The 57671-nt window shown below is 42.4% G+C and carries 42 protein-coding genes, 2 pseudogenes and 1 riboswitch (2 of these 45 only partly in view); of the genes and pseudogenes, 26 read left to right on the top strand and 18 right to left on the bottom strand.

Translation table 11 applies throughout. The annotated features are described in order from the left end of the window. The 7 genes from ACNOGP_RS21745 to ACNOGP_RS21715 form a co-directional block, all read left to right on the top strand. Positions 1-559, top strand: partial view of a metallophosphoesterase family protein gene (locus ACNOGP_RS21745; RefSeq protein WP_418213711.1) — the end only. The gene continues 1238 nt to the left of window position 1, outside the view; only the last 559 of its 1797 coding nucleotides appear in the window; its start codon lies off the left edge, out of view; it ends in the stop codon at positions 557-559. Between the two features lie 79 nt (positions 560-638). Next, positions 639-2057 carry a sulfatase-like hydrolase/transferase gene (locus tag ACNOGP_RS21740; protein WP_418213710.1) on the top strand — a complete coding sequence of 473 codons (1419 nt, stop codon included), beginning with the start codon at positions 639-641 and terminating at the stop codon, positions 2055-2057. Positions 2058-2136: 79 nt separating this feature from the next. Then, the gene (locus ACNOGP_RS21735; protein WP_418213709.1) at positions 2137-2790 is read left to right on the top strand and encodes an SGNH/GDSL hydrolase family protein; all 654 of its coding nucleotides are present in this window, start codon (positions 2137-2139) and stop codon (positions 2788-2790) included. A 6-nt stretch (positions 2791-2796) separates the two neighbouring features. Next, positions 2797-3207: a hypothetical protein gene (locus ACNOGP_RS21730; RefSeq protein WP_418213708.1), complete on the top strand. Its 411-nt coding sequence runs from the start codon at positions 2797-2799 to the stop codon at positions 3205-3207. Continuing rightward, positions 3183-3629 carry a prolyl oligopeptidase family serine peptidase gene (locus ACNOGP_RS21725; protein ID WP_418214788.1) on the top strand — a complete coding sequence of 149 codons (447 nt, stop codon included), beginning with the start codon at positions 3183-3185 and terminating at the stop codon, positions 3627-3629. The genes ACNOGP_RS21730 and ACNOGP_RS21725 overlap by 25 nt, the downstream gene beginning before the upstream one ends. A gap of 19 nt (positions 3630-3648) precedes the next feature. After that, positions 3649-5328, top strand: a complete 1680-nt coding sequence (locus tag ACNOGP_RS21720) for a hypothetical protein (protein ID WP_418213707.1) — start codon at positions 3649-3651, stop codon at positions 5326-5328. A 369-nt stretch (positions 5329-5697) separates the two neighbouring features. After that, on the top strand, positions 5698-7359 hold the full coding sequence (locus tag ACNOGP_RS21715) for an AAA family ATPase (RefSeq protein ID WP_418213706.1): 1662 nt from the start codon (positions 5698-5700) through the stop codon (positions 7357-7359). A gap of 21 nt (positions 7360-7380) precedes the next feature. Here ACNOGP_RS21715 and ACNOGP_RS21710 read toward each other — a convergent pair whose 3' ends face one another. The 9 genes from ACNOGP_RS21710 to ACNOGP_RS21670 all read right to left on the bottom strand — a co-directional run bounded on the left by ACNOGP_RS21710 (position 7381) and on the right by ACNOGP_RS21670 (position 19465). Next, positions 7381-7959, bottom strand: coding sequence for a Crp/Fnr family transcriptional regulator (locus ACNOGP_RS21710; protein WP_418213705.1), 579 nt, complete (start codon positions 7957-7959; stop codon positions 7381-7383). Positions 7960-7975: 16 nt separating this feature from the next. Next, positions 7976-9328 carry an MATE family efflux transporter gene (locus ACNOGP_RS21705; RefSeq protein ID WP_418213704.1) on the bottom strand — a complete coding sequence of 451 codons (1353 nt, stop codon included), beginning with the start codon at positions 9326-9328 and terminating at the stop codon, positions 7976-7978. Between the two features lie 128 nt (positions 9329-9456). Further along, positions 9457-11169, bottom strand: a complete 1713-nt coding sequence (locus tag ACNOGP_RS21700; protein ID WP_418213703.1) for a PKD-like domain-containing protein — start codon at positions 11167-11169, stop codon at positions 9457-9459. After that, positions 11169-12791 (bottom strand): PL29 family lyase N-terminal domain-containing protein, encoded by a 1623-nt coding sequence (locus ACNOGP_RS21695; protein ID WP_418213702.1) that lies wholly within the window; start codon positions 12789-12791, stop codon positions 11169-11171. Before ACNOGP_RS21695 ends, ACNOGP_RS21700 begins: the two co-directional genes overlap by 1 nt. 39 nt (positions 12792-12830) lie before the next feature. After that, positions 12831-13988: a DUF5074 domain-containing protein gene (locus ACNOGP_RS21690; protein WP_418213701.1), complete on the bottom strand. Its 1158-nt coding sequence runs from the start codon at positions 13986-13988 to the stop codon at positions 12831-12833. Beyond that, on the bottom strand, positions 13985-16048 hold the full coding sequence (locus tag ACNOGP_RS21685) for a TonB-dependent receptor (protein ID WP_287663853.1): 2064 nt from the start codon (positions 16046-16048) through the stop codon (positions 13985-13987). The genes ACNOGP_RS21690 and ACNOGP_RS21685 overlap by 4 nt, the downstream gene beginning before the upstream one ends. 136 nt (positions 16049-16184) lie before the next feature. Continuing rightward, a riboswitch (cobalamin riboswitch) is annotated at positions 16185-16403 on the bottom strand. A gap of 94 nt (positions 16404-16497) precedes the next feature. Then, complete coding sequence (locus tag ACNOGP_RS21680; RefSeq protein ID WP_418213700.1) at positions 16498-17253, bottom strand: ABC transporter ATP-binding protein; 756 nt, start codon at positions 17251-17253, stop codon at positions 16498-16500. Continuing rightward, positions 17250-18266, bottom strand: coding sequence for a FecCD family ABC transporter permease (locus ACNOGP_RS21675; protein WP_143864984.1), 1017 nt, complete (start codon positions 18264-18266; stop codon positions 17250-17252). Before ACNOGP_RS21675 ends, ACNOGP_RS21680 begins: the two co-directional genes overlap by 4 nt. A 62-nt stretch (positions 18267-18328) precedes the next feature. Then, on the bottom strand, positions 18329-19465 hold the full coding sequence (locus ACNOGP_RS21670) for an ABC transporter substrate-binding protein (protein ID WP_418211059.1): 1137 nt from the start codon (positions 19463-19465) through the stop codon (positions 18329-18331). Between the two features lie 360 nt (positions 19466-19825). On the opposite strand from ACNOGP_RS21670, the gene ACNOGP_RS21665 reads away from it, so the two are divergent. Together ACNOGP_RS21665 and ACNOGP_RS21660 are read left to right on the top strand one after the other, a co-directional pair. Beyond that, a complete protein-coding gene (locus ACNOGP_RS21665) occupies positions 19826-22537 on the top strand; it encodes an outer membrane beta-barrel protein (RefSeq protein WP_418213699.1) in 2712 nt (903 codons plus the stop codon). A gap of 52 nt (positions 22538-22589) precedes the next feature. Further along, positions 22590-23219, top strand: a complete 630-nt coding sequence (locus ACNOGP_RS21660; protein ID WP_007751763.1) for an AAA family ATPase — start codon at positions 22590-22592, stop codon at positions 23217-23219. A gap of 98 nt (positions 23220-23317) precedes the next feature. Here ACNOGP_RS21660 and ACNOGP_RS21655 read toward each other — a convergent pair whose 3' ends face one another. Next, on the bottom strand, positions 23318-24982 hold the full coding sequence (locus tag ACNOGP_RS21655) for a putative transporter (protein ID WP_007766882.1): 1665 nt from the start codon (positions 24980-24982) through the stop codon (positions 23318-23320). 327 nt (positions 24983-25309) lie between these two features. Between ACNOGP_RS21655 and mutA the strand changes: the two genes are divergently transcribed. The 9 genes from mutA to ACNOGP_RS21610 all read left to right on the top strand — a co-directional run bounded on the left by mutA (position 25310) and on the right by ACNOGP_RS21610 (position 40113). Next, on the top strand, positions 25310-27214 hold the full coding sequence (mutA, locus tag ACNOGP_RS21650) for a methylmalonyl-CoA mutase small subunit (protein ID WP_418213698.1): 1905 nt from the start codon (positions 25310-25312) through the stop codon (positions 27212-27214). Position 27215: 1 nt separating this feature from the next. Continuing rightward, entirely contained in the window at positions 27216-29363 is a 2148-nt protein-coding gene (gene scpA / locus ACNOGP_RS21645) for a methylmalonyl-CoA mutase (RefSeq protein WP_007751753.1), read from the top strand. Positions 29364-29506: 143 nt separating this feature from the next. Further along, a complete protein-coding gene (locus tag ACNOGP_RS21640) occupies positions 29507-30058 on the top strand; it encodes an RNA polymerase sigma-70 factor (protein WP_143864989.1) in 552 nt (183 codons plus the stop codon). Positions 30059-30119: 61 nt separating this feature from the next. Continuing rightward, positions 30120-31109 carry a FecR family protein gene (locus ACNOGP_RS21635; protein WP_195629475.1) on the top strand — a complete coding sequence of 330 codons (990 nt, stop codon included), beginning with the start codon at positions 30120-30122 and terminating at the stop codon, positions 31107-31109. A gap of 195 nt (positions 31110-31304) precedes the next feature. Beyond that, positions 31305-34667 carry a TonB-dependent receptor gene (locus ACNOGP_RS21630; protein ID WP_418213697.1) on the top strand — a complete coding sequence of 1121 codons (3363 nt, stop codon included), beginning with the start codon at positions 31305-31307 and terminating at the stop codon, positions 34665-34667. A gap of 5 nt (positions 34668-34672) precedes the next feature. Further along, positions 34673-36292 carry a SusD/RagB family nutrient-binding outer membrane lipoprotein gene (locus ACNOGP_RS21625; protein WP_418213696.1) on the top strand — a complete coding sequence of 540 codons (1620 nt, stop codon included), beginning with the start codon at positions 34673-34675 and terminating at the stop codon, positions 36290-36292. Positions 36293-36329: 37 nt separating this feature from the next. Then, positions 36330-37229, top strand: a complete 900-nt coding sequence (locus ACNOGP_RS21620; RefSeq protein WP_418213695.1) for a glycoside hydrolase family 18 — start codon at positions 36330-36332, stop codon at positions 37227-37229. Between the two features lie 12 nt (positions 37230-37241). After that, positions 37242-38537 carry a DUF1735 and LamG domain-containing protein gene (locus tag ACNOGP_RS21615; protein ID WP_418213694.1) on the top strand — a complete coding sequence of 432 codons (1296 nt, stop codon included), beginning with the start codon at positions 37242-37244 and terminating at the stop codon, positions 38535-38537. Between the two features lie 22 nt (positions 38538-38559). After that, a complete protein-coding gene (locus tag ACNOGP_RS21610) occupies positions 38560-40113 on the top strand; it encodes an endo-beta-N-acetylglucosaminidase (protein WP_418213693.1) in 1554 nt (517 codons plus the stop codon). Positions 40114-41097: 984 nt separating this feature from the next. On the opposite strand, the gene ACNOGP_RS21605 is transcribed toward ACNOGP_RS21610, so the two are convergent. The 3 genes from ACNOGP_RS21605 to ACNOGP_RS21595 all read right to left on the bottom strand — a co-directional run bounded on the left by ACNOGP_RS21605 (position 41098) and on the right by ACNOGP_RS21595 (position 42568). Beyond that, positions 41098-41592: a cupin domain-containing protein gene (locus ACNOGP_RS21605; RefSeq protein ID WP_143864998.1), complete on the bottom strand. Its 495-nt coding sequence runs from the start codon at positions 41590-41592 to the stop codon at positions 41098-41100. Positions 41593-41864: 272 nt separating this feature from the next. After that, positions 41865-42347, bottom strand: a complete 483-nt coding sequence (locus ACNOGP_RS21600) for a DUF3990 domain-containing protein (RefSeq protein WP_195475004.1) — start codon at positions 42345-42347, stop codon at positions 41865-41867. Continuing rightward, positions 42344-42568 carry a DUF3791 domain-containing protein gene (locus tag ACNOGP_RS21595; RefSeq protein WP_195475003.1) on the bottom strand — a complete coding sequence of 75 codons (225 nt, stop codon included), beginning with the start codon at positions 42566-42568 and terminating at the stop codon, positions 42344-42346. The genes ACNOGP_RS21600 and ACNOGP_RS21595 overlap by 4 nt, the downstream gene beginning before the upstream one ends. A 224-nt stretch (positions 42569-42792) precedes the next feature. Here ACNOGP_RS21595 and ACNOGP_RS21590 point away from each other — a divergent pair, with 224 nt between their 5' ends. The 4 genes and pseudogenes from ACNOGP_RS21590 (at position 42793) to ACNOGP_RS21575 (ending at position 46966) form a co-directional block, all read left to right on the top strand. Beyond that, entirely contained in the window at positions 42793-43419 is a 627-nt protein-coding gene (locus ACNOGP_RS21590) for a type IV toxin-antitoxin system AbiEi family antitoxin domain-containing protein (protein WP_418213692.1), read from the top strand. Beyond that, positions 43416-43947, top strand: a pseudogene (locus tag ACNOGP_RS21585) (nucleotidyl transferase AbiEii/AbiGii toxin family protein). The gene ACNOGP_RS21590 and the pseudogene ACNOGP_RS21585 overlap by 4 nt, the downstream one beginning before the upstream one ends. Before the next feature lie 97 nt (positions 43948-44044). Then, a pseudogene (locus tag ACNOGP_RS21580) lies at positions 44045-44758 on the top strand (PD-(D/E)XK nuclease domain-containing protein); the annotation flags it as partial. Positions 44759-44842: 84 nt separating this feature from the next. Continuing rightward, complete coding sequence (locus ACNOGP_RS21575) at positions 44843-46966, top strand: DNA topoisomerase 3 (RefSeq protein WP_418213691.1); 2124 nt, start codon at positions 44843-44845, stop codon at positions 46964-46966. Here ACNOGP_RS21575 and ACNOGP_RS21570 read toward each other — a convergent pair. Continuing rightward, a complete protein-coding gene (locus ACNOGP_RS21570) occupies positions 46948-48306 on the bottom strand; it encodes a dipeptidase (RefSeq protein WP_418213690.1) in 1359 nt (452 codons plus the stop codon). The two genes, ACNOGP_RS21575 and ACNOGP_RS21570, sit on opposite strands and share 19 nt — an antisense overlap. Positions 48307-48321: 15 nt before the next feature. Next, positions 48322-49398: a chorismate synthase gene (aroC, locus tag ACNOGP_RS21565; protein ID WP_007751711.1), complete on the bottom strand. Its 1077-nt coding sequence runs from the start codon at positions 49396-49398 to the stop codon at positions 48322-48324. 157 nt (positions 49399-49555) lie between these two features. Here aroC and ACNOGP_RS21560 point away from each other — a divergent pair, with 157 nt between their 5' ends. Then, the gene (locus ACNOGP_RS21560; RefSeq protein WP_418213689.1) at positions 49556-50119 is read left to right on the top strand and encodes a calycin-like domain-containing protein; all 564 of its coding nucleotides are present in this window, start codon (positions 49556-49558) and stop codon (positions 50117-50119) included. A gap of 109 nt (positions 50120-50228) precedes the next feature. Here ACNOGP_RS21560 and ACNOGP_RS21555 read toward each other — a convergent pair whose 3' ends face one another. Then, positions 50229-51014: a porin family protein gene (locus tag ACNOGP_RS21555; protein WP_186967412.1), complete on the bottom strand. Its 786-nt coding sequence runs from the start codon at positions 51012-51014 to the stop codon at positions 50229-50231. Positions 51015-51044: 30 nt separating this feature from the next. After that, complete coding sequence (locus ACNOGP_RS21550) at positions 51045-52130, bottom strand: PCMD domain-containing protein (RefSeq protein ID WP_195629486.1); 1086 nt, start codon at positions 52128-52130, stop codon at positions 51045-51047. Positions 52131-52265: 135 nt separating this feature from the next. Between ACNOGP_RS21550 and ACNOGP_RS21545 the strand changes: the two genes are divergently transcribed. Next, the gene (locus tag ACNOGP_RS21545; RefSeq protein WP_186967410.1) at positions 52266-53552 is read left to right on the top strand and encodes a serine dehydratase subunit alpha family protein; all 1287 of its coding nucleotides are present in this window, start codon (positions 52266-52268) and stop codon (positions 53550-53552) included. A gap of 99 nt (positions 53553-53651) precedes the next feature. Here ACNOGP_RS21545 and ACNOGP_RS21540 read toward each other — a convergent pair whose 3' ends face one another. Next, a complete protein-coding gene (locus ACNOGP_RS21540; RefSeq protein ID WP_007766819.1) occupies positions 53652-54239 on the bottom strand; it encodes an FKBP-type peptidyl-prolyl cis-trans isomerase in 588 nt (195 codons plus the stop codon). Between the two features lie 480 nt (positions 54240-54719). Here ACNOGP_RS21540 and ilvD point away from each other — a divergent pair, with 480 nt between their 5' ends. Further along, positions 54720-56522, top strand: a complete 1803-nt coding sequence (gene ilvD / locus ACNOGP_RS21535) for a dihydroxy-acid dehydratase (protein WP_195532690.1) — start codon at positions 54720-54722, stop codon at positions 56520-56522. 63 nt (positions 56523-56585) lie between these two features. Next, positions 56586-57671, top strand: the 5' portion of a protein-coding gene (ilvB, locus tag ACNOGP_RS21530) for a biosynthetic-type acetolactate synthase large subunit (protein WP_055278377.1). The gene runs 612 nt beyond the window's last position; 1086 of the gene's 1698 nt are visible here — the first part of the coding sequence; it begins with the start codon at positions 56586-56588; its stop codon lies beyond the right edge, outside the window.

The following is a 57671-nucleotide window of genomic DNA, read 5'->3' as shown; positions in this document are numbered from 1 at the left end:
GCGATTTAAAACGGAACTTTATTTTGAGAAGTTGCCTCAAAATGGTGGTGGCTTTATAAGAATTGTAGGTATGAATAAGAATGGTCATTGTTGTACTTTTTTCTTTCGCTGGGGACGCCAGTATGAATATAATGCTACTTTTATCCCAAGAGCAATGGATTATGAAATGCATGGTACACCTGCTAAATGGTCTTATCTGATCGATTTAGCAAAAGACAGGAAAATAGTCTTTATGGATATACCTGAGAAAGCGGGTAAATGGATGCCTATTGATATTAATTTGGCAGAGATATATGACATCGCTGTAGGGAAGAAAGGTGCTTTTGCTAAGATGAATATAGATAGAGTATATCTTGGGTTGGCAGCTTGGGCTAATAAGGAAGCTGGTTCTGAAAGTTTTGTGAACTACTCTAACGTATCACTTCGAGATAGTAAAAATTCGCCTATGACCATTGACGGTATGCCTGTGAATTATGAACATGCATTTCAAACAGATTTTGGAAGACAGGTTAGTGAGGCAATAATAAAGAAGCAAAAACGGTTAGGAAGTAAAAGATAATGTTTTATACGGATGATTTTTGTAGAAAATGTATTAAAGTGAAATTCTATCGAATATTTATAACTAGTTATTTATAGTTATGCAAACAATTAAGTGGGTATTAATATATCAGAGAATTTATGCTTCGTTGTCGTTGGTTATTTTATCGGTTGTTACTGTGGATGCAAAGGATCTCCGTCCCAATATTCTTTTCATTGTAGCGGATGATCTTGGCAAGGGGGATATTGCATGCTATGGTAATTCAATAGTTCATACACCAGTTATTGATGGTATTGCTGCAAATGGATTATGTTTGGATAAATATAGATCTGCCGCTCCTATTTCCGGTCCTAGTCGAGTTGCAATGATGACTGGGCGTTATTATGAAAGATCGGGCTTTCGGATGGCACATATAGAAAAGACTTCTTCGTTGGAAGAACCGTGGATAGCCCGTCAATTTCATGATGGTGGATACGCTACGGCATTGTTTGGTAAAGCTCATATAGGAGATAACAATTTTAAGGGGCGTGGATATGAATATTGGGTAGTAACTTCACCAGGAGGATGGGCGGATTATTATGATTACCCAATATTAAAAACTGGTGAAAAACGTCGTGTGTCAGATGGGAGTGTTTATGCCACAGATTTTATAACGAATGAAGTTATTTCTTTTATTGATGCCAATCATAAGGAAAAAACACGTCGTCCATTTTATGCTTATATTGGATATACAGCTCCTCACTTTCCTTTACAGGTACCTGAAGAAGAAATAACCCCTTACAAAGGTAAAAACTTAGCTGATGGTACTGAAGTTATTTACGGAATGATAACCCGTATGGATAAAAATATCGGACGAATTATTGAAAAGTTAAAGGATTTGGAAGAGTATGAAAATACAATAATAGTTTTTGTTTCTGATAATGGACCAACTTTTGGAACTTATCAAAAACTGTCACAAAAACGCTGGAATTGTGGTTTGGCAGGTGCTAAAGAATTTACGTTAGAGGGAGGAATTAATGTGCCGTGTGTAGTGCAATGGCCTAAACGTATTGCTGCTTCTAATTCTGTATGTAATACTTCTATGACAGGGTTGGATTGGGCTCCAACCTTGCTTGATGCTGCAGGAATTACCCCTTCAGGTAAACCCTTTGATGGTGTGAGTTTTTTAGCTTCTCTTATGAATAAAGATTGTAAGACTTCTGTTCCAATACGTATGTGGTCTTATAATAAAGCATATATGACGGATATTTCTAATGTTGCAGTAATTGATGGAGAGTGGAAACTTTATCGTCCACAAATAGAAGTACTTAATCGCTGGGATAACAAAGGGCGTGTTCCACAAGTGGTAACTCCAACTGAATGGCAACTGTTTAATTTGTCATCAGATCCTGGAGAGAAAGTGAATGTAATTTCATCTGAGCCGGAACGGACTACTAAAATGTTGGAATGTTTTAATAACTGGTGGAAAGAAGTTTTAAATGAAAATAGGGAAATTAGTGGAGAGGATATTAATCCTTAGAAAAAATATCTACTTTAGATGTAAAAAAAGAAACTAAAATCTGTGTTACTGAACAATCATATTCTAATAAAAAAATAAGATGAAAAAAGTTTTAGTATTATTGGTGGTATTCTGTACCTTGTCAGCTATGATTGATAAAAAACCGAAAGTGTTGATTCTGGGTGATTCAATCAGTATGGGATATACACGTTTTGCAAAAGAAAAATTAGAAAGTATTGCTGATGTTTATCGTCCTGATGATAACTGTGGTGGTACTACTAAAGGGGTACAATTTATAGATCAATGGCTGAAAATTAATGGTGGAAATTGGGATGTTATACATTTTAATTTTGGTTTGCATGATTTGAAACATGTGGATCCGAAGACTGGTTTGAATAGCATAAATCCTAATGATCCTCAACAAGCCGATGTGAAAACTTATATACAAAATCTTGAAGCTATGATTATAAAAATGAAAGCTACTGGAGCACAGTTGATATTTGCTACTACCACTCCATATCCCAAAGGTACTACTCCTTATCGTGATCCTGATATGGCAGTTGCATATAACAAAGCTGCATTAGAATTATGTGAAAAATATGATATTAAAGTGGATGACCTGTATTCGTTAGTAGAACATCGACTTAAAGAATTACAACGTCCGCTAAATGTACATTTCAAACCTAATGGTTCGAAGCTACTTGGCTATCAAGTTGCCGAAAGTATTATACAAGTATTGAAAACAAAAAAATAAAAAAGTATGTTGAAGAAGAATTTATTAATGACAGTTTTATTATTATTTACCATTGGATTGTTTGCGCAGAAGAGCATTGATTTCTCAATTTTTGAGAAAAGACAGTATGAAAAAAATGGAGTAGTTCTTCCATATCGTATTATGTATCCCGAACAGATGAAAAAGGGGGAAAAATATCCTCTTGTACTTATGTTACATGGTATGGGACGCTGTGGTAATGATAACGAAGGGCAGCTTAATCTTGGTGGTACCATGTTTATGAATAAAGATAATCGGAATAATTTTCCTTGTATTGTAATCTATCCACAAGCTCCCAAAACGACTCCGTTTGTTAGAGTAAATGAAGAGGGGGGGATTTACCTGGAGGATGGCAAAAGTTTGATAAAGAGGGAATCAAATCGAAAGGTTTATCAGTAGAACTTTCTGAATATGGAGAAATGGCTTTTGAACTGGTGGAACAGTTACGTAAGTCGAAAAATGTAGATAATCAACGAATTTATATTGCTGGTGTATCAATGGGAGCATTTACTACTTATCAGTTGATTGCTAAACATCCAGATGTATTTGCGGCGGCAATTACTATTTGTGGTGCTACTCCTTTGAATTGTGTGGAAGAGTGGGGAAACAAAGTACCCATTTGGATTTTTCATGGTGAAAAAGACAAGGTTGTTCCAGTAGATGCTACTCGTGGTGTATATGACAAATTAGAAAAGATGGGAGTTGAAAATTATAAATATACTGAATATGAGAATATGGGACATGGAATTTGGGGAAAAGTCTTTGCAGAACCTGAGTTTTTACAATGGCTTTTTATGTTTAAGAAATATCATATTGATTAAATAGACTTTTGATTGATAAATGAAAAATATATTTATAAAACTATTTTTGATTGGTCTGTTGTTTGTAAATGTAGCTCAAGCAACAGTTACAAGTTGGTGGCCTACTCAAAAAAAACCAGATTACATATTGCGATGTGTATTATCTAATAGTAATGATACTAGAGAGATGAATTTAGCTCAATCTTTAGCTGGGCTTGCGGCTCAAGGAGTGAATGATGGATCTGGCAATGAGGGGCTTTGGATTGAAACTCATTCAGCTGATTATCAATTGTATTATAAGAAATGGGTAAAACGTCTTGAAGTAAAGGAATTAGGGGCTATGCCTGTTTGGGAGATTGTAGAACGTTATAAAAAACAAGGTTATGTAAAAGGATATATTTTATATGATTATGATAAAAAAGATAATTCTATCAATTTAGCGACGGTACAGGCTGGTTTATTAAAAGGGATTCTTGTAGATATAACTCAGGAGGACAAAGCTAAAAAAATGGGCTTAAAAAAATTGTATAATACTATAAATAAAGATATTACGTCCTGTTTATTTAATGAATATAAGTCGCAGTTGAACAATAATTTTATTGTATTGATAAATCCCGAAATAGCTAATAATAGAGATTATGTTATAGCACATAAAGGAATGGTTTATTATGGAGTGAATGATTTATTGGATACTATTTTGGAGTGGGTATGTCCTTTGTCACCAGTAATTGGCTGGAATAGCGGACCTGAGTTTCAACATATTGCTCCTTGTTCAAATTGGGGATTAATCAATACTGCTTCAGATTGGTGTATGAATTTGACTATGCTTTCTGTGGCAGGAAATGAGAAGATTAAAAAACTAAAATCGGTCAACCCTGCTAAATTAACTTGGAAATCTAATGTAATATATCATTCTTTTGTAATGAGTGATGGGGATAATATGCAATGGACAATGGGGAGTTTTATTAATAAATCTGACTATTGGAGTAATGAATATAATAGTGAGATTCCAATGACTTTTACAACTTGTATGGTGAATCTATCGATGGCTGCACCAGATGTTTTGAGTGTATTAATGGAAACTCAACCCAAGCATGTATCGCTTCTTGAATATGGGGGCGGTTATTACTATCCGGATTTATTTGCTTCTAAACGTCCTAACAGGGAAGAATTATTGCGGAATTTTGCACGTATTGTAAGTGGGCATTTGCAGAGGATAGGTCTTAAAGTTTTTGGCTTTATTTGTAATGATCTTGATTCGAAAGAGTCTTTAGAGGCATATAGAATCTTTGCTGAGGAGCTGGAAGATATTGTTGGAATGATTGCAGTGCAATATGTACCTTATAATGGTGGATATGGTAAAACTTTTTGGATGAAAGATCGGAAAGGAAATGATATACCTGTGCTCTCTGCACGTAATCAAATTTGGGCGAATGAGAAAGAAAAGAGATCGGGCACTCCTTCAATGATTGCAGCGAACATTAATGAGGATGTTGTTAATAGGACTATAGAAGGTGACATAGCATGGACTATTGTTCATGCTTGGTCGTGTTTTGAAAAGAAATCGAATGGAGAGATAATTTGTACAGCAGAGAAAAAACGTTCATCAAGAGGAGTTACTCCAGCGTATTGGTGTAAGCGATTACTAAACGAGAAAGTACAAGTTGTTCCTATTGATGAATTGCTATGGCGTATAAGAATGAAACATAATTTGAAATAAGCAAAAGCGGTTGTTAAGATATAAACTATTGACCTTTTGTACTACTCAGGTATATGAAGTCGGGATATTCTGAAAATATAAGGTAATTGATTCATTGCAAGTTAGTTAATTTTCGGTGAATTCTCGGTAAGTAAGCGAAGAATATGAACGCTTGTCTGGAGGGACATTGGGTTTTCAATTCTTTTGTATCTAAGTTTGAGCCTGTTGCTGATGAGGCTTGATTTATCTTTTGCAAATCGTTAGTTTATCCCATAGAATAGCTTAACTTTGTTGCTAACTAAAAAAGGCCGCGTAATATGAATCAAGTAAAAAAGAATCCCTTACGGAATATCCGATTTTGATCAGTTGAGAAACGAAAACTGTTATTTTGTGGATAAAACCATGTATTTGTCGTTAATAGAACAAATGCCGAACTATTTGTTTCTTACCCGGCCGAGACGTTTCGGCAAAAGTGTCTTCATTAGTATGATGCGTACTTATTATGACATATTGCAACGGAATAACTTTGAGAAATATTTTGGTGATTTATGGATTGCTTCCCATCCTACCGACCAGCGTAACCGCTTTCAGGTTCTCTATTTTGATTTTTCCAAGGCTGGCTGTTCCGGAGTGAGTGACGGATTGATGGCAAGTTTCAATGAGTATTGTGGGTTGGTTATCAATCAATTCGCAGATGACTATGCCTCTTTTTATGAACCGGATTTTAAATCCACTATTGAAAGTCTTAGCAATGCCAAAGCTAAGCTGGCTTATATCGAGATAAAGGCAAAATCCAAGGGGTATCCTCTTTATCTTATCATTGATGAATACGATAATTTTACAAATGTCATATTAAGCGAGCACGGTCAGAAGATGTTTCATGATCTTACCCATGCAAGTGGCTTCTATCGTGAATATTTCAAGCAATATAAAGGGATGTTCGACCGTATTTTCCTGATGGGAGTCAGTCCGGTTACGTTGGACGATTTATCTAGCGGATATAATATAGATTGGAATATTTCGACAGATTGTCGTTTTAATGCTATGATGGGCTTTAGCGAAACGGAAGTGCGTAAGATGTTTCAATATTATCAGGACAGCAGTATGCTGATCGGTGACGTTGAGGCTATGATAGCAGGGATGAAACCTTGGTATGATAATTACTGTTTTGCCCGGATGAGTTTGAATGACGACAGGGTTTTCAACTGTGATATGACTTTATATTACTTAAGTAGCCAAGTACAGAAACATCGTGCTCCTGAAGATATGGTGGATAAAAACATTCGTACCGATTACAGTAAATTGAAAATGCTTGCCCGTATCGATCATGATGGTAGTCACGAGGGTAGTCGTATGAGTACTATTGAAGAGATTGCTGCAAAAGGTGAGATATTGGTCAACCTTCATACTTCATTCCCGGCTGAGAAAGTGGCTGATATTGATAATTTCCGCAGTCTGCTTTATTATTACGGACTACTGACCATGTGCGGTACACGTGGAGACTTGATTCGTATGTGTATTCCCAATCATTGTGTACGCGAGCAATATTTTGGCTTTTTGCATGATTATTATCAGAAATATAGTTCTATTGATTTGCATTACCTCAATGTAATGCTGACCGATCTCGCTTACGACGGTTGTTGGAAACCTTTTTTTGAGTCCGTAGCCCGTGCTTATCGTGAGAATTCATCTGTGCGTGACGGTATGGAAGGAGAAAGAAATTTGCAGGGGTTCCTTAAGGCTTATCTTGCATTGGTTTCTTATTATCTGGTAGAACCGGAATTGGAAATGAATTATGGTTACTGTGATTTTTTCCTGTTGCCGGATAAACAACGTTATCCGGATATAGAGCATAGTTATATCATCGAACTTAAATATGCTGCCCGTACAGCTACTGATGTTGAGCTTGCCGCACAAATTGAGGAAGGACATCGGCAGTTATTTCAATATAGTGAAGATAAAAAGGCTAGACAACTGGCTACTGGGACAACTCTTCATCGGTTGCTGATTCAATTTCGCGGTTGGGATATGGTGCGCTGTGAAGAAGTGTAAATTCTGGCAACCTTTACCATCTTAGGTTCCCGTACGTGCTATCTCCGCCCGTATTCTGCTGAGTGACTGTGGTGTAATCCATAAGTAAGATGCGATATGTTTCAAAGGTACATATTGCAGCAACTCTGGAGTCTCTTTTATGAGAGTAAGATAACGTTCCTTTGCACGTGGGCTTCCGGAGTGTATAAGCCAGTTTTCCTGCAAAAGCAACTGGCGTTCCATGAGTCTGAGTCCCAGATTGGCAAGTCCCAAAGAAGAAGCAAACAATTGGTCTAAGGCTGTGCGTGAAATACAATAAGCCACGCTGTCGCACATGGCTTCGATATTGATTAATGAATAGCTATTGTCCACGTATCCCCAGACGGAAAAGGCGACTTCTCCTTCTGAAGCAAACCAGATAGTCGAATCCACTCCGTCTTTATGATAATAGGCTCGCCATATTCCTGTCTTTATGAAATAAAGATTACTGTTCTTTGTGCCTTCGCGCACAACAAATTCCTTTTTATTGAAATGTACTTCTTCCATACAGTCCAGTAAAGCCTGGACGTCGGTTTGCGATATCTTATATCTGTCACAGAGTTGCTCAATGAATGCATTCATGTTACAAAGATACGCATCACTGGCGTACAATGAAACGATCTTTGCAATAAATTCCTATAATATACAGGGTGGTCAGTAATTCGGCGAACGGGACAGCCAACCAGATACCTCGTACACCAAGTATCGATGGAAGGGCAAAGAAACCGACCGACATAAACACTACTCCTCGTAGAAGAGTAATAATTGCTGCTCTTTGTCCTCTTTCAATGCTTTGATAGTATCCGATTCCTATCATATTGAAAGCAAAAAATATGAAGCCGAAAGCAAAATAGGCAATGCCGCTTGCTGCTATGTCAAATGCCGGATAACTGCGGTCGATGAACAAGGAGACAATATCCTGACGGCATAGGGCAGTAAGAATAAAGAAAGAGATTCCGCATAACAGTGCCGTCCGTATGGCAAGATGCAGTGTTTTCCTGACGCGGACAGCCTGTCCGGCTCCGAAATTGTAGCTGATAATCGGCTGGGCGGATTGTGCGATAGCGTTGTAAACCATAAAAATAATGGGGAAGAAATAGCAAGCTATGCTGAATGCGGCTACTCCGTCTTCACCGAGATAGCGGATAAATACGTAGTTTCCCAGAAACATCATACAAGCGATGGAGGCCTCGCTGATAAAGGCGGAACTTCCTAATTTTATCATATAACCGATGTTGCGAAAAGTCAGCAATATACTTTTCATACTGAATTTAATCCGGTATAAATAGAGCGTCCGGGAAAAATGGATGAGGTATATCAGGGTCATCAATCCTCCTATGACTGTGCCCAAGCTGGTAGCTAAAGCTGCTCCCATCATTCCCCAGCCAAATTCAAAAATGAAGATATAATCCAGTATGATATTAAGTATGGCTGCAACTGCATTACACATCATGGCATAGGTGGGCGAACCATCCAGGCGGATGCAGAACATTCCTATATTTAATACTTCGTAGAATACGAGAAAAGGGATGTACCATGCCATATATTCTACGGCTAACGGCAACAATCGGTCCGAACTACCCAATAATCTGGCTAATGGCTCTATAAAATAAAGACACAGAGCAGACAGGATAAGTATGAGCAATGCGGAAAAAGTAATTGCCTGAGTGATATTAATACTTGCCACTTTGCGTTTTCCCTGAGATAAATGAATCGAAGCCACCACCGAAGCTCCCACTCCGAACATCAGTCCGATACCCGCTGCAATCATAAAAAGCGGTGCAGTGATATTTACTGCTGCCAGTGCGTCGCTGCCAATTCCTTTTCCTACAAATATACCGTCCGTAATAACGAACAGAGCCGAGAATACCATCCCAAGTACCGTAGGAATTAGTAACTTACGGAACAACGTGGAGATGTTCATACTGCCGAAATCAATACTATCTTTCATAATTTTCTACCTTTGTCGTTGAAAATGGCGACAAAGGTAGGGTTATGAGAGGAGATAAAAATTACCAAATGGTAATTTTTATCTCTATATTTAATAGGGAAAAGAATCTCTTATGTATATTCTATCAATTATTTGAGCATGTTGAAATCCTTTATTCCAAAAACTTCAGTGGATATTTCACCCAGCCAGCCACTTTTACTATTAACACCCACTTGTACTTTGATAAAATCAACGTACTTCAGGTTTGCATCCTTACCGTCGAAAGTTACAGCATGGGATATCTTGAAATGATTGTCAGACGGTCCGGCATTATAGTTGTCATCATCTGTCAGACGATCAATGGCGCTGAAATTATCAGCATATCCCCATTCATAACTATCATTTACCCAATAAGTACCATTACCGGATTGATCGTAATTACGCTCTTTCAGGCGAGTACCTCGCAAAGTATATTGTTTCTCCTTTACCCAGGCGGGATAATAATAATCTTGCCGGTGAAAAGCGCCCAAATAATCAATAGACCCACTTTGACCATGATTGTCTGTCCATGGGGTGGGAAGCTGAATACCGGTTGGTTTATGATAGGTGACGGCATAGTCCTGCCAGGTTTCGGCTTTTCCATATTCGGATCCGCGCAATTCATACCAAGTGTCATTGGGTAACCCATCACCATTTTCGTCCTGCATTACCCATACAATTCCGGGTTCTGATGAACCATCGAAAGCATTACCAGTAACAGCGATGTTGTAATCTCCGTCGTTCACGATACTATGATCGAATCCAACGATGATGTATCCACCGAATCCGCCTAAAGAGACATAAGCAGTCTGATTGATTCGTTCTTCTGCATAGGTACAGGCTTCTGCCATGGTAGTTACTGTATAGTTCTCATTAACAAACTGACCGGGAGCAGGTAAAAATTCATATACTTTGTTCATAGAAGCAGAACTAGTAGCATTTATCTTGCGTTGGTATGTTCCCTCGGGCGGACAAACGTTGACTTTTAATGTTTGCGTGACAAGTATATACGAATTTTTCATTTCTACTTTAATTGTATGTTCTCCTTCTTGGTCGGATGTGAACAAATAACTATCGCTTGCTCCTGATTGTATTTGTTTGTTATTTACAGACCATGTATAAATCGCATTTTGTGCATTTTTTATATCTACCGGCTTGATTTGAATCGTTCTACCTGATGACATATTGTATTCGTCTTGTAGAAACGTCCAATTGAAATCTATTTGATCCGGTGAACATACTTCGACTTTAAAGGAGATTTCATCTTCACCATCTTCGTTATGAGTCGAGAAGCGAACATCATATTCGCCAAGCTCATTTGTAGGGAATGAATAATTTGGTTCAGTTGAAACTTCCTGACCATTTATTTGCCAAGAATAACTAGTATCTAGGAAAGAGTCAACTACCGGTGTTATGGTTAGTTCGGATCCCTGAAGAACTTTGAAACCTTTGTCTGCATCGGCTATGGAAATGGTGGGTACATCAAGTTGGAAAACATCAATACGTATTTCTTTTTCTGTTGTTCCTCCGGCGTTAGTTGCGGAAATCAGGATATAATATCTTCCGGCTTCATCGGCTGAAAATGTCAGGGTGGAAGCGGTACAGATACTCTTTCCATCTATTGTCCAATTAAAGGCCGTTTCCGAATCGGTGTTTTCGTAAATAGGAGCGATGGTTATTTCCCGACCGATTTTGGTTTTATAGATGGGGACTTCTTCTTTCAAGGTAATGACAGGAGCGGCAGGAAGAGGAGATTTCTCCTCTTCTTCCGCACATGATATGCATATCAATAAGGTGAGTAGTAAAAGTGTAATGTGTTTCATTAGAATCTTACCGCTACGTCATCATAACAAAAATAGGCCGGTTGGCTGAAACCGTAACCATTGTCACTGTCACCTGCCATATTAAACTCAATTTTCGAAACTTTGCCTAACGAAGAAAGATCCCAGTAAGTCCATTCCTGAATATTACCTCCAGCATTAGCAATGAAAAACTCTAAATGATTGGTTATTTCTTTACCTGCTGCATCAAAACCGATGGCGATTATCTTTACATAACCATCCGGACCGACAGGCTCAGTCAGGCTGTTACCGTTAAAAATACAGTTAGCTAAATAAGTATTCCACATGACATACATATGATCTACTACACGTGCTTGGTTATCGGAAAAATAAATGGATGGTAATTTTGCACCATCAGTAAATCCGGAATCATCCTTATATCCATAGTGTACACAGAAATTTTTAGAGCCATTATGACCGCCAAAACCAGTTATTGGATTTTGGTAATAGACACCAAGTTGATGTAGATAATCTCCGTTGGCCATATCTGTTTCTACGTAGTTTGATATGGCATGTCCACCACCCCAATATTTATAGTCACCCCATCCATTAGGAAGTTCGGAAGCTAGGAAAGTGTTGTTTTTGTCATTCCATTGATAGAGAGTACTTGTCGTAGGATAAAGTAGAGGACCGTTATATTGGGGATTATCAATTAATGAAGACCAGTTTGTTTCTCCTACTATATTAGCATCACCTTTGTAATCGGCGTCTTCAAATGTTAAAAAGCGTGCTTCATGAACTGCTCTTAATTGCATTTTTATCACTTTTCCAAAGGCTTTGGATGGTGTAACAAGTATTTTAAGTTCACCATCCTTGACATCATCACCTGAAACTGCTGGAGCTGTGATTTTTAAATCTTTATCATTAAGAACCGCTGTCCATCCTTGCGGAATAGCAATTAATGTTGCATCGTCTATATTGGCAGTTGTAAGCAGATACGTCCTTGTTTCATTAGACGAGAACAAGGTATAATCTCTATTGGCAATGTCAAATGTATATGTTTCCCCTTTGGGTAATGTGAACGATGTTCCATCTGCAAGAGTAACTAATACATAGTTGTCATTGACTGTAACGGATTTGAAGAAAGAATCTCCATCTTCCCCTTTTGCTTTTATAGGTTTACCGTCTGCCCCATTTATTGGTTGGGCTCCGTCACCTGTATCAACCGTCCAGTGCCCATCGTCGTCAACTCCCATGATTGGGGTTGTACCCGTTACTTTTAATTTGTTGTCTGCATCCGGAAGCCAGTCTGTAACCCCATTAGTGGTAATTGTCCAGTAATATGTTCCGTCTTCATCTGCTTTTATTCCAATGACAGGAGCATCTGTGCCATTTGTTCCATTCTTTATGGACACTTTGCTACCATCATTGAAAGTCAATGTATAACCTTCAGAGGTTTGTTCTGTATTTGTAATTACTTTCCCTTGATTTAGTGCGTCTACCAGATTCTGTAAAGTAGTAATGTCAGAGTTCATTCCCTTGACGGTTGTTTCCAGTGTTTCTACTCGTCCGTCGAGATCATTGACTTTATCCCAAAGATCATCATCATTGTAACAACTGCATACTGTAATGACAGTGAGCAGTAAAAATAGAACTTTCTTCATTGTTTTTGTTTTTTTAGTTATTAATGGTTATGAATTTAATTATTCAATCTCTTTTAGTTTTTTGTATGTAAAAGCAATATGAGCAGGAATATCTCCGGTTGTGACTGACCATTTCTTTTTTCCATCCCGGGAGAAACAATATAATGTGCCGGGAGTCACATAGTCTTGGGCATCGGTGACGAAGAATTCACCTGTTTCCGGATTGATTGCTATTCCATAAGGTATCTTGATAGATTTTTCCGTACCATCTGTAATAAAATTGCGGGTATCAGTTTTCTTTGTTTTTGTATTATAAATAGCGTAAGAGACTGTCCAACTGTTGGTGTAATAACTCCATTCTGTACTGTATACATACAGTGAATCTCTGCAAATAGCCATTTCTGTATTGGGAAGAAGCGGTAATTCTTCGATTACTTTATCGGTATTGGAATCTATTACAAATGTTTCGGAGTAAGTGTCATAATAATCTCCCCGGGATGAGACATAAATATTTCCGTATTGGTCTAATTCCATTCTATGCAAATTGATTCCCACATCAATGGTTTTGATAACTTTGAATGTGTTCAAGTCGATGACGGATACCGTGCGGTCATAATTAGGTACGCGATATCCGCCGGAGTTGGCTACATAGAGTTTGTTGCCCACAATCACCATTTCTTCCGGCTGGTAGCCGACCACACAGGTATCCTTGACAGTCAGTGTGGTAGTGTCAACACGTGCTACATACCCCAGTCTGGCGTTGGGATCTATTTTGACAGGACCTGCGTACGAACTGACGTATGCATATTTATCTTTAAAGACGATATAACGGCAATTAGGTATGGAAATTTGCGTGATGTGTTTTGCTGTTTCTACATTCATCACTTCTACGAAATGAGAACAGTTGATGATGGCATATAACTTATTTCCATAGATTTGGATATCATTTCCCACATCCCCCAATTCTTGTATGACTCCCGGGTTCCGTTCCGCATAGATATTCTTATGATAGATACCGGTTTCGTAATCAAAGTAATCAAGGGTAGCCTTGTTGCTTCCCATATTTCCTTCATTGAGTAGAAAGAAACCTTTGACAGAGGTACCGCTTACTCCGGGGGTAACTTGGTTGGGAGTTGACGGAATAATGCGTTCATCTTCGCGACAAGAAGTCGACAGAAGAACAAAACAGATAATGATGGATAGAACAGATATTCTCATAACATGACGTTTAATTTGATTTTAAAACTTGTACCGGGCATAGGATAGCATTGCACTACTTCATATTGCTGATTGAAGATATTATTAATTTCTGCCGTTACACGTATTCCCGTTTTCCCCCATTGAAAAGTTTTGGATAGGGAAAAATCGTGGGTATACCAGGGCTGTGCGTAGTTCTCCGGGATATTGGCGACTGCTTCATAACGTTCACCTGTATAAATGAAACTATAGTTACAGGACCATGTTTGGTAACTTCCATTGAGGATGATGGAACCTCCATGCCAAGGTATATAAGGAATCTGGCCTCCATACCATTCACTGGTAGGATCGGTAAAATCCTGTGCCTTTTGATAGGTGTAATTGAAGAGAGTGCTAAGTTCCACCTTTCCGAAGCCCCATTCTCCTCGTATGGCTGCGTCTAATCCCCGAATTTCCACATGTCCGAGATTAATCATAGTCCAACGGAACTGGTTGGAGGTAGGCATGGCAATGATTTTATCATCTACTTCATTATAGTAACCATCTATTTGTAAGTCCAGGCTTTTCAGCCAATGGTTATTCCAAGTGTGAGAGAAAGTGATACCCACATCGTATTGAGTGGTATATTCTGGTTTTAAGTCCTTATTGCCTATAAAAGTATAATACAAATCATTGAGAGTCGGCATGCGAAAGACTTTCTTATAAAAGGCCCGTACATTCAGAGGGAGCTTGGTCAATGGTTGCCAGGTGGCTATGACAGACGGAGTGTATTTGTTTTTGGTGCCTGCATTGGCTCCTTTGGTACGTGTATTGTCGTCGACATGAGTATATAACAGGCTCGCTTGCAGCATGAGGCGGTTGAAGTCAAAGGACGTGGCAGCAGAAGTCAGGATTGTATTACGGGTTGGATAGACAAAATCTATGAGATCGGCCCGTAATGTATTCCATTGAAAATCGTTGGATAATGACATACTCCACCAGGGATAGATGGTGAATAAATGGGCGGCCGAAGCATAGATTTCTTGCTGTCGGTAGTGATTGTCTACATACATGGTGGTGACATCCAGTCTGGGATCGGATAAATAGTGGAGATAGTCATAAGCATATTTTCCGTTGGCTAGCAGACTGTACCAAGGCTTAAAATAGTTTTGAAAAGAGCCTTGCACAAACAGGTTGGTATCCCACTGCCGGTCCTGATGGCGAAACTTACCCGGTTCTTCTCTTACCGCAGCTCCGGGGTATCCCCGTTCCGAATTGTATAGGTATGCTTTGGCTTTCCATTCTCCTTTGGGGACTTTTCCGAAGAATGCATTCTCCAAACGTAACATTCTTACGTCTCCATTTTGACGAACAGCTGTTGTGTCGTAACCATCTTTCTTGGCGTATGTGAATTTATATCGTCCTGATGTATACATATACTCCGTACTGATGGAACTGCTTATTCGTTCGTTGAAACGGTGTTCCCAAAGTAGTGACGGATTGATGGTGGAGAATGAACCGCCTTTCACCCCGATGTTCAGATTGTTTTTCTTTTCCCCTTTGAATATGGGCTTTCGTGTCTGCATATATATGGCACTTGCGGAACTATAATCTTTGGCAGGTTGGAAGATGGCACTTTTTTGACCATTATACAGTGAAATGACTTCCATATTATCTAATGAAAACCGGCCTAGATCGACGACTCCATTTTGCGCATTTCCTAATTCAATACCATCATAAAATACTCCGACATGATGACTGCCCATACTTCGTATATTGACGGTTTTTAGTCCTCCAATACCTCCGTAATCTTTTATCTGTACTCCGGAAAAGTAGCGCAAAGCATCAGCAACGGAGTAAACATTGAGCTTCTCCAGTTCTTTGCCGGACAGAATCTGTACAGGAGACATCTTTTTTTGCATCCGGTTGCTGTAGATAGTAACTTCTTTGAGTTTGAGAAGTGTATCAGACAGAGAAGTCTGATGCCGAACCCTGGACTGGGAAATGGCCGGTAATGTGGTAAATAGAGATAGAATCAAACATAATATCCACCGTAAATGGATACAATGCTTATTGTATGAATGGACTTGAATAGAAAGCATATCTTTTATTTTATAGGTATAAAAAATCCGTTTGTTCAGATCTGAATTCAATCTACACAAACGGACATATAGCTATTATACCAAATAAAAGATAATTGCTTATTTTCTATTTGACTACTACCCGAAATCCCGCAGGTGTAAATCAGAGCATCAAGGCAGGTCTTCTGACTCATCCCATTTTGCAACGCCTTCCCAGATAAACTATCCAGTGACTTTCGTGTTGCAATTTTGCTCTCTGATTACAAGGAGCGGAGATTTACAGCAGCAGGTTCTGTTGCCGGTTTACACGGCATTCCCTTTTAATTCCTTAACAGTGTATATACTGTAACAAGAAACCTTAACGCCACAAAGTTAGAGAATTTATTAATAACTTTATCTTGTTTGGCTAAAAAATCAGCTTACGAGAATCATATTTTATTATTTATATTTTTATCCTAGTGATAAAATGTTTATTTTATACGTACCCTCATCTTTTGTGCGTCGAATGTCACCGACTCGTTTCGGAACAGTCTTTCGATATGTCCGCTCGCTACCATTTCCGGAGTAGGCAGTGTATACATATGCGGGTTGTCTATCAGCATGATAGAGTCGCAGAGTGACAGCGCTATGTCGAGGTCGTGTGTGGAAAATAGGATACATTTGTCCTCTTCCTGTGCCAGTCTTTTCAGGAGCAGGCAGAGTTCGTAACGGTTAGGCAAGTCGAGAAAGGCGGTGGGTTCGTCGAGCAGGATGACAGGGGTGTCCTGGGCTAACGCCCGGGCAATCATGATTCGTTGACATTCGCCGTCAGACATCTTATCCATGGTTTTTTCCGCATAAGTGGACATACCGACCAGCTGTATGGCAGTATCTACCCGCATTTCGTCTTTCGGTCGTAGTTGTCCGATCCAGTTTGTATAAGGGGCGCGCCCCATAGACACTACATCTTTACAGCGAAGATTGGCGATGCGTACTTTGTCTGTCGTTACAAAGCTGATGCTACGGGCTAGTTTTTCCGGTTTCAACGAGGCTATTTTCTTGCCTTGTAGGATGATTTCTCCCGACTGTGGCTTTTCCAGTCCCATCATGGCACGGAGCAATGTACTCTTTCCTGCCCCGTTGCGTCCCAGCAGGGCGATGAGTTGTCCGCCCGTCATCCGGGCATTTACCATCTCTAACAGCGTACGCTGTCCATACCCTAATGTCAGTTCTTTAAGCTCTATCATTTGAATCTACGCAAGTTTTTAGCGATTACCCATAAAATAACCGGAACACCCAGCAGGGCAGTGATGCAGTTCACTGGGAGCAGGAAGCTCTTAGCGATAATGTCACAGAGAAGCATACTGATAAGTCCCGTCAACATGGTGCCGGGAACAAGTATCCGGTGGTCGGCATTGTTGAACAGCAACCGGGTGACGTGTGGCACAGCCAGCCCGATGAAACCTACCGGACCGCAGAAAGCAGTGACCGTTCCTGTCAGCAATGCGGTAGAAACGAAAATGAAGGTGCGTGAACGCTTGATGTTCATTCCCATTGTCCGCGCGTAGTTCTCACCGAGCAGCAATAGGTTCAGTGACTTGATGCAAGCTACGGAGATCAGCAGACCTATGCACAACATCGGAATCATGACTCCCAGTTGGGTGGCAGTGATATGGCTGAGCGAGCCCATCGACCAAAGCGTGAACATTTTCAGTTGTTCGGCAGAACTCAGATATTGCAGAATCTGGATAATGGCACCTGCCACGTATCCTATCATAACCCCCATAATCAGCACGCCGAGAATATTTTTCACTTTCCGGCTGATGACGGCTACTCCCAATAGGATGACAGTCGTTCCTATCCATCCCGAACCGACGATACCCATTGATTGGAGAAGCGGGAAGTTCGTCCATCCGAGCAACGGAGTGCCTAGTATAAACAGAGCCACTCCCAGTCCTGCGCCCGAACTGACTCCCAGCAGATAAGGGTCTGCCAGCGGATTCTGAAAAACTGTCTGCATCTGCAGGCCGCTGACGGAAAGCGCCACGCCTATCAGTCCCGCCACTACTACCCGTATGAACCGGATGGAAAGTAGGATATTGCGCGTCGTTTCGTCATATTCGCCGCCGGTGAGCACCGCCCATACTTTCAAGATAGGGATGTACGTATCTCCTGTTGCCATGTCTATCAATAATAATAGTACGGCAACGATACCTAATGCAATAAATAAAAGGGCGGTATGTTTATGAGGTTGCTTCATCTGGAATTGCGAGTATGTTTGGCAAATAAAGATTCGATCATTCTTCTAGGCATAGGTTCGTTTCATTCCAGATACCTGTAATAATAGAGTGAATCCGGTACCAGTTCTGGATGGAAGATATGAATCAGGTCGCGTAGAACCATGTCAGGGTGTACCACTGCCGATTCCCAGTAATCATTACCGCCCGTCGGGGTCAGCCGCAAATTATTATTATAAACCGTCCGTTCACGTACAGCTTTCGCATCTGCGAATTTCGGATTGACGGTTTTCAACTCATCCAGACTCGTTGCCGAACCTACATTAATCCAATAATCCGCTTTTTGTATCAGTCCGTAAGCCGTTTCCAGTCCAATCGGGGTTGAACTGTTGGAACTGTTTTCTTTGTAGATATACTCTGCACCCGCATCCGCTACCAGTTGCGCCATATAGCTTTTTGTAGAAGGCATCACCCAACTGTCGTTCCACGGCATGTTGAACATAACTGTCGGGCATTGTCCGACCGATTCCGTGAGTGCTTTCAATGACAGATAACGCTTCGGAATTTCACTGAATATTTCGATACCCTTCTCTCGGCTGTCCGTCAGTTCGGACAAAACAACCATCCATTCGGCTTTGCCTAGCGGTGATTCCTCCAAGTATTCGCCCATATAAATATAGGGAATGGATAGCTCTTTCAGCTTGTCTGTTATGGCGGTCTGTGCGTCTCCGATACCGTATAGCAGAACGATGTCCGGCTTCAATCCCAGCAACAGTTCATAATTCATCTCAGGTCCCATGTCCTTGATAGAATCCTTATGCGCAAGGATATATGGGTTCGATACATAGTCGATGCCCGATACCGCCACGATTCGGTTTACCTGTCCTAGTGCATCGAGCATGGCGATGTAGGAAGAAGACATACATACAATGCGCTTTGCTCCGGCAGGAATGGTAGGACCGGTGAATCCGGTGGGTGCCTGCTCTCCATTTCGTGATATGAAGTAGGACATTTCTACCTCTTTGGATCCCTGCCATGGGTTGAATACCTGTATCAGAGTACTTTGGACATTGGTTGCGCCTAATATCTTAAATCCTGCCGCATATTCAGGAGTATATATATCCTGATTGAATGCTTCGAGAGAAGTCTTCTTGTTAGAAATACAACTTGTCAAAAATAGCAAGGAGAATAGAATGAAAGTGTAAATGGATTGTTTTATCATTTTATTTACATTTGGTTGTAACAATCTTGTGAACATATCGTGCAAATATATGAATTGTTTTCTAATATGTTATTATTCCGTTTCTACAAAATTGCTACTTATTTATATATCGCATATAGCGAAATTTCGGTCTTATCTCGTTTGATATCGATATTGACTTTGAATTCTTTATTAGAATAATGTCCAAATGAAAATTTGGAGGTAAACAAGAATGTGGGGAGCTTTTGGGATTTTTCACAGAACTTTCTCTTGAATCATAGTTGGATTGTGTACTTTTACCCTCGTAAAACTACTAAAAGAGACTAGCTTATCGACATGGAAATTAATAGGACGATTGGATTGCTTTTGTTGTTATGTTGTATGCATACAATTTTATATGCTCAACAAACGAGAACTGTCAAAGGCAGAGTACAGACGTTGGAAGCAGGAAGTGATAAGCTACAGTCTTTACCTTCAGCTAGTGTTGTTGTCTTGCAAAAGGAGGATTCCACTTTTGTGAAAGGTACGACAAGTGATAAGAACGGTTGTTTTGTTCTTAAATATCAGCCGCAGAACAGAAGGCAATATTTGTTGAAAGTCTCCTTCATGGGAATGGAATCCGCATACCGCATATTAAGTGACTCGCTGTCTGTGAATGTTGGGGTGGTCACACTGAAGGATGATGATATACAAATCGGGGAAGTGACAATCACGGGAAAATTGAAAGAAGTGGAGATGAAGGGAGATACTACCGTTATCAATGCTGCTGCCTATAAAACTCCCGAAGGTTCTTATCTGGAGGATCTGGTGAAACGTGTTCCGGGATTGGTGTATAATAAGAAAGATCATTCGTTAACCTACAACGGTCAGGCTATCAGTGAAATCAATGTCAATGGCGAATCCTTTTTCTCGGGGGATAAGAAAACAGCGCTCGAAAATCTGCCGGCAAACTTGATTAGCAAGCTGAAAGTATATGATAAGAAATCAAAAGAAGAAGAGTTTACCGGAATCAGTTCTGGAGAGAAAAAGTATGTGCTTGATCTTCAGACTAAAGATGAACTGAACAAGACTTGGCTGACGAATGCGACGGTAGGATATGGAAATAATAAAAAGAAGGACCTGGAAGGGCAGGTGAACTATTTTAATAAGAACGGAGAGAATCTTTCTTTTATGGCCCGTTCTACCAATCGCTATCAGAATAGCACTTATAAGGACAATATCAATAACTCTGTCGGGCTGAATATGACGCGCAAGTTCGGCAAGAAGTTTTCTTTGACCGGAAATGTGAACTATGACTTGAACCGGAATGGAAATATCACTTCCATGTATCGGGAACAATATTTGACGAGTGGCAATCAGTATTCGGCTTCTGCCAATGAGGGTACTTCGAAAAGCCGGTCTATGAATTCGAGTCTGATGGGAGAATGGAAAGTCGATAAGCGTACGCGCATACATTTCAACGGGAGTTTCGGGCTTTCTCCCAATGAGAATGAGAGCAGTAATCAGAGTGCTTCTTTTGATGCTCCTCCTAATGTGAATCATGAGAGTCTGTTTGCTGATTTTGAATCTATACCTAAGGATATGAAAGTCAATCGTAGTGAGAACCGTTCGGCTTCGGAAAATAAATCCAATCGTTATAATTGGATGATTGGGATTATGAGGCGTTTGAATGAGAAAGGAACTACATTAGGACTGAATGTTACAAATTCAGATTCATGGAGAGATAGTGAAAGTTTTTCGCTGTCTCAGACTACTTATTTCAAGCTGAAAGACAAGAATGGGAATGATTCGGTACTTTATCGAAACCAATATATAAAGTCTCCTCAGACAAATAATCAGTGGAGGGTAGGAGTCAGCTTTACTCAACCGATTGGCAAGAAGGTGCATTTCCGGGCAGCATATAATTGGAATACACAGTATGAACGGGACAACCGTGATACGTATGAATTGTCTTCCATGACAAACCGGGATTCTTTCGGTGATTTGCCTGCAGGTTATGAGGCGGGGTATGTGGATAGTTTAAGTAATAGGAGTCATAGTCGCAGTAATGGGCACGACTTGAATGTAGGCTTCAATTATTCGGATGATACTTGGATGTTTAATGCTTCGTTGGGTGTCACTCCGCAGAAGCGTGCTATTGATCGGAAAGTCGGAAAACTTTATGCGGATACCACAATGCGTATGATTGATTATCAGCCTATGATATGGTTGAGTTGGCGGAAAAAGAAAATGCGTGTCAGTCTTAATTATAACGGAAGAACCCGGCAGCCTTCTTTATCAGACTTAATGCCGTTGACGGATAATAGCGATCCGTTGTATATTACTCGTGGAAATCCGGATTTGAAACAGATGTTTATGCATACTATGCATGTGAGCTTTCAACATCCTTCAAAGGGAATATCCGCCAATCTGGGATGGCAGATGGAGAAGAACAGTGTCACACAAGTTGTTCTCTATGATGTGCAGACCGGCGGACGGGAGACATACCCTATAAATATCAATGGAAATTGGAATACATATGGCAGTGCTGACTGGTGGAAGCGTTTCGGGCATTTTTCTTTAAAACTGAGTACCTCCGGAAGGCATAGTAATCGTGTCAGTATGATTAATGAGGATAGAAGTCAACAGCCGGAGAAAAGCACAACACGTGATACCGGGTTGAATTGCGAGATGGAAGCTTCTTATCAGCCCACTTGGGGAGGGTTTGATTTTTCTACTTCATGGGATTATCAGTATTCACTTAATTCTCTGAATGATAATAATACCTATACCCGCTATTATAATTTCCGTTTTGACGGCTATGTGGATTTTCCTTTCGGGTTGCAGTTGCGTACGGATGCAGGCTATATCTTGCGTAGCGGGACAAATATCCAGAAAGGAGAGGATGATGAGATTGTGTGGAATGCGAGGGCAACCTGGCGATTCTTGAAACAGAGAAAAGCCGAATTGTCGGCTTATTGGGCGGATATTCTTGGCAAACGGAAAAGTTATGCTCGTATGGCTACTTCCGACGGGTTCTATGAGTCTCGGACGCAGGAAATAAAAGGATATTTTATTGTAACTTTCAAATATAACTTTCGTCTGATGATGTGAGTTTTAGAAATAATTCGTATGTTTGCTACCAAACCATAAAACAAAATGTACTATGAGCGGTAGCTATGTCATTAATATCGGTCGCCAGTTAGGTAGTGGCGGAAAAGAAATAGGAGAGAAGTTGGCAGCCCGTTTGGGCATCGACTTCTATGATAAAGAGTTGATCAATCTAGCTTCTGAAGAGAGCGGATTGTGTAGAGAATTTTTTGAAAAAGCGGATGAAAAGGCTTCACAAGGTATTATCGGTGGGTTGTTCGGAATGCGGTTCCCTTTTATTAGTGAGGGGGCTATGCCGTGTACCAACTGTTTGAGCAATGATGCTTTGTTTAAGGTACAGAGTGATGTCATTCGTCATTTGGCGGCTGAAAAATCCTGTGTGTTTGTGGGGCGCTGTGCGGATTATATATTGCGCGAACATCCGCGTTGTGTAAACGTTTTTATTTCGGCTTCCAAAGAAGACCGCATTGCACGGTTGTGTCAGATCCATCATATTGATGAGGAGGCTGCGGAGGAAATGATGGAGAAAGCGGATAAGAAACGTTCGGAATACTATAATTATTATAGTTATAAAACATGGGGAGCGGCTGCTACTTATCATCTGTGTGTGGACTCCTCTTCTTTAGGAATAGAAGAAACGGTACGCTTTGTGGAGGAGTTTGTAGTGAAGAAACTGAAGTTGTAATATATGGTATAATGAATAAAGGGAGATAAAACAGTAAAGCCGGCATATTCTACTTAAAAGAATAGAGCCGGCTTTACTATTTATAAGCTAAGCTTGATTTACATCATTGTTAATAATATCATCTGTCCCGTTAGGATACGGAGGAACATAGATAGCGGATAAACCGTCGAATACCCTACGGCCGGAGCGTCACCGGCAGTTGTCTGGTTGGCATAAGCCAATGCGGGAGGATCGGTATTACTACCGGCTATCAATCCCATCAGAGTGAAGTAGTTTACCTTATAATACAGTCGGGCAATAGCGCCGATAATAAGCAATGGAATGACGGTGATAAGGAAACCGCAACCTACGTATAACAATCCGTCACCTTCGACTACCGTTTGCACAAAATTGGCACCTGCATCAATACCGACACTGGCAAGGAAAAGCACGATACCTATTTCGCGAAGCATTAGGTTGGCGCTCATTGTTGTGTAAGTTACCAGATGGAGTTTGTGACCGAAGCGTCCGATAAGGATCGCTACTACCAGCGGACCACCTGCCAAACCTAGTTTCAAAGGAGTCGGCATACCCGGGAATGCAATCGGAAGGCTGCCTAGAAGAATACCTAAGAAGATACCGACGAAGATAGTTACGATATTCGGAGTGTCCAGACGTTTCAACTGATTACCCAACACACCTGCCACACGTTCTACTGCATCTTGCTGGCCTACTACCATCACACGGTCACCTACTTGAAGTACCAGATTCGGATCGGCAAACAGGTCCATACCGGAACGGTTGATACGGGTTACATTTACCCCATACATACTGCGGAAGTGCATAGAACCGAGCGTTTTTCCGTTAATTTCCGGTTTGGTGACCAAAATACGGCGTGAAACCATCGGCAGGTCTTGTTTCTCCCAATCGAGTTCCACCTTTTTTCCTATAAATACGGTAATAGCCGGAGCATCCTCTTCCGAGCAGACGATAAACAACTGATCGCCCATATTGAATATGGTCTCGTGGTCGGGAATACTGACGTGCCCTTCATGGCGGATACGCGAACAAACGAAGTTGCGTCCCAAGAACTCTTTAATCTCGATCAGTGTCTTTCCGCTGATTGATTCGTTGCGTACCTCAAGGCTCATCATGTGTGGCTTGTGGTGTGCGTCCCCGCTTTGAATCTTCAGATTCTCTTCTTCCTTAGCCATATTGACACGGAAGATGTAGCGGATAGCAATGATAGAACCGATAATACCTACCACACCGAGCGGATATGCACACGCATAACCCAACGCGATCTGCGGGCCGGTATAGTTCAACTGGTTCAATGCTTCATTGGCGGCACCAAGTCCCGGAGTGTTTGTCACAGCTCCATAGAGTATACCAACCATCATCGGCAATTCCACCCGGCCGTTCCACAGGTAATAAAGCCCCAGCGCAACAGCAATATTTAACACTACGATGCCTACAGCCAACAGGTTTAGTGTCATTCCCCCTTTCTTGAAAGAAGAAAAGAAAGACGGCCCCACCTGAAGACCGATACAGAATACGAACAAAATCAATCCGAATTCACGGATGAAATGTAGGATGTGTGTATCGGCCGTGAAGCCGAAATGTCCCATTAGGATGCCGGCAAACAAAACAAACGTGACACCTAAAGATATTCCGAATATCTTTATCTTACCGAGATACACACCGGCTGCCACTACAAATGCGTAGAGGAGCACGATATGCGCCACAGAACTAGGGTCCCACAATAAACTTTGTAACCAATCCATAATTTATAGTAGTTTTTATAATGTCTTTTATAAAACGGGTGCAAAATTACTCATAACATCGGAGCAAATCAAATAAATGAAGAACTAAAAATGAAAAATGAAGAATTTCTATACCTATTGTATATATGGGATGAATAATGGTAATTTTTCATTTCCCATTCCCTATTCTTCATTTATTTATTCCTCATTTTCCGGGCTGTGCGAATTTTCCCTAAAAAAGAGTATTGTTTTAACTATTTGGTTATATTTGCAAGTCGAACAACGGACTTTTAGAGAGATAGATAAAAATAAAGACAATATTAATCTTGTTTTAATTTTAAATAAACTATGGCAGACAAAAAAGAAAAACTCTTCTCAGACTTTTCTCCTGTCTCCACCGAACAATGGATGGAGAAGGTTACAGCCGACTTGAAAGGTGCTGATTTTGAGAAGAAGCTCGTTTGGAAAACGAACGAAGGGTTCAAAGTGAAACCTTTCTACCGGATGGAAGATCTGGAGGGTTTGAAGACTACCGATGCGCTTCCCGGAGAATTCCCTTATCTGAGGGGAACCAAGAAAGACAACAATGAGTGGCTGGTTCGTCAGGAAATCAGAGTGGAATGCCCGAAAGAAGCTAATGCAAAGGCGTTGGATATCTTGAATAAGGGTGTCGATTCACTTTCTTTCCATGTGAAAGCAAAGGAACTCAATGCGGAATATCTTGAAACATTGTTGAATGATATTCAAGCTGAGTGCGTTGAACTGAACTTCTCTACTTGCCAGGGACACGTCGTTGAGTTGGCTAATCTGCTGGTAGCTTATTTCCAGAAGAAAGATTATGATGTGAAGAAACTGAGAGGTTCTATAAACTATGATTTCTTCAATAAGATGTTGACTCGCGGTAAGGAAAAAGGCGATATGGTGCAAACGGGCAAAGCTTTGATTGAGGCCATCCAACCGCTTCCTTTCTATCGTGTACTGAATGTAAATGCTTTATCTCTGAACAATGCCGGAGCTTATATTTCTCAGGAGTTGGGTTATGCGCTGGCTTGGGGTAATGAATACATGAATCAACTGACAGAGGCCGGTATTCCCTCTGCCATTGTTGCCAAGAAAATCAAGTTCAACTTCGGTATCAGTTCCAATTACTTCCTCGAAATTGCAAAATTCCGTGCCGCACGTCTGCTTTGGGCGAATATCGTAGCTTCTTATAAGCCCGAATGTATACGTGATTGCGACAATAAAGGTCCTAACGGTGAATGCCGTTGCGCTGCAAAAATGGCGGTTCACGCCGAAACTTCCACATTCAATCTCACTTTGTTTGATGCACACGTGAATCTGCTTCGTACGCAAACCGAAGCGATGAGTGCTGCTTTGGGAGGTGTGGATTCAATGACAGTTACCCCGTTTGACAAGACATACGAGACCCCCGATGAATTCTCCGAGCGTCTGGCACGCAACCAGCAACTGCTGCTGAAGGAAGAATCTCATTTTGATAAGGTGATTGACCCGGCTGCAGGTTCTTATTATATTGAAAACCTGACTGTCTCTATCGCTAAACAGGCTTGGGAACTCTTCCTGTCTGTCGAAGAAGCCGGTGGTTTCTATGCTGCCTTGAAAGCGGGAACAGTTCAGGCTGCTGTGAACGAAAGCAATAAAGCGCGTCATAAAGCGGTGGCACAGCGTCGTGAAGTATTGTTGGGCACCAACCAATTCCCCAACTTTAATGAAAAAGCGGGTGATAAGAAACCGGTTGAGGCAAAATGTTGTTGTGGCGGTGGCAAAGAACATACTTGCGAGAAAGATGTGGCTACTTTGGTATCCGACCGTGCTGCCAGCGAATTCGAGGCTTTGCGCCTTGAGACGGAAGCGTCCGGCAAACGTCCGAAAGCGTTCATGTTGACTATCGGTAATCTGGCAATGCGTCAGGCACGTGCGCAATACTCTTGCAACTTCTTGGCTTGTGCCGGTTATGAAGTGATTGATAATCTGGGCTTCGAAACGGTTGAGGCAGGAATAGAGGCGGCTATGGCTGCTAAGGCGGATATCGTGGTGCTTTGTTCCAGTGATGATGAATATGCGGAATATGCAATTCCCGCTTTCAAAGCTTTGAATGGCCGTGCTATGTTTATCGTCGCCGGTAATCCGGAATGTGCCGATACATTGAAAGCCGCAGGTATTGAGTACTTTATCCATGTCCGTGTGAATGTGCTGGATACCTTGAAAGAGTTTAACGCCAAACTATTGAAGTAAGATGAGAAAAGATTTTAAAAACATTGATATATATGCCGCATTTCAGCCTGCTAACGGTGCTGAATGGCAAAAGGCTAACGGTATCTCCGCTGATTGGAAAACACCGGAACACATCGAAGTGAAGCCTGTTTATACAAAAGAAGACCTTGAAGGAATGGAACATCTCGGCTATGCTGCCGGACTTCCTCCGTACCTGCGTGGTCCGTACTCGGTAATGTACACTCTGCGTCCTTGGACGATCCGTCAATACGCCGGATTTTCCACTGCCGAAGAATCAAATGCTTTCTATCGCCGTAACCTGGCTTCCGGTCAGAAGGGGTTGTCGGTTGCATTCGACTTGGCTACGCATCGCGGCTACGACCCCGATCACGAACGTGTGGTAGGTGACGTAGGTAAAGCGGGTGTATCTATCTGTTCTTTGGAAAACATGAAGGTCCTGTTCGACGGTATTCCTTTGAACAAGATGTCCGTATCCATGACAATGAACGGGGCGGTGCTTCCGGTTATGGCATTCTACATCAATGCAGGTCTGGAGCAAGGTGCGAAATTGGAAGAAATGGCAGGTACTATCCAAAATGATATCCTGAAAGAATTCATGGTGCGTAATACCTATATTTATCCGCCTGCATTCTCAATGAAAATTATTTCCGACATCTTTGAGTATACTTCGCAGAAGATGCCTAAGTTCAACTCCATCTCCATTTCCGGTTACCATATGCAGGAGGCAGGTGCTACCGCCGATATCGAGTTGGCTTATACGCTTGCCGACGGTCTCGAATATCTTCGTGCCGGAACTGCCGCCGGTATTGATATCGATGCATTTGCTCCGCGTCTGTCTTTCTTCTGGGCAATTGGGACGAACCATTTCATGGAAATTGCCAAAATGCGTGCCGCACGTATGTTGTGGGCGAAGATTGTGAAACAGTTTAACCCGAAGAATCCGAAATCATTGGCACTGCGTACCCACTCACAGACTTCCGGTTGGTCATTGACCGAACAGGATCCGTTCAATAACGTAGGACGTACTTGTATCGAAGCGATGGCTGCCGCTTTGGGACATACACAGTCTTTGCATACCAATGCGTTGGATGAAGCTATCGCACTTCCGACGGACTTCTCTGCACGTATTGCCCGTAACACTCAGATCTACATTCAGGAAGAAACATACATTTGCAAGAATGTTGACCCGTGGGGTGGTTCTTATTATGTAGAGACTCTGACGAACGAGTTGGCGCATAAGGCTTGGGAGCATATTCAGGAGATTGAAAAACTGGGTGGTATGGCAAAAGCTATCGAAACAGGTATTCCTAAGATGCGTATCGAGGAGGCCGCTGCACGTACACAGGCTCGTATCGACAGTGGTCAGCAGACGATTGTCGGTGTGAACAAGTATCGTCTGGACAAAGAAGCTCCGATCGATATTCTTGAAATTGATAATACGGCGGTTCGTCTTGAACAGATCGAAAACCTGAAACGTCTGAAAGAGGGACGTAACCAGGCTGAGGTAGATAAAGCGTTGGCGGCTATTACTGAGTGTGTGAAGACCGGTAAGGGTAACTTGCTGGAACTGGCAGTGGAAGCAGCGCGCGTCCGTGCCACATTGGGCGAGATTTCATCTGCTTGCGAACAGGTCGTAGGACGTTATAAAGCAATAATTAGAACTATATCAGGCGTGTATTCATCAGAAAGTAAAAACGATAGCGACTTCAAACGTGCTTGTGAACTGGCTGAGAAGTTTGCGAAGAAAGAGGGGCGTCAACCCCGTATCATGATTGCGAAGATGGGACAGGACGGTCACGACCGTGGTGCCAAAGTGGTAGCGACCGGTTATGCCGACTGCGGTTTTGACGTGGATATGGGACCGTTGTTCCAGACACCGGCGGAAGCTGCCCGTGAAGCTGTTGAAAACGATGTTCATGTAGTCGGTGTTTCTTCGTTGGCTGCCGGACATAAGACATTGGTTCCGCAGATTATTGAGGAATTAAAGAAGCTGGGTCGCGAAGATATCGTAGTGATTGCCGGTGGCGTTATTCCTGCACAGGATTATGATTTCTTGTATAAAGCAGGGGTGGCTGCTATCTTCGGTCCGGGTACTCCGGTGGCGAAAGCTGCTTGCCAGATTTTGGAAATCCTGATGGACGAAGAATAAGACAGGACTTTCCTGTTTTTGATTTTATCCCGCCTTTTTAGTTCAAATGAACTGAAAGGCGGGATGTTTTTTTACTGACATTCGTTTGTCTGAAATTAAAATTGGCTATATTTGTCCGGCTTTCATTATAAAAAGCAGAATAGATGAGTGAAAAAGTAGAAGACTTGGATGTTCGTTTTGAACGGTTTTACGCGGCTAACTACCCTCGTGTCAAGAACTTTGCGAAGTTGTTGACCAAGTCGGAGGAAGATGCGGAAGATATCGCTCAGAATATATTTCTTAAGTTATGGACACGTCCTGAACTTTGGCAGGAGCAAGAAACCATGACGAGCTATCTTTATACCGTTACCCGAAATGAAATCTTCAACCTTTTCAAACATCAGAAGGTGGAACAGGAATACGAAGATAAGATAATGAAAGCGCAATTGATAGGTGATTTGTGTGATGAAGATACTTCATTGCTCGAAAATCTCTATTATAAAGAAGTGCTCCTCCTCGTCAAGATGGCACTCGACCAATTGCCTCCCAAACGCAGGCAAATATTTGAGATGAGCCGGTTTGAAGGTTTGTCTCACAAAGAAATAGCGGAGAAACTGCAAATCCCTCTGCGCACAGTAGAAGACCACATCTACAAAACATTGACCGAACTTCGTAAAGTGTTAATGTTTGTTATTCTCTTCCGGTTCTTTCCGTAGTTTCTCTTTCTGAATGGTGGTAATTATGTAAACGTTTCTTAGAAACAATAAATATCACCTTATGAAGAATTATATTCGTGACGTTATAGACCGTTATATCAAGCATGACTATCCGGCGGAAGTCGACCGGGATTTTCGTGTATGGCTTATAGATGAAGAACGTGCCGATGAAAAGGATTCCGAATTGAGTCAGCTTTGGGAAGCTACCGAATCCGCAACTACTCCCAATTACCAACATTCGTTGGAACGAATGAAAGAGCTTACCGGAATAAAGACGAGACAAAAAGTACATACTTTACATACACGGCTGTTTATCTGGAAGATAGCGGCAGCTTTGCTGATTGCTGTATCCGCTGGCTCTATTTATCTGGCTTTACAGAACAGACAGGCGCCGGACTTGTTGCAAACCTATATACCTACTACCGAGATGCAGAATATTGCTTTACCGGACGGCACGCAAGTGATGATCAATTCAGAAAGTACCTTGCTTTATCCTCAACAGTTTACGGGAGACAGTCGTTGTGTCTATCTGGTGGGAGAAGCCAACTTCAAGGTGAGACGTGACGAAGCACATCCGTTTATCGTAAAGTCGGCAGATTTCCAAGTCACGGCATTGGGAACGGAATTTAATGTGTCGGCTTATCCCGAAGAGGAGGAGGTAACGGCAACGTTGATTTCGGGAAAAGTTCTGGTAGAGTACAATGGATTGAAAGAGCAAGAGATACTGAAACCCAACGAACAGTTGGCTTATAATAAACACACCCGCTTGGGTAGTGTGACTTATCCGGATATGCAGGATGTCACAGCCTGGCAACGCGGTGAGATTGTTTTTCGCAGTATGACGATGGAAGAGATCTTCACCCGTCTCGAACGCAAATATCCTTATACATTCGTGTATAGCTTTCACAGCCTGAAAAGTGACCGTTTTAACCTGACTTTCGGGCAGAACGCTTCCATAGAAGAAGTGATGGATATTATTGCCCGTGTGACGGGTAATCTGGATTATAAGATAGTGGGCGACAAATGTTATCTGACGGTACGTCATAAATAACGTTCCCGCTACCGGACTATTTGAATAACACCGATTATTAACCTTAAAATATACGAGAAGCCTATGCGGAAAAAATATCCGGGAGAAGCTGCAACCTTCCCCCGGATGTGAAATCGAAATTCTTACTATTAGCGTTACACAAACGCTACTAAATTCGAGAATCTAACTTTATCTGTATAAACTAATACTAAGAAGATGCAGCAAATTTATGAATTTATAGCCAATAAGCAGACAATCAGCCGAGTATTTATGCTTTTTTTGTGCTGTCTGCTCCTTTCTATCCCCACTTTTGCTCAAAACAGCAGTGCCCGGATTACGATCCATAAGAAAAACATATCGGTCATCGAGGCACTGAAAGAAGTGGAAAAGCAGACGAAACTTTCTGTCGGCTACAACGAATCGCAGTTGAAAAACAAACCCTCCATCAGTCTGGCTCTGGAAAAAGCGACATTGGAGAACTCTCTCACCGAAATCCTGAAAGGAACAGGATATACTTATCAGTTGAAAGGCAAATATGTCATCATTGTTCCGCAAGAAAAGAAAGAAGTGGAGCAAGTGTCTGCCAAACGTGTCACAGGGCAGGTGCTGGATGAACAGGGAGAACCGCTCATCGGCGTGAATGTGCTGGTGGAAGGAACGAGCATAGGAGCTATCACCGATATGGACGGAAACTTCTCGCTGGAAGCTCCGGTAGGCAGTACGTTGAGTATTTCTTACGTAGGCTATACTCCGAAGACATTGAAAGTGGGTGGAGCGAACAAGTACAGCGTGCAACTCGCTTCGGATACGAAACTATTGAATGAAGTCGTAGTGACAGCATTGGGTATCAAGCGTGAGCAAAAGGCATTGAGTTACAATGTGCAGCAGGTGAAATCCGACGAACTGACTCAAATTAAAGACGCCAACTTTGTAAACAGCCTGAATGGTAAAGTAGCGGGTGTTACTATCAATACCAGTTCTTCCGGTGTGGGAGGAGCAAGCAGGGTAGTGATGCGTGGTACGAAGTCCATCGAGCAGAGCAGCAATGCTTTGTATGTCATCGACGGTATTCCGATGTACAATTTCGGAGGCGGAGGCGATACGGAATTTGGTTCAAAAGGAGCTACCGAAGCCATTGCCGACATCAACCCCGAAGACATCGAAAGTATCTCCGTACTGACGGGAGCTGCCGCAGCTGCCATGTATGGTAGTAATGCCGCCAATGGAGCGATTGTGATTACCACTAAAAAGGGACACGTAGGGAAATTGCAGGTCGGTGTCTCTAGTGGCATTGAATGGTTGAAACCTTTCAAAATGCCGGATTTTCAAGGACGCTACGGAACCGGAAGCAACGGCAAAGCTGGTAATTCAAGCATTTATAGCTGGGGGCCGAAGTTGAATGCAGCCGCACAGACCGGATATGAACCGAGCGATTTCTTCGATACCGGCGCGGTGTATTCCAATTCTGTGACTTTATCTACGGGAACGGACAAGAATCAGACTTTCTTTTCGGTAGCTACCGTCAATTCAGCAGGTATGGTACCCAACAATAGGTATAATCGGTATAACTTTACTTTCCGCAATACGACAAGTTTCCTGAATGATAAAATGAAACTGGATGTCAGTGCCAGCTACATCCTTCAGAACGACCGGAATATGACCAATCAGGGACAGTATTCCAATCCGTTGGTTTCTGCCTATCTTTTTCCTCGTGGAGATGATTTCTCTGTAATCAAAAATTTCGAGCGTTGGGATGAGGCGCGTAAAATCAGTGTACAGTTCTGGCCGCAGGGTGAGGGGGATTTACGTATGCAGAACCCTTATTGGATAGCTTACCGCAATCTTCGTCTCAACAATAAGAAGCGTTATATGGCTTCGGCGGGTTTGAGTTATCAGATTCTGGACTGGTTGAATGTGGCAGGCCGTGTCCGCATCGACAATACCCACAGCGAATATGAAGGCAAGCTGTATGCAAGCACTAGCACGACACTGACCGATGGTAGCACGCAAGGGCATTACACCGTGAACAACGGACAAAACTCGCAGACATACGCCGATGTATTGATAAATATCAACAAACGTATTCAGGACTTTACGATTGTTGCCAATATCGGAGCCAGTTATAGCGGTATCACCAGCAAAGAGCTGGGATATGCGGGTCCGATACGTGAAACGGGAATTCCCAATCTTTTCAATGTATACGATTTGGATAATGCCAAAAAACGTGCCACACAGACCGGTTGGCGTGAAGCGACGGAATCTATCTTTGCCAGTGCGGAGATTGGTTGGAAGAGTATGCTTTACCTCACTTTGACGGGACGTAACGACTGGGCTTCGCAGTTGACACATTCTCCGCAGGCTTCCTTCTTCTATCCGTCAGTCGGCTTGTCGGCCGTCATTTCGGAGATGGTAAAAATGCCGGAATGGGTGGATTATCTGAAAGTGCGCGGTTCGTTCAGTTCCGTAGGTAATCCCTATCCCCGTTTCCTAACTTATCCTACCTACTCGTATGATGCGACTAACATGGACTGGAAATCTCAAAAGAACTTCCCTATCGGCAAACTGTATCCTGAACGTACTGATTCTTGGGAAATCGGTCTGGACGCTACGCTTTTCAAAGATTTCAAGTTGAGCGGTTCGTTCTATTATGCCAATACGTACAACCAGACGTTCGATCCCGAACTTCCCGTATCCGCGCGTTACGACAAACTCTATGTGCAGACCGGATATGTACGTAACTACGGTTTTGAAGCCATGTTGGCTTATAATCATCGTTGGGGAAATTTTGGTTGGGATACCAGCTTTACTTATTCTACCAATAAGAATGAGATCGTAGAATTGGTGCGCAATTATGTGCATCCGGAAACCGGAGTCATCTATAACGTTGACAAGCTGGAATTGAAAACCAATGAAGGACGTGGTTTCGGTAAAGCGAAGTTTATTTTGAAAGAAGGCGGCACGCTGGGTGATCTTTATACACATGCCGACTTGAAACGTGACATTAACGGCAATGTGCTGATTGATGATGATGGCAATGTGACGGCTGTTGATAACGCAGGTGACATCAAGTTGGGAAGTGTACTTCCGAAGGCCAATCTTGCCTGGAACAATAGCTTCACTTATAAGGGAATCAATGCCGGATTCTTGGTTACCGCCCGTTTGGGAGGTATCGTTTACTCCGCTACCCAAGCTTATCTCGATCTGTACGGAGTGTCCGAGACATCGGCTGCCGCACGTGATGCCGGAGGCGCATGGGTAAATGGCCGTAGTCAGGTGAACCCGCAGAGTTTCTATTCCGTAGTGGCTTCGCAGAGCGGACTTCCTACCTATTATACGTACAGCGCGACGAACGTACGCCTGCAAGAAGCGCATATAGGCTATACCATTCCCCGTCGTTGGCTGGGCAATGTATGCGACATTAACGTTTCCCTTGTGGGACGTAATCTGTGGATGATCTATTGCAAGGCTCCTTTCGATCCGGAAGCAGTGGCTACTACCAACAACTATTATCAGGGAATCGACTATTTCATGATGCCGAGTACCCGGAACATAGGATTCAACGTTAAGATTAACTTCTAAATATTATGACGAACATGAAACGAATATATTACCTTCAGAGAATCATTCTTTCGGTGCTCTTGCTGTTACCCTTGTCCGGTTGTTTCGACAGCGATATAAACCGCAAGATGTATGAAGCGGATGATAGTGAAATGCAACGCGAAAATCATATCGTCGGCGCAACGTTGAGAGTGATGCAAGGACTTGTCAGTCCGACGCGCGAGCATTTGTACCAGTTTATGGATGCTATGGTGGGCGGTGCTTACGGAGGCTATATGGAAGGTATCGTAGATACATGGGTAATGAAGTTCTCTACATTCAACCCCGAACAGGGATGGCTGAAATCCCCGTTTGCCGATCCTATTACCGACCTTTATCCCCAATACCTCAAGATGTTGAGCGTGACGGATGATCCGGTAGCTCTGGCTTTGGGTAAAATCTTGCGTGTCTGCGTCATGCACCGTGTGACGGATATTTACGGACCTATCCCTTACTCGCAGATGTTGAGTAATGACAATCTGGGAGAGAACCTGTCCGTTCCATACGATTCGCAGGAACAGGTATATACGCAGATGTTGAAGGAGCTGGAAGAGGCCGATAAAGTGTTGGAAGAGAATAAAGACCTTTCTTCCGAAGCGTTCCGTAAATTGGAGGATCTGTATTACGGTAACATCTCCAAATGGCGCAAATTCCTTCATTCCATGCAGCTTCGCATAGCGATGCGCATGAGTTATGTGAACCCTACGGAGGCGCAGCGTATTGCAGAAAATGCCGTAGCGGCGGGAGTGATCGAAGCGAATGAAGATAATGCCATGCTCCATGTGGCGGAGAACCGTTCCGAACTGTTGTTCAATAATTGGAGTGATTATCGCATCAGTGCCGATATGGTTTCCGTGATGAAGGGATATGAAGATCCCCGCTTGGACGTTATGTTTGTGAAAGGTACCAATACCGTAGAAGTGGGTGGCGAGAAACAGGAAGTGAACGATTTTTATGGTGTGCGTATCGGTATCTTCACCGAGAAGAAAGACGACATGATTAATTTGTATTCCAAACAAATCATCAGCAGTACCGATCCTTACCTCTGGATGAATGCCGCTGAAGTGAGTTTCCTTCGTGCCGAAGGTGCGTTGCGCGGTTGGAATATGGGCGGAGAGCCGCAGGCGTTGTATGAGAAAGCCATCGCTCTCTCGTTCGATGAACGCGGGGCTAAAGGAGCCGATAAATATGTGAAGGATGCAGAAAAGAAGCCGGTGAAGTACGTAGATCCGATGGGTGCTTATAGTGCGGATGCAGTGAGCGAGATTACGATTGCTTGGGAACAGGGGTCTGGAAAGGAAATCTTCGAGAGGAATCTGGAACGCATCATTACGCAAAAATGGATTGCCATCTTCCCGCTAGGTCTGGAAGCATGGGCGGAACATCGTCGTACCGGTTATCCGAGATTGCTTCCTGCCGTAGAGAATAAAGATCCCAACAATAGCGTGAATGTTGCTATCGGTCCCCGTCGCTTGCCTTATCCGGCAGACGAATACAACTCTAACGGTGCTAATATAGCCAAAGCCGTACAGATGTTGGGTGGTACTGACGCTGCGGGTACGCCTCTTTGGTGGGACGCGAAAGACCATTCGGTTGAGAATAACTAATAGCTCTTTACAAGAACCTTTTTTAATCCATAAGATTATGAAATATAAATCAATATTCAATGTATGTCTGCTGACCGCTTTCCTGTTGACTGCGACCACTTCCTGTGACGATTGGACGGAAATGGAGATTCATGAGACGGATGTCAACGGAGCAAAGGAGCAGAACCCGGAACAATATGCCGTTTATACGCAGAACCTTCGGGCTTATAAAGCAACGAAGCATGCTGTGGTTTATGCCCGGCTTGACAATGCTCCGGACAAGGCTACCAGTGAAAAGTTTTTTCTCCGTTCCTTGCCGGACAGTATTGATATCGTATCCATGCGTAATGCCGACCGACTGACTGATTTTGACCGGGAAGACATGGCGATGGTACGTGCCGATTACGGAACGAGAGTGCTTTATTATGTGGATTGCACGCCGGGAGACAAACTGAATGCCGCTATCGCTTCCGCTGCTGAAGCCGTACGGGCAGGAACGTTTGACGGAGTCACGCTTGCTTCTTCTGCTGCGGTAGATGCGGCAACGTTGAAATCGCTGACTGACGCACTGGGACAAACACCGTGCTTGCTTGTCTTCGAGGGAACTCCTTCCCTGTTGCCGGAAGCGCAACGTAGCCTTTTCAGCTATTTCGTACTTGATATTTCCGAAGCAGCCGATGACTACGACATAGAAACGGAAGTTCTTTTGGCCACCGGATATGGCAAAACTGCTCCCGGACATCTGCTGTTGGCCGTCACTCCCGAAGGCTCGTTGACTGATTATAATGGAGTGACCCGTTCTGCCATTGCAGGAGCTGCTCACAGTGCTCTCCATATGGAGACACCGTTGGGAGGCATTGCCATTTACAATCTTTCGGACGATTATTACGATGCTGATATTATTTATAAACAGACTCGTGGAGGCATTCAATTTTTGAATCCCGCTTCGGTTCATTAAACTAAGTAAACTATGAGAATACATAAACTTTATCAGTGCCTTGCAGCCGCAACCCTCCTGTTTTTGCCGGTTGCCTGCGACAATACCGATTATAGCGACCATTCACCGTTTGACAATTCGGCATACTTGAATGTGGCTGCTACTAAAAATGCGGAAATGTTCACTTTCAACCGTAAGGTGACGAACCAGACGAAAACGTTTACAGTGAAACTGTCGTATCCTTCAGGGGAGGATGTGAAAGTAAACCTCAAGGTAGATCCTTCACTGATTGCCATATATAATGCGAAGAACGACACGCATTATGAGATGTTGTCTGCCGAACATTATCAATTATCGCAGGAATCCGTTACTATTCCTGCCGGAAAGATAACGTCCGACGAAGTCAGTATCAAATTCCTCAAACTCGATGAATTGGAGATTGACGCAACTTATCTCTGTCCGCTTTCCATCAGTGGAGCCGAAGGGGTGGGAGTGATGGACGGTTCACGTACGATGTATTATCTGGTGCGTCGTTCCAGCGCTATCACTACAGCGATGAATCTGAAGAATGTTTACGTTGCCGTTCCCGGATTTGATAAGGGAAGCCCTACGGCAGATGTGGTGAATAACTTGAGTGCCATTACGATGGAAGCCATCATTCGTGTGAATAGTTTCCAAAAAGAGATATCTTCTATTATGGGTATCGAACAATATTATCTGATGCGTATTGGTGATGCGAGTTTCCCAAATCAACAGTTACAAGTACAGTCCACATTTGGTAAATTTCCTGAAGCCAGTAAACAGAAATTACTACTGGCAGGTGAATGGTATCATGTTGCTTTGACATGGGATTTAGCTAATGCCACTATTGCTTTCTATGTGAACGGGCAGTTGCAAAGCATTAGTAACGCTCATGGTAAGAGTGATCTGACTAGCATAAATTTAGGCGATAAGGCACCTGATGATGAATTTGGAAATGGAGGTGATTTTAATTTCTATTTTGGTCGTTCCTATGGTGAATCACACGATATAAGTCGCCAATTTGATGGCGAAATATGTGAAGCTCGCATTTGGAGTGTAGCTCGGACAGCCGAACAAATTTGGCAGAATATGTACGATATTCCTAATCCAACGGAAGAACCGAACTTGTGTGCTTACTGGAAGTTTGACGAAGGAACAGGTTTGAAAGTTGTAGATCGTACCGGACATGGGAATGATGCGAAGGTAATCCCTTACTGGAAAGGAAGTGACCACACGGAAGTGTATAGTAAGACGGATGCGGATTTGTGGCCAAGTGGCATTGAGGTGCCGAAAGTAAATCAGGAATGAGAGATTATAGATAACTATTAAAATGTATATGATTATGAAACGAATAATACAAAATATCTCTTTGTGCGTGTTATTGGCTTTGGCGATGGGGGCTTGTGAAGAGGATGCAGCGATAGTGGCTCCGAATGTAACACATGACAAGTCTACAGTATCACCAGAGGAAGTTGCAGAAGCGGGCGCTCTACAAAGTGCTTCAGAGCCAGGAAATAAATTTATTTTTTTTGATTTTGTAGAACAGGGAAGTAATGAATTGTATGTAGAATTGATAGAGCCAGCAGAGCGAAATATGACATTTACCATTAGTATAAACACTTCATTGACTGATCATGATAGACCATCGATAACAGAGCATTTTTACAAAGTGAGTGCAGAAATTGTGTATGATTGGGAGAATAAATTTACGATAAGTAATGGAGGAAAGGTGACGATAGCGGCAGGTGAGCGAAGATCAACACAGATAAGTTTTACTGTGTCAAATATGGATCTTGTCAACTCTTATTATTTGTTGCCATTGTTAGCAACAGATGAGGATGGTAACCAGTACGAGCTTTTCTATTATCTGCGTCAAGTGGAAATGGAACGTCAGGACAGGTCGAATAAGCCTTATACAGTGGTGGCATATATTGATACTGAAATGATGAATCCTTTAATCGCTGACCAATATACTTCTAAATTACAGTACCTGAAGTCTCGTCGGGATAGAAAAACTATTTATGAAAATGTTCCTGTATTTGATGTGGTGAATTTGCGAAAAGCTTTGTTGAAATACGACGAACCTTCCCGTAGAGCGATTTTGAAGTTTACACCGGATATGGAGCACGTGTTGAAAAACTATGCTCAATATATTCAACCATTGAGGAGGAATGGTATTAAAGTATGCCTTTCTATTGAAGGAGGAGGGACAGGTATAGGATTTGCCAATCTGACAGATGTGCAAATTGCTGATTTTGTGGCACAAATCAAGGTGGCTGTGAATATGTATCAATTGGATGGTGTTCATTTGCGTGATGAAGGTGCTGGGTACGGCAAGACTGGAGCACCGGAAGTAGATGAGGTCTCCTATCCTAAATTAATTAAGGCACTACGTGAAGCGATGCCGGACATTATGTTGACTCTTGCAGATGATGGAGGTACTACGGCAATGATGGACAAAGAACGAGGTGGTATTGTGGTAGGTGATTATATTGATTTGGCATGGAATGTTGTGTGGGATACTGCGGTTAATCCTTGGGCAAATGGGTCGGAACGTAAACCTATAGCAGGAGTTACAAAAGAGCAGTATGGGGGCATTTCTTTTTATATAAAGCCACGAATGACAATGGAAGAAGGCGAGTTCTTTGAGAATTTGATAGCTGAATCTAGGGTAATTGCTCTAAATGAGGGGCTAGGAAAAGTAGCTGTTGCGGAAAATATTCCTTATAGAGACTATATACAGGAAATTGCGAATGTCCAGAGTATTATGGGGCTTCTAAGTTGTTTTCATGATAATAATAATTACGAATATCCTTATTATAGGGTGGAGGTAATGGAGACGTTGGCAGCAGCATTTTATTATGCTTTCCGAAAAGATTGGTAAATTGGAAAGTATTTAACCATACAGTTTGTAGGAAGTATTTTTCTAAAAATCCCTCGAATCGTTGTTTCTACCTTTTACATCAGTGTGAAATCTAATATATGAAGTGATTTTGGTTTTAATGGTGGAGAAGGTGGTGGAGAAATACTTGATTTTGTGGTATAAAATGGCTTACTGGTGGAGCATTGCTCCACCGCTTATATAGAAGAACTGTGAACTCTATACATGATACGTGTATAGAGTTCACAGTTCTTGTAGACATAAGAATATGATATTCGAGCAATCAACGTGCTGAGAGATTATGTTATCTTTCAAAACTGAACATTCTTTCCCTTTTTTATTTTCACTCGTAATCTTCCGAGCTTTAAAGATAGCCTTTTTCGGATAGTATGCCTTTTGAGATCGGATATAAGCCTTGTATTAGTTGTCTATACAGCTTGCTTAAGGCATTTATGTGGTTCGTTTAATGTGCTTTTACGGTAATAAGAACTTGTTTTACATACATGAGCTATTCGGTTCACGTACGAAAGCCGGAAAGTCCACATACGTTGTCTGAATGGTTTACGTACGTGAAACGGGAACGCAGTTCCTGCAAAATACATTAGTAGTGCCTTGTCTGTATGTTAAGTCTACCAGCTTTGGTTTTAATTCCCGCATTATCTGCAGAGAACATACCCACCAAACAACGACTTTATTGAGAGAAAAATGCCGTAAAAACTCAATCTTTCGCCCTAAAAGGGGATTCTTAACACATAGAAATTTATAAGTGAAATTGTATGTCAAAATGTTGATAATCAAAAGTGTAGTTGGTTAATAAGTAATGGACAAAGTGATAATAGAAAGCATAGTTTTTTCTATTATCACCTTATTATCACTCGCTATTATCACCAAATTGCATTTGATTATCAGTGTATTAAACATGAAAAGTGACAAGTGACAATAAAAAGAGTTTTTTAAAACTCTATGTAAAAAGACATTGTAAGGTAATCAACGGGTCAAGCCTATTATTTCTTTCTTGTAATCAGGGTATTCTGTAATCAATGAATTTCTATCCGCTAATTCGAAGTCTTCATACTCGAATCCCGGTGCTACGGCACAACTGACCAAAGTAAAACCGCTTGGCTCTTTCAATCGTGCGGCAAACCAGGTTCCCGGTTCTATTGTTATTTGTAATACTCCGTTTTCCTGATCTGATAATTCCCGACATACTAAAGCCCCTTCTTCAAAGGAATATATCAATAGAGGCGCGCCTTTATGAAAGAACCAGCTTTCCGGAGACTTGATGCGATGAAAGGCGGAGAAATCGTCGTTCTCCAGTAAATAGTAAATGGTTGTCATTACTTGTCGTTTGGCTTCCCTGCCTTCCATAGACACCTGCTTCTTTGAGCGGTATTCTTCCCGATAGTAGCCCCCTTCAGGATGTGGTGTCATTTTCAAATGATCAATCCAATAGGCTGCATATTGTTTTTCATTGTTCTTCATCTTCAGCAATTCGTCTATATAAAAAAGGATGTGTCAATAATAACTTTATAGTGGATAAGGACTAGGACATTTTCCCTGATTTTATTTCATTCTTCAAAAAGTCATAGACATAGCGTGTACTCTGAAAATAAAGCCCTGTTTTGGTGTCTTGTAATTTAGTATACGTGTCTGAAGTATATAGAGTATGAAGGGCAGTCTTCATATCCATATTGAAATCCTCCATTAATAAAAGGATAATGTCTTTTGCTATGTTTTCTATTAAGTAATCAGAATCACTCATAATACTTTCTTAAACATTTAACAGCACGTTCTGTTCCAAAATAGTATTGAATAGTAATACCTTTCATATATTTCAGTCTTTCAATGAAAGTTGGCAAATCTATTTCGTGCTCCATATATTTACGTATTTGCAATCCGACACGGTCGTTTGCTATCGGACCAACGACTATGTCATAGTCATGTATAGGTACAGGAGTTGCATTGTTACGATTCATAAAAATGAAATCTGCCCATTCTTTGTCATAGGCTTCAAATATTTTCACTTTTAATGAATTGTTTGTTAAAAGTGCTTCGTCAAATTCAAAAGCATTGAGAATAGGTTCCCCTCCTGTTTGTTCTGCTTTATATGCTGCCATAGCCATAGCTTGTGTCTTATCGGCCGAAAGATAGAAACCTTTCCCGAAATCTTTATTGGGTTTTGATTTCTGCAAATCTATCTTTTCTATATGAATGGTGGTTCCATGATAAAGTATCATGCTATAGCTCCTCCGAAGCGTTGGCAATATGCAGTAATGTCCGTTATTACATCTTCAAAACGTTGGGTGTGCGCTATTCCATAATGTCTGTCAATGAAATCTATAGCATTGTAACGTTCTAAATAGCGATATGCTTGACTAGAAGTCAATGAATAAGTCTTGGCGAATTCACTGATAAAAGCTATTATATATTCGACTTTGTCTTTTATACCAACATCCATATCTCTGTCTTATTGAATTTTACTACTTTTCTATAGCAAAGATAGTGAATTGAATATAATTTGCAATGAAACAGTAGCTACATTTTGATGTAAGTGAGGGTTTTATTTGTGTCTTTGTCTCTCTACTAAAAGAAAAAGGGGGAGAATATGGTAGGAATAGATATATTCAGAACAGAAAAATGTGTGTTATATGTTTTAGTGTTCAAAAAAACTATCTTTGCATCATGGATAATCCATTGGAACGATTAGGTAATATACCTGTAACAGCTTCTGTATTGGAGTCTCTTTTCCCCCACATCAAAAGAGGAAACCAAAAAGTCAGGTTACTTGAGCGAGATAAGCAAATTATTCGTCTCAAGAAGGGACTTTACGTATGTAATCCTAAAATAACAGGTCAGATTTTGTCAACAGAATTGATTGCCAATCATCTTTATGCTCCCTCGTATGTTTCCATGTCATCGGCTTTGCGTTATTATGGTTTGATTCCGGAAGCGGTGTACACCAAGCAATCAATGACCTTGAAGCATTCCAGAAATTTTGATACGCCGTTGGGAAGGTTTGAATATACCAGTATGCCAAAAAGGGTATTTTCAGTGGGTTTGACCAGCATCAAGAAAGAAGGTTATGCTTTTGTGATGGCAACTCCCGAAAAGGCATTGTGCGATTTGATTGCAAACTCTCCCAATGTAAATCTCCGTTATCTGAAGGACGCCGAAATTTATTTGGAAGAGGATATTAGGATGGAATTGGAAGATTTTAAGCAGATGAATGCCGAAATATTTGAGGAATACATAAAAGTTGGCAAAAAGGCCGAATCCATACGGACGTTACTAAAACTGATAAAGAAATGAAGAACGATATTTACGATAATATGCTTTCCGCATACGATTTATCTACTGAACAACAGAAGCGGAATGCAATTTTTGAGGTAAACCAGCAGGTGATACTTGCCGGGCTTTACAATGGTGGTTTCTTTGATGTGGCAGCTTTCTACGGAGGTACTTGCCTTCGGATTTTTCATGGTCTCCAACGTTTTAGTGAGGATATGGATTTTTCACTTCTTGTTCCCGATGGTAAGTTTGATTTCGCGAAATACTTTCAACCCATCATAGACGAGTTTGCTGTCGTGGGGAGAGAAGTGGAGATTAAAAAGAAAGACAAAAAGAATTTTGGTAAAGTGGAGTCGGCCTTTTTGAAAGATAATACGGATGTGTATGATATTTCTTTTTTTCATCGCCCTATTAAAGGATAGGCTGGCTTCGGCAAATATCAACCAAGTAAAGAATGATGTGTTACCTTTCGTCAAGAACCCTAAAGAATTGGATATTTGGTCGAATGATTATTTTATCCAGTTGGTGGATAGGGTGAAATTTGAATAGAGGTATGTTATTTCTTTCTATTCAGCAATAAATATCATTCTTTATTTATACCTTTGTCTTAATTGAAAGAAAAAACAGAGATTATGGCAAGAATAACCTTTCACAGAGTAATGCAAAGGAAATGTTGGATGCATTGGTCATAGACGACGGGTTGCTGTATAATATTACAGATTTGTTCAGCAAATTCAACAAGAAGAAATTCTTTGAGAAAGAATTCTATCCGGTCAGTCTGTTCTATTTGGGTATGACCACTCTGAAAAGTACTTATCGAATGGTACTTCCTAATATGACCATGCGTAGCATTTATATGGATTATTATAACCAGTTGAATAAGATTGAAGGAAATGCCAGCCGTTATGTTCCCGTTTATGAACTTTATGATTCCAACCGGAGTCTTGAACCTCTTGTTCAGAATTACTTTGAACAATACTTAGGACAATTTCCTGCGCAAGTTTTTGATAAAATCAATGAGAACTTCATCCGTTGCTCTTTCTATGAACTTGTTTCCCGCTATTTAAGTAGTTGCTACACTTTTGCCATCGAACAGAATAACTCCGTAGGTCGTTCTGACTTTGAGATGACAGGTATTCCCGGTACGGATTATTATACGGATGACCGTGTTGTGGAGTTCAAATACTATCATGCCAAAGAGGCTGATCGCATCCTCTCATTGACCGAACCATTGACTGAACACGTGCAACAGGTGAAAGGCTATGCCGAAGATACGAAAAAGAAGTTTCCCAATTACAATGTCCGTTCGTATGTGGTATATATCTGTGCCAATAAAGGATGGAAGTGTTGGGAGGTATAATCACTTTTTCCCGGCTTCATGCCGTCTGTGAGAAATATTCGTGTAACTTTGTAGGCTGATAGTATAAAAACAAGAAGGAAAAGAATGATAGTTTGCATAGCTGAAAAGCCATCTGTTGCACGTGATATAGCCGAAGTACTCGGCGCTCATACCAGAAAAGAAGGATATATAGAAGGAAACGGATACCAGGTGACCTGGACGTTCGGACATCTTTGCACCCTGAAGGAGCCGCATGAATATACTCCTAATTGGAAGTCATGGAGCTTAGGTAGCTTACCGATGATCCCTCCGCGTTTCGGTATCAAACTGATTGGGCATGATCCGGGTATTGAGAAACAATTTCATATCATAGAGCAATTGATGCAAAATGCAGATGAGATTATCAACTGCGGTGATGCCGGACAGGAAGGAGAATTGATTCAGCGTTGGGTGATGCAGAAAGCAGGTGCCCGTTGTCCGGTGAAGCGTTTGTGGATTTCGTCTTTGACGGAAGAAGCTATTCGTGACGGATTTGCAAAGCTAAAGGATCAGGCAGATTTTCAGTCACTGTATGAAGCGGGACTTTCGCGGGCTATCGGAGACTGGTTGCTTGGTATGAATGCCACTCGTCTTTATACAATAAAATACGGTCAGAATAAACAGGTACTTTCTATTGGTCGGGTGCAAACGCCTACTTTAGCGTTGATTGTCAACCGGCAGTTGGAGATAGCCAACTTCCAGCCTAAGCAATATTGGGAATTGAAAACGAACTATCGGGATACAACCTTTTCGGCTTTAATTCGCAAAAGTGATGAAGAAATCGCTGCGGAAGAAGAGAAAAACGGTGGGAAAAAGAAAATAATAGAGAATCCCGGTATTGATCCTATCGCTAACAGGGAAGAGGGCGAGGCGTTGGTAGAACGTATCAAAGACCTTCCGTTCGTAGTCACCAGTGTTAGTAAGAAAGACGGACGGGAGTTTGCCCCGCGTCTGTTTGACCTGACTTCGCTTCAGGTGGAATGTAACAAGAAATTCGCTTATTCTGCTGATGAGACATTAAAACTTATCCAATCCCTTTACGAAAAGAAAGTAGCCACCTATCCACGTGTCGATACAACTTTCTTGAGTGACGATATTTATCCGAAGTGTCCCGGCATTTTGAAAGGACTTCGTGATTATGAAGTACTGACAGCTCCGTTGAACGGTTCCACATTGCCGAAATCGAAGAAAGTATTTGATAATTCAAAGGTAACGGATCACCATGCCATTATCCCTACCGGAGTGTACGCTCAAAACCTGACGGATATGGAGCGTCGTGTCTACGATCTGATTGCCCGTCGTTTTATTGCCGTGTTCTATCCGGATTGTAAGATTTCTACTACTACCGTGATGGGAGAGGTGGATAAAATAGAATTCAAAGTAAGCGGGAAACAGATTCTCGAACCCGGATGGCGTGTTGTCTTTGCAAAAGATGTAAAAGAAACGACCGAAGAAAAAGAGGAAGAAGACGAAAATGTACTTCCTGTTTTTGTGAAAGGGGAAAGCGGTCCTCATGTTCCCGATTTAAATGAAAAATGGACGCAGCCGCCCAGACCTTACACGGAGGCAACCTTACTTCGTGCAATGGAAACTGCCGGAAAGTTGGTTGATAACGATGAGCTCCGCGACGCATTAAAAGAAAACGGTATCGGCCGTCCGTCTACCCGTGCCGCTATCATAGAAACGTTGTTCAAACGGAATTATATCCGTAAGGAAAGGAAGAACCTGATTGCTACCCCGACAGGAGTGGAACTGGTGCAACTTATCCATGAGGAACTTCTGAAGTCTGCTGAATTGACGGGGATTTGGGAAAAGAAACTCCGTGAAATAGAAAGGAAAACGTACGATGCCCGCCAGTTTTTGGAAGAACTGAAGCAAATGGTTTCAGAAATCGTAATGAGTGTGTTGTCAGATAATACCAACCGTCGTATTACCATTCAGGATGCGGTAGTCGCCCAAGCCGAAGAAAAAGCGAAGAAAGAACCGAAGAAGCGTGAACGGAAACCGAGTGTGCCGAAAGAAAAGAAGCCGAAGGCTACGCCTGCGGCTACTTCTTTGACAACTGCTAATGCTGATTCCCTTGTCGGACAACCTTGTCCGCTTTGCGGCAAAGGGACGATCATAAAAGGCAAGACAGCCTACGGATGTTCGGAGTGGAAAAACGGATGTACTTACCGGAAAGCATTATGAAACTCAATCACCGCCTCTATTCCCTTACGGAAAATATCCAATGAGAAATTTTCATTCGGTGAATGGATGGCGTCCGATTCGAGTCCGAATCCCATCAATACGGTCTTAACTCCCAATACTTGTTCGAAAGTGGAGATAATGGGAATACTGCCGCCACGACGTACAGCCAACGGCTTTTTCCCGAAAGCTATCTCAAAGCCTTTCTCCGCCGCTTGATAGGCGGGAAGGGAGATGGGGCAGACATAACCCTGTCCTCCATGCATAGGAGTCACTTTCACTTGTACCGTGTCAGGAGCAATACTAAGAATATAATCTGCAAACATTTGAGAAATCTTATGGTGGTCCTGATGTGGAACCAACCGGCAAGACACTTTGGCGTAAACTTTTGAGGGAAGCACGGTTTTGGAACCTTCTCCTGTATACCCGCCCCATATACCGCATACGTCAAAAGACGGCCGGCAACTGTTACGTTCCAATGTACTGTATCCTTTTTCTCCGAATACTTCCTTCACACCGATCGCTTCTTTGTATTTCTTTTCATCAAAAGGAATACGGGCAATCATCTCCCGTTCGGCTTGTGGAACTTCTTCTACGTCGTCATAGAATCCGGGAACGGTGATTCTTCCATCCGCATCGGTTATTTTACTGATAATCTGGCATAACACATTAATTGGATTGGCTACCGCACCTCCGAAATGTCCGGAATGTAAATCACGGTTTGGTCCCGTAACTTCTATTTCCCAATAAGCCAGGCCACGCAGACCTGTGGTTAACGAAGGGAGTTCCGCTCCTAGCATGCTAGTGTCCGAAACAAGAATCACATCGGATTTCAACAACTCTTTGTGCTCTTCGCAAAAAGCCTCCAAACTGGGAGAACCGATTTCCTCTTCTCCTTCAAAGATAAACTTCACGTTATTTTTTAGCAGTCCGTTCTTGAGGAGATATTGGAAGGCTTTCACCTGAATAAATGATTGTCCTTTGTCATCATCCGCACCACGTGCCCAAATGTGACCGTCACGTATTTCCGGCTCGAACGGTTGGCTTTTCCAAAGCTCCAACGGCTCGGCAGGCATCACGTCATAATGAGCGTAGACTAAAACGGTCTTCGCATCAGGGTCCACAATTTTCTGGGCAAAGACAATCGGATTGCCTTTGGAGGGCATTACCAATGCTTCGTCCGCTCCGGCTTCCAATAATAGCTGTGCCCAGCGTTCGGCGCACGCCAGCATATCATCATGGTGTTCGGGCAGTGCACTGACACTTGGAATACGGATGAGACTGAACAAATCCTCCATCATTCGGGACTCGTTCTCTGCTATATATTTCTGAATTTCGTTCATAAATTGAATTAAACATTAAAGCTGCGTGGTTTTATCCAGCAGGTAATAGTCAAGTATAGTCATCGCAGCCATTGCCTCTACAATGGGAACGGCGCGTGGCAGTACACAGGCGTCATGACGGCCGCGAGCTTTCAGCGTGGTGTCCACTCCGTCGATATTAACAGTCTCCTGCTCCATCAACAGCGTAGCGATCGGTTTGAATACCACACGGAAATAAATGTCCTGTCCGTTACTCAATCCTCCCTGAATACCTCCTGAATGGTTGGTATGCGTTTCAATCCGTCCATTGTTGTTATAGAAAACATCATTCTGTTCCGACCCCTTCATCTTCAGTCCCTTGAATCCTTCACCGTACTCAAATGCTTTGGCGGCGTTGATACTTAACATCGCATTTCCCAAAGCCGCATGGAGCTTACCGAAAACGGGTTGTCCCAAACCGATGGGGCAGCCTTTGATAACACAAGTCAGCGTACCGCCGATAGTATCGCCTTCTCCTTTTACCTTATATATAAGGTCTGCCATTTCTTTTGCCTTTTCCGGGTCCGGGCAGCGTACATCATTTGTCTCGATCAAGTCGAGATCATAATCCGAGTAAGTGCCTTCCAGTTTGATAGCTCCTACCTGTGAAGTGTAAGCGGTGATACTGATACCTAACTGGCGGAGTGCCAATTTGGCCAAAGCACCGGCTACGACGCGTGATACCGTTTCGCGTGCAGACGAACGTCCGCCGCCACGATGATCGCGGATGCCATACTTCACTGTGTAAGTATAGTCGGCGTGTGAAGGGCGATATACATTTTTCAGATTGTTGTAGTCATTAGAATGTTGGTTTTCGTTCCAAACGATAAAACCGATGGGGCAACCGGTTGACTTACCCTCAAAAATACCGGAAAGAAACTCTACTTTATCCGCTTCTTTGCGTGCGGTGGTAAGGATGGATTGTCCCGGACGGCGCCGGTTCAGTTCCTGTTGTACGAACTCTTCGTCGATAGTGATTCCGGCGGGAAATCCGTCAATTACTCCTCCAATTCCTTTTCCATGAGACTCACCAAAACTTGTGAGCCGAAAGATGTTGCCAAATGAATTAAACATAGTCGTGGCTTTTTAAAATTACTGTATGCAAATATAACAAAGTTTTCGATAAGATTGTTGTGAACTCAAAATATCTTCAAAAAAGGTGGCATATTGAACCTTTTTTCTTCTTTTCAGTTTATAAATGATGATTAATAATAACTAAACCAATGACTGTATGAAAAAGAATCTATTGTATTTACTAGCATTAGTGTGTTCTATCACTTTCTTCGCCGCTTGTAGCAGTGACGATGACGATAGCAAGAAAAATGAGGGTAACGAACCCGAAGAAGAGGCGGTGGTGACAGCTCCGGATGTGGTTGGCACTTATTGGGGCAACTTGAATATATCTATGATAGCGGATGGCTCCGACCAGGAAAATGTTATAGCGGACGGAGTGCCTAAATTTATAACCTTTTCCCAAGTCAGTGATACGGAAATAAAAATAGAACTGAAAGATTTTGAACTGTTCATGAACGGGAAGATAATGAAGTTCGGAGATGTTGTAATAGACAAGTGCACCGTAAAGAAGGGAGAGGGGATTTCGACCTTTACAGGACAACAGCAACTTACATTTGCTGGAGAGGCGGCTGCCTTGGGAGCTTGTGATGTAACTGTGGCGGGGACGGTGGAAGGTGCAGATGCCAATATGACCATCAACGTAAAAGTGCCGGCTTTGCAACAGACAGTCAAGGTTACTTATTCAGGAGTAAAACAGGTTGAGAATCCTGATAAAGAATAACTTTAATATTCACCACAGATTACACGGATTAACACAGATTGATTTTAATGAATTGATAATTAATTTCTATTATCTGTGTTAATCCGTGTAATCTGTGGTGAGTTATATTTTAGAATGCATACCCGAAGCCGATATTCAGATATATAGGGTACATCGAGAAAGTAACCGTATGGAAGTCATTCTTGAAGATATTGTTGAGTCCCCAAGTAAGGTCGGCGTATATGTTGAGATGTTTGAACGCTCTCCATCCGGCTCCTGCCTGAAGCCCCCACTGAAAACGTCTCAGATCGTCGGAGAAGTCATAAGTTGCGATTTTATCATCGGTAAATTCTACTTTAGGTCCTGTTGGATCGTCTTCACGCAGATATCCTTCGTATACGTGTCCTGAAAATTCCCTTGAAAGTATATAAGAAAAATAAGGGCCTGCTTTCACATTCCAACGGCTACTCAACTTATAAGTAGCCATCAATGGGATGGTTAATCCGGCGGTATGTACTTTGGTTTTTACCCCTCCTGTCCATACTCCGCTGATCCTTTCACCTCCTTGTCCCAGAATTTCCATACTGTAATTCTTTACGGTAGCTTCGGTGGTCATAGCTTTGTTTTCAAGCCGTAGCCCTACGATGATACCCAGTTTGTTCTGAACCGCTACCCATTTGGTCACTTCACCCCCGATTGTAATGGCGAGAGTCGGATTGTAACCGTCGATAGACCGGATTTCCGCCGGTAAGGGAAGCGGAGCTGTGCCGCCGATACTGATTCCTGCTTTCACTTCGTATTCCAATCCGCGAAGGGCGGAACGGATAAGCGTTTCATTTCTATCCACTTGTGCATAACCGGGCAGGGCAACACTTAAACAAATAAGCAGACCGAATGTATAAAGGTATTTTTTCATCGCTGTAATTATTATAAAATCATTTAGGTTTTAGTTTTCTGTATGATAGACCAGTTCGACTTCATCAATCAGCAAGGTACTTCCGATGGCTCCATTGAAATAAGCGCCTTCCAAACTGGAGGTAAAGACGATTGCTACGTTGTATTTTCCATCCCTTAGCTTTTCTTTGTCGATGAACTTGCCGGGGCGGGTAATAAACGGAAGTTTGAAGTAAGTCCATTCATCTGTTTCTTTGGCATTGTCGATGCGTGCTATTGAGACCAGATTCGGACTGGTGAACGCATTACTTCCGTCAAGAGTAGGAACAGACTCGCTCGTTTCGTACATAATGGCGTATATATCGCAGATGTCACGTTTTCCGTCAACGGGTTTTCCTTCTTCGGTGAACTTGTCTCCCGCCTTGTATTTATAATAACCGGCCAGATAGGTCGGCACATAACGGAAAGGCAGACCGAATTTGGTAGCTTGCAGCGGATAGCTCATGGCATTGTTCACATCAAAAGAGCCGATAAATAAGTTTCCTGCGGCAATGGGCATACCCATTAACTGCCCGAAGAAACCGGTACTGCGCGTTACTAATGAAAGACATTTTCCCTCTTTACCATCCGCTATTTGGAAAGTGGGGTAGTCGTCGGCTGTTTTAGGAACGCCGGTCATGGCATAACCCGCATTTCCGCTGGCCCATTCCATAATCACTTTGTCTCCTTGCCGTTCTACGAATATATAGTATTTTTTCCCACCGAGAGTGTCCTCGAAGTTGTAGTTAGTTGCAAGTTCCGTATCAATAACCGAAACTGTATATGTCTTTTTCCAGACTCCGTCGGCTGCTGTGACAGTGTATTTTTGCGGTAGATTAAAATCGTGTACCGTTCCGCTCAAAGGGCTGATGGTGGCTCCCGGAGTCAGGGTGAATTCCGGTGCAAGGGTCGAAACGTCTGTTCCCGGTCCCACAAAAAGAGTCACCGAATTATTATTAATGATAGGACTTGTGGTCATTACTGCTTTCGGCAGTGTGCAACTAAGTATATCTGCTTCTGCGTTAAGGGCTTCGTCACGGATGCAAGAAGAGATGATAATACTTACCAGGAAATATAAAATCACGTGTTTTGCTTTCATTTTTCTCTTTTTTCTTACTGTTAAAGTTTAGTTCTCAGAAGCGTTTATAACAAAATGAAATTTTATTTGTTCAGTAAGAGATGTATGATAAAAAAGATTTTCTTACTTTTGTGTGTACTTAAAACTTATGAGTTTATGACTGAGTCAGAAAGAAGGCAAATTATAGAACTGATTAAGAGAGAGGTAATTCCGGCTATCGGATGTACAGAACCTATTGCTGTGGCGCTTTGTGTAGCGAAAGCCGCCGAAACATTGGGGATACGTCCAGAGAAGATAGAAGTACTGCTCAGTGCCAACATTTTAAAAAATGCGATGGGGGTAGGAATACCGGGTACAGGAATGGTAGGACTTCCCATTGCCGTTGCTTTAGGAGCATTGATAGGCAAATCAGAGTACCAGTTGGAAGTATTGAAAGACTGTACACCGGAAGCTGTAGAGTGCGGAAAGCAGTTTATTGGGGAAAGACGGATTTGTATTTCCTTGAAAGATAATATCACGGAAAAGCTCTATATCGAAGTGATTTGCAGGTCCGGAGATAGGACGGCGAAAGCTGTAATTGCCGGTGGTCATACCACCTTTATATATATAGCCGATGGAGGCAACGTATTACTAGACAAGCAGCATACAACCGATGAAGAAGAGGAAGCGACCGCTCCCGAACTGAACCTGCGTAAGGTTTATGATTTTGCCTTGACAGCTCCTTTGGATGAAATTCGTTTTATTCTTGATACGGCACGTTTGAACAAGGCAGCTGCCGAACAAGCCTTTAAAGGCAATTACGGACACTCTTTGGGAAGAATGCTTCGGGGAAGTTATGAACACAAAGTGATGGGTGACAGCGTATTCTCTCACATCCTCTCTTATACTTCTGCTGCTTGTGACGCTCGAATGGCAGGAGCTATGATTCCGGTCATGAGTAATTCCGGCAGTGGTAATCAAGGAATATCGGCCACGCTTCCTGTGGTGGTCTTTGCTGAAGAGAATAATAAGAATGAAGAAGAACTGATCCGTGCCTTGATGTTGAGTCATCTTACGGTTATTTATATCAAACAAAGTTTGGGACGTCTTTCCGCTCTCTGCGGTTGTGTGGTAGCTGCCACAGGTTCCAGTTGCGGAATCACTTGGCTGATGGGAGGAAACTATGACCAGGTTGCCTTTGCCGTTCAAAACATGATTGCCAACCTGACGGGTATGATTTGTGACGGTGCAAAACCGAGTTGTGCCCTAAAAGTGACTACCGGAGTCTCAACAGCTGTACTGTCTGCTATGATGGCAATGGAAGACCGTTGTGTAACTTCTGTGGAAGGTATTATTGATGAAGATGTAGATCAAAGTATCCGTAATCTGACAAGAATCGGCTCACAAGCTATGAACGAAACGGATAAAATGGTACTCGATATCATGACTCACAAAGGATGCTAGAAAATGAGGAGTTAGAAAATGAAAAATGAGGAATGAAGAATTAGCTGCGCAATGGTTGTATGGCAATTCTTCATTCCTCATTTTTAACTCTTCATTAACTTAGTGGCAACAGCCGCCACCGCATTCGTGGTCATCGCAGCCACCATTGCAACCACCATCACCGCAACTGTCGCATCCGCAACCGCAGCCTTCGCCACTCATCATTTTCACCAGTTCCTGAATTTCTTCGTTAGTAGCAGGACGGCTTTCAATCACTTCGCCTTCAAAGATGAGATCGGCGCCTGCCAACGGATGGTTGAGGTCAACGACTACTACATCCGGTTTGATTTCTACTACGCTGGCATTTACGCGTTGACCGTCACCGGTCATCAAAGGTACGATATTACCCTCTTTGATATGATCGCTGTCGAACTTGCCGTCAACCTCAAAGATATTTTTCGGGAGATCAATCACGTGTTGCTCGTCATATTGACCGTATGCTTTGTCTGCCGGAATGGTGAAGTCAAATTTGTCACCTTTAGAAAGAGAGGTTATCTGGTTCTCGAAGTCCTCGAGTGTTGTTCCTAATCCTGAAATGAACTGAAAGGGGTGTTCTGCTTTTGCTTCTTCGAACAATTCCTTTTCACCATCTTCCATTGTATATAATTTGTATGCAACGGTAATGTACTTGTTTTCTACTGTTTCCATCTGATTCTTTTTATTTCTAAATTAATAAATCCCGCAAATGCGGGCTGACAAAGATACGAATTATTTATTTCTGCCGTGATATAGGGAAGGTATATTTCAAAATATTAAATGCTTTTGTTAGAAAGGGACAATAGGATTCCGCTTATATAATAGTTGTGAATTTAACCTTTAAGTGATAAAATAGAGAAATAATGCCTCTCTTTTCTTACAATTATTCGTTTTTATATGATTTTTTTCTTCGATTTGTTTGGATATAATAAAAAAGCCCTTACCTTTGCAGCACAAAAATAAAGAAAAGAAGATATGAATAACTTACACACATCTATTAACCTAGCAGTCTTGCATATTATTCGCGTCGTGGTGGTCCCATCAAGAGCGTGAGAAAGGTTTTTGTGCTGTATGTATTCGTACCATAAAGATAAAATTTAGAGCCTTTCTCACTGGTGTGAGAGAGGCTTTTTAATTAAAAGATAGATTGAAATGAAAAAGCAATTACGCAGTTCGTTTAGTACACAAGGCCGTCGGATGGCGGGAGCCCGTGCGTTGTGGGTAGCCAACGGCATGAAGAAGAATCAGATGGGTAAGCCTATCATCGCTATAGTCAATTCATTCACACAGTTTGTGCCGGGACACGTGCACTTGCATGAGATCGGTCAGTTGGTGAAAGCGGAGATCGAAAAGCTGGGGTGCTTCGCTGCGGAATTCAATACAATCGCTATCGACGACGGTATAGCTATGGGGCATGATGGAATGCTTTACTCGCTTCCTTCCCGTGATATCATCGCAGACAGTGTGGAATATATGGTGAATGCTCATAAGGCAGACGCGATGGTATGTATCAGTAATTGTGACAAGATCACTCCGGGAATGTTGATGGCGGCGATGCGTCTGAATATACCTGCTGTATTTGTGTCGGGTGGTCCTATGGAGGCGGGTGAATGGAACGGTCAGCATTTGGATTTGATCGACGCGATGATTAAGTCGGCCGACCAAAGTGTGAGTGACGAGGAAGTTGCCAATATCGAGCAGAACGCTTGTCCTACCTGCGGATGTTGTTCCGGTATGTTTACAGCAAATTCTATGAACTGCTTGAACGAAGCCATCGGCTTGGCTCTTCCCGGAAACGGAACCATTGTAGCCACGCATGAAAACCGTACGCAGCTTTTCAAAGATGCTGCTAAGTTGATTGTGGACAATGCGATGAAATATTATGAAGAGGGAGATGAGAGCGTGCTTCCGCGTAGCATTGCCACTCGCCAGGCTTTTCTGAATGCCATGACTTTGGATATTGCGATGGGTGGTTCTACCAATACGGTTCTTCACCTGTTGGCTGTTGCCCATGAAGCGGGAGTCGACTTCAAGATGGACGACATTGATATGCTTTCCCGCAAGGCTCCGTGCCTTTGCAAAGTAGCTCCGAATACACAGAAGTATCACATTCAGGATGTGAACCGTGCCGGTGGAATTATTGCAATCATGGACGAACTGTCCAAAGCCGGTCTGGTGGACACGTCTGTTCGCCGGGTAGACGGAATGACGTTGGCAGAGGCTATTGATAAGTATTCCATTACAAGTCCGAACGTAGGTGAAGAGGCTATCAAGAAATATTCGAGCGCAGCCGGAAATAGATTTAACCTCATACTCGGCTCGCAAGGTATGTATTATAAGGAACTGGATAAAGACCGTGCAACCGGATGTATCCGTGATTTGGAACACGCTTACAGCAAAGACGGCGGACTGGCCGTATTGAAAGGTAACATTGCTCAAGACGGTTGTGTGGTAAAAACGGCAGGGGTAGACGAAAGTATCTGGAAGTTTACCGGACCTGCTAAAGTGTTTGATTCGCAAGAAGCAGCCTGCGAAGGTATTCTTGGAGGTCGAGTCGTCAGTGGCGACGTTGTCGTCATCACGCACGAAGGTCCGAAGGGTGGTCCCGGTATGCAGGAAATGCTTTATCCTACCTCTTATATAAAATCCCGTCATCTCGGCAAAGAGTGTGCTTTGATCACTGACGGACGTTTCAGTGGCGGAACTTCTGGATTGAGTATAGGGCATATCTCTCCCGAAGCGGCAGCAGGAGGTAATATCGGAAAAATAGTCGACGGAGATATCATTGAAATCGACATTCCCGCCCGGACGATTAACGTGCGACTGACGGATGAAGAACTGGCTGCCCGTCCGATGACACCTGTCACTCGTGACCGTTATGTGCCGAAGAGCCTGAAAGCGTATGCCAGCATGGTAAGCTCTGCCGATAAAGGAGCAGTAAGATTAATCGATTGACAAATGATGTTTTGACGTTGAGTTCAATCGTAAATTGTAAATCTTAAAATTGCAAATAAATAGATGAGTAAAGACTTAATAACAGGTGCGGAGGCGTTGATGCGCTCATTGGAACATCAGGGAGTAAATACGATTTTCGGTTATCCCGGCGGTTCAATCATGCCGGTATTCGACGCCTTGTACGACCATCGAAATAACTTGAACCACATTTTGGTTCGTCACGAACAGGGAGCTGCCCATGCGGCACAAGGTTATGCCCGTGTGTCGGGTAAAGTCGGTGTTTGCCTGGTGACAAGCGGTCCCGGTGCTACGAACACGATTACCGGTATTGCAGATGCGATGATCGATAGTACTCCTATTGTTGTTATTGCCGGACAGGTAGGAACTGGTTTTCTCGGAACGGATGCATTTCAGGAAGTCGATCTCGTAGGTATCACCCAGCCTATTTCCAAGTGGAGTTATCAGATCCGCCGTGCGGAAGATGTAGCGTGGGCAGTGGCACGTGCATTCTACATTGCCCGTAGTGGTCGTCCCGGTCCGGTTGTGCTGGATTTTGCCAAGAATGCACAGGTAGAGAAGACGAAATATGAGCCGACTAAGGTTGATTTCATCCGCAGCTATGTACCTGTGCCTGATACTGATGAAGACTCCGTAAAGGCTGCCGCCGAACTGATTAATAATGCGGAACGTCCGCTTGTACTGGTAGGGCAAGGCGTTGAGTTAGGGAATGCTCAGAGTGAGTTGCGTGAATTTATTGAAAAGGCGGATATGCCTGCGGGATGTACGCTACTCGGACTTTCGGCTTTACCTACGGAACATCCTTTGAATAAAGGAATGTTGGGAATGCACGGTAATTTGGGACCGAATATAAATACCAATAAATGTGATGTCCTGATCGCTGTAGGAATGCGCTTCGACGACCGTGTGACCGGTAATCTGGCTACTTATGCCAAACAGGCAAAAGTGATTCACTTTGATATTGATCCGGCGGAGGTGAATAAAAATGTAAAAGTTGACGTTGCAGTTTTGGGAGATTGCAAGGAGACATTGAAGGCTGTTACCCGACTCTTGAAAAAGAATGAACACGCTGAGTGGGTCGACAGTTTCACGGAGTATGAGAAGGTAGAGGAAGAAAAGGTGATTCGTCCC

Origin of the sequence: Bacteroides difficilis (assembly GCF_048319815.1) — a bacterium.
Lineage (GTDB): Bacteria > Bacteroidota > Bacteroidia > Bacteroidales > Bacteroidaceae > Bacteroides > Bacteroides zhangwenhongii.
This window is presented reverse-complemented; position numbering and strand designations above follow the sequence as displayed.

What these genes read in the sequence shown, in the direction of transcription:
- ACNOGP_RS21630 (WP_418213697.1), top strand. Translation starts at nt 31,305, where the DNA reads ATGCAGCAAATTTATGAATTTATAGCCAATAAGCAGACAATCAGCCGA.
- ACNOGP_RS21685 (WP_287663853.1), bottom strand. Translation starts at nt 16,048, where the DNA reads ATGCTTTCTATTCAAGTCCATTCATACAATAAGCATTGTATCCATTTA.
- mutA (WP_418213698.1), top strand. Translation starts at nt 25,310, where the DNA reads ATGGCAGACAAAAAAGAAAAACTCTTCTCAGACTTTTCTCCTGTCTCC.
- ACNOGP_RS21665 (WP_418213699.1), top strand. Translation starts at nt 19,826, where the DNA reads ATGCATACAATTTTATATGCTCAACAAACGAGAACTGTCAAAGGCAGA.
- ACNOGP_RS21660 (WP_007751763.1), top strand. Translation starts at nt 22,590, where the DNA reads ATGAGCGGTAGCTATGTCATTAATATCGGTCGCCAGTTAGGTAGTGGC.
- ACNOGP_RS21605 (WP_143864998.1), bottom strand. Translation starts at nt 41,592, where the DNA reads ATGAAGAACAATGAAAAACAATATGCAGCCTATTGGATTGATCATTTG.
- ACNOGP_RS21675 (WP_143864984.1), bottom strand. Translation starts at nt 18,266, where the DNA reads ATGAAGCAACCTCATAAACATACCGCCCTTTTATTTATTGCATTAGGT.
- ACNOGP_RS21540 (WP_007766819.1), bottom strand. Translation starts at nt 54,239, where the DNA reads ATGGAAACAGTAGAAAACAAGTACATTACCGTTGCATACAAATTATAT.
- ACNOGP_RS21640 (WP_143864989.1), top strand. Translation starts at nt 29,507, where the DNA reads ATGAGTGAAAAAGTAGAAGACTTGGATGTTCGTTTTGAACGGTTTTAC.
- scpA (WP_007751753.1), top strand. Translation starts at nt 27,216, where the DNA reads ATGAGAAAAGATTTTAAAAACATTGATATATATGCCGCATTTCAGCCT.
- ACNOGP_RS21590 (WP_418213692.1), top strand. Translation starts at nt 42,793, where the DNA reads ATGGATAATCCATTGGAACGATTAGGTAATATACCTGTAACAGCTTCT.
- ACNOGP_RS21740 (WP_418213710.1), top strand. Translation starts at nt 639, where the DNA reads ATGCAAACAATTAAGTGGGTATTAATATATCAGAGAATTTATGCTTCG.
- ACNOGP_RS21700 (WP_418213703.1), bottom strand. Translation starts at nt 11,169, where the DNA reads ATGAAACACATTACACTTTTACTACTCACCTTATTGATATGCATATCA.
- ACNOGP_RS21615 (WP_418213694.1), top strand. Translation starts at nt 37,242, where the DNA reads ATGAGAATACATAAACTTTATCAGTGCCTTGCAGCCGCAACCCTCCTG.
- ACNOGP_RS21670 (WP_418211059.1), bottom strand. Translation starts at nt 19,465, where the DNA reads ATGATAAAACAATCCATTTACACTTTCATTCTATTCTCCTTGCTATTT.
- ACNOGP_RS21570 (WP_418213690.1), bottom strand. Translation starts at nt 48,306, where the DNA reads ATGAACGAAATTCAGAAATATATAGCAGAGAACGAGTCCCGAATGATG.
- aroC (WP_007751711.1), bottom strand. Translation starts at nt 49,398, where the DNA reads ATGTTTAATTCATTTGGCAACATCTTTCGGCTCACAAGTTTTGGTGAG.
- ACNOGP_RS21705 (WP_418213704.1), bottom strand. Translation starts at nt 9,328, where the DNA reads ATGAAAGATAGTATTGATTTCGGCAGTATGAACATCTCCACGTTGTTC.
- ACNOGP_RS21555 (WP_186967412.1), bottom strand. Translation starts at nt 51,014, where the DNA reads ATGAAAAAATACCTTTATACATTCGGTCTGCTTATTTGTTTAAGTGTT.
- ACNOGP_RS21730 (WP_418213708.1), top strand. Translation starts at nt 2,797, where the DNA reads ATGTTGAAGAAGAATTTATTAATGACAGTTTTATTATTATTTACCATT.
- ilvD (WP_195532690.1), top strand. Translation starts at nt 54,720, where the DNA reads ATGAAAAAGCAATTACGCAGTTCGTTTAGTACACAAGGCCGTCGGATG.
- ACNOGP_RS21600 (WP_195475004.1), bottom strand. Translation starts at nt 42,347, where the DNA reads ATGATACTTTATCATGGAACCACCATTCATATAGAAAAGATAGATTTG.
- ACNOGP_RS21560 (WP_418213689.1), top strand. Translation starts at nt 49,556, where the DNA reads ATGAAAAAGAATCTATTGTATTTACTAGCATTAGTGTGTTCTATCACT.
- ACNOGP_RS21735 (WP_418213709.1), top strand. Translation starts at nt 2,137, where the DNA reads ATGAAAAAAGTTTTAGTATTATTGGTGGTATTCTGTACCTTGTCAGCT.
- ACNOGP_RS21710 (WP_418213705.1), bottom strand. Translation starts at nt 7,959, where the DNA reads ATGAATGCATTCATTGAGCAACTCTGTGACAGATATAAGATATCGCAA.
- ACNOGP_RS21720 (WP_418213707.1), top strand. Translation starts at nt 3,649, where the DNA reads ATGAAAAATATATTTATAAAACTATTTTTGATTGGTCTGTTGTTTGTA.
- ACNOGP_RS21550 (WP_195629486.1), bottom strand. Translation starts at nt 52,130, where the DNA reads ATGAAAGCAAAACACGTGATTTTATATTTCCTGGTAAGTATTATCATC.
- ACNOGP_RS21595 (WP_195475003.1), bottom strand. Translation starts at nt 42,568, where the DNA reads ATGGATGTTGGTATAAAAGACAAAGTCGAATATATAATAGCTTTTATC.
- ACNOGP_RS21655 (WP_007766882.1), bottom strand. Translation starts at nt 24,982, where the DNA reads ATGGATTGGTTACAAAGTTTATTGTGGGACCCTAGTTCTGTGGCGCAT.
- ACNOGP_RS21575 (WP_418213691.1), top strand. Translation starts at nt 44,843, where the DNA reads ATGATAGTTTGCATAGCTGAAAAGCCATCTGTTGCACGTGATATAGCC.
- ACNOGP_RS21620 (WP_418213695.1), top strand. Translation starts at nt 36,330, where the DNA reads ATGAAATATAAATCAATATTCAATGTATGTCTGCTGACCGCTTTCCTG.
- ACNOGP_RS21695 (WP_418213702.1), bottom strand. Translation starts at nt 12,791, where the DNA reads ATGAAGAAAGTTCTATTTTTACTGCTCACTGTCATTACAGTATGCAGT.
- ACNOGP_RS21610 (WP_418213693.1), top strand. Translation starts at nt 38,560, where the DNA reads ATGTATATGATTATGAAACGAATAATACAAAATATCTCTTTGTGCGTG.
- ACNOGP_RS21635 (WP_195629475.1), top strand. Translation starts at nt 30,120, where the DNA reads ATGAAGAATTATATTCGTGACGTTATAGACCGTTATATCAAGCATGAC.
- ACNOGP_RS21690 (WP_418213701.1), bottom strand. Translation starts at nt 13,988, where the DNA reads ATGAGAATATCTGTTCTATCCATCATTATCTGTTTTGTTCTTCTGTCG.
- ACNOGP_RS21545 (WP_186967410.1), top strand. Translation starts at nt 52,266, where the DNA reads ATGACTGAGTCAGAAAGAAGGCAAATTATAGAACTGATTAAGAGAGAG.
- ACNOGP_RS21625 (WP_418213696.1), top strand. Translation starts at nt 34,673, where the DNA reads ATGACGAACATGAAACGAATATATTACCTTCAGAGAATCATTCTTTCG.
- ACNOGP_RS21680 (WP_418213700.1), bottom strand. Translation starts at nt 17,253, where the DNA reads ATGATAGAGCTTAAAGAACTGACATTAGGGTATGGACAGCGTACGCTG.